Origin of the sequence: Pseudoxanthomonas sp. SGT-18 (assembly GCF_003931645.1) — a bacterium.
Classification (GTDB): Bacteria; Pseudomonadota; Gammaproteobacteria; order Xanthomonadales; family Xanthomonadaceae; genus Pseudoxanthomonas.
The window spans coordinates 1-55,485 of record NZ_RRYJ01000007.1 but is presented as its reverse complement, the minus strand read 5'-3'; the positions used below and the strand labels follow the sequence as shown (position 1 = coordinate 55,485).

At 71.6% G+C, this 55,485-nt stretch carries 53 protein-coding genes, 2 tRNA genes and 1 pseudogene (1 of these 56 only partly in view); 32 read left to right on the top strand and 24 right to left on the bottom strand.

All coding sequences use genetic code 11. The features are described from left to right. Positions 1-1,218 carry the 5' portion of an aldehyde dehydrogenase family protein gene (locus EIM47_RS10580; RefSeq protein WP_125076867.1) on the bottom strand. The gene continues 315 nt to the left of window position 1, outside the view, so only the first 1,218 of its 1,533 coding nucleotides appear in the window; the start codon lies at positions 1,216-1,218; the stop codon falls past the left edge of the window. A gap of 178 nt (positions 1,219-1,396) precedes the next feature. Between EIM47_RS10580 and EIM47_RS10575 the strand changes: the two genes are divergently transcribed. From EIM47_RS10575 to EIM47_RS10550, 8 genes are all read left to right on the top strand, one after another. After that, a tRNA-Arg gene (locus tag EIM47_RS10575) sits at positions 1,397-1,473 on the top strand. A gap of 142 nt (positions 1,474-1,615) precedes the next feature. After that, entirely contained in the window at positions 1,616-1,990 is a 375-nt protein-coding gene (locus EIM47_RS10570; protein WP_125076866.1) for a GFA family protein, read from the top strand. A 96-nt stretch (positions 1,991-2,086) separates the two neighbouring features. Beyond that, positions 2,087-2,263: a hypothetical protein gene (locus EIM47_RS15675; protein WP_019398656.1), complete on the top strand. Its 177-nt coding sequence runs from the start codon at positions 2,087-2,089 to the stop codon at positions 2,261-2,263. Positions 2,264-2,403: 140 nt separating this feature from the next. Then, a complete protein-coding gene (locus EIM47_RS15670; RefSeq protein WP_019398655.1) occupies positions 2,404-2,544 on the top strand; it encodes a hypothetical protein in 141 nt (46 codons plus the stop codon). An 86-nt stretch (positions 2,545-2,630) separates the two neighbouring features. After that, positions 2,631-5,150 (top strand): bifunctional aspartate kinase/homoserine dehydrogenase I, encoded by a 2,520-nt coding sequence (gene thrA, locus EIM47_RS10565; protein WP_125076865.1) that lies wholly within the window; start codon positions 2,631-2,633, stop codon positions 5,148-5,150. Positions 5,151-5,161: 11 nt separating this feature from the next. Continuing rightward, positions 5,162-6,082 (top strand): homoserine kinase, encoded by a 921-nt coding sequence (locus EIM47_RS10560; protein WP_050992165.1) that lies wholly within the window; start codon positions 5,162-5,164, stop codon positions 6,080-6,082. An 82-nt stretch (positions 6,083-6,164) separates the two neighbouring features. Then, complete coding sequence (gene thrC / locus EIM47_RS10555; protein WP_028915276.1) at positions 6,165-7,457, top strand: threonine synthase; 1,293 nt, start codon at positions 6,165-6,167, stop codon at positions 7,455-7,457. 67 nt (positions 7,458-7,524) lie between these two features. Then, the gene (locus EIM47_RS10550; protein ID WP_019398651.1) at positions 7,525-8,013 is read left to right on the top strand and encodes an 8-oxo-dGTP diphosphatase; all 489 of its coding nucleotides are present in this window, start codon (positions 7,525-7,527) and stop codon (positions 8,011-8,013) included. 490 nt (positions 8,014-8,503) lie between these two features. On the opposite strand, the gene EIM47_RS10545 is transcribed toward EIM47_RS10550, so the two are convergent. Next, positions 8,504-9,262 carry a 3-hydroxybutyrate dehydrogenase gene (locus EIM47_RS10545; protein WP_125076864.1) on the bottom strand — a complete coding sequence of 253 codons (759 nt, stop codon included), beginning with the start codon at positions 9,260-9,262 and terminating at the stop codon, positions 8,504-8,506. A gap of 120 nt (positions 9,263-9,382) precedes the next feature. Between EIM47_RS10545 and EIM47_RS10540 the strand changes: the two genes are divergently transcribed. From EIM47_RS10540 to EIM47_RS10510, 7 genes are all read left to right on the top strand, one after another. Next, positions 9,383-9,997, top strand: coding sequence for a CDP-alcohol phosphatidyltransferase family protein (locus EIM47_RS10540; protein ID WP_019398649.1), 615 nt, complete (start codon positions 9,383-9,385; stop codon positions 9,995-9,997). Positions 9,998-10,048: 51 nt separating this feature from the next. Next, positions 10,049-11,401, top strand: a complete 1,353-nt coding sequence (phaE, locus tag EIM47_RS10535) for a class III poly(R)-hydroxyalkanoic acid synthase subunit PhaE (protein ID WP_125076863.1) — start codon at positions 10,049-10,051, stop codon at positions 11,399-11,401. Beyond that, positions 11,398-12,471 carry a class III poly(R)-hydroxyalkanoic acid synthase subunit PhaC gene (locus EIM47_RS10530; RefSeq protein WP_019397665.1) on the top strand — a complete coding sequence of 358 codons (1,074 nt, stop codon included), beginning with the start codon at positions 11,398-11,400 and terminating at the stop codon, positions 12,469-12,471. Before phaE ends, EIM47_RS10530 begins: the two co-directional genes overlap by 4 nt. Positions 12,472-12,526: 55 nt before the next feature. Continuing rightward, positions 12,527-12,958, top strand: coding sequence for a DUF5329 domain-containing protein (locus EIM47_RS10525; RefSeq protein ID WP_019397666.1), 432 nt, complete (start codon positions 12,527-12,529; stop codon positions 12,956-12,958). Positions 12,959-12,987: 29 nt separating this feature from the next. Further along, positions 12,988-13,194 (top strand): PspC domain-containing protein, encoded by a 207-nt coding sequence (locus tag EIM47_RS10520; RefSeq protein WP_037034920.1) that lies wholly within the window; start codon positions 12,988-12,990, stop codon positions 13,192-13,194. Positions 13,195-13,211: 17 nt separating this feature from the next. Continuing rightward, positions 13,212-13,643 carry a hypothetical protein gene (locus EIM47_RS10515; RefSeq protein WP_125076941.1) on the top strand — a complete coding sequence of 144 codons (432 nt, stop codon included), beginning with the start codon at positions 13,212-13,214 and terminating at the stop codon, positions 13,641-13,643. A 145-nt stretch (positions 13,644-13,788) separates the two neighbouring features. Beyond that, positions 13,789-14,028, top strand: a complete 240-nt coding sequence (locus EIM47_RS10510) for a hypothetical protein (RefSeq protein ID WP_037034918.1) — start codon at positions 13,789-13,791, stop codon at positions 14,026-14,028. Positions 14,029-14,281: 253 nt separating this feature from the next. Here EIM47_RS10510 and EIM47_RS10505 read toward each other — a convergent pair. The 13 genes from EIM47_RS10505 to EIM47_RS10445 all read right to left on the bottom strand — a co-directional run bounded on the left by EIM47_RS10505 (position 14,282) and on the right by EIM47_RS10445 (position 23,960). Continuing rightward, a tRNA-Leu gene (locus tag EIM47_RS10505) sits at positions 14,282-14,367 on the bottom strand. A 32-nt stretch (positions 14,368-14,399) separates the two neighbouring features. Then, positions 14,400-14,960 (bottom strand): cysteine dioxygenase family protein, encoded by a 561-nt coding sequence (locus tag EIM47_RS10500; RefSeq protein ID WP_125076940.1) that lies wholly within the window; start codon positions 14,958-14,960, stop codon positions 14,400-14,402. Positions 14,961-15,058: 98 nt separating this feature from the next. Further along, entirely contained in the window at positions 15,059-16,204 is a 1,146-nt protein-coding gene (locus tag EIM47_RS10495; RefSeq protein ID WP_125076862.1) for a homoserine O-acetyltransferase, read from the bottom strand. Positions 16,205-16,284: 80 nt separating this feature from the next. Beyond that, positions 16,285-17,307: a cytochrome C biogenesis protein gene (locus EIM47_RS10490; RefSeq protein ID WP_125076861.1), complete on the bottom strand. Its 1,023-nt coding sequence runs from the start codon at positions 17,305-17,307 to the stop codon at positions 16,285-16,287. Continuing rightward, positions 17,301-17,771, bottom strand: a complete 471-nt coding sequence (locus tag EIM47_RS10485; protein ID WP_240626213.1) for a cytochrome c-type biogenesis protein — start codon at positions 17,769-17,771, stop codon at positions 17,301-17,303. Before EIM47_RS10485 ends, EIM47_RS10490 begins: the two co-directional genes overlap by 7 nt. Then, positions 17,768-18,343 (bottom strand): DsbE family thiol:disulfide interchange protein, encoded by a 576-nt coding sequence (locus EIM47_RS10480; RefSeq protein ID WP_019397674.1) that lies wholly within the window; start codon positions 18,341-18,343, stop codon positions 17,768-17,770. The genes EIM47_RS10485 and EIM47_RS10480 overlap by 4 nt, the downstream gene beginning before the upstream one ends. Continuing rightward, entirely contained in the window at positions 18,340-20,262 is a 1,923-nt protein-coding gene (locus EIM47_RS10475; RefSeq protein WP_028915271.1) for a heme lyase CcmF/NrfE family subunit, read from the bottom strand. Before EIM47_RS10475 ends, EIM47_RS10480 begins: the two co-directional genes overlap by 4 nt. A 69-nt stretch (positions 20,263-20,331) precedes the next feature. Beyond that, positions 20,332-20,799 (bottom strand): cytochrome c maturation protein CcmE, encoded by a 468-nt coding sequence (gene ccmE / locus EIM47_RS10470; protein WP_019397676.1) that lies wholly within the window; start codon positions 20,797-20,799, stop codon positions 20,332-20,334. Beyond that, a complete protein-coding gene (gene ccmD, locus EIM47_RS10465) occupies positions 20,796-20,969 on the bottom strand; it encodes a heme exporter protein CcmD (RefSeq protein ID WP_019397677.1) in 174 nt (57 codons plus the stop codon). The genes ccmE and ccmD overlap by 4 nt, the downstream gene beginning before the upstream one ends. After that, positions 20,966-21,715 (bottom strand): heme ABC transporter permease, encoded by a 750-nt coding sequence (locus EIM47_RS10460; protein WP_028915269.1) that lies wholly within the window; start codon positions 21,713-21,715, stop codon positions 20,966-20,968. The genes ccmD and EIM47_RS10460 overlap by 4 nt, the downstream gene beginning before the upstream one ends. A gap of 220 nt (positions 21,716-21,935) precedes the next feature. Further along, the gene (gene ccmB / locus EIM47_RS10455) at positions 21,936-22,625 is read right to left on the bottom strand and encodes a heme exporter protein CcmB (protein WP_125076860.1); all 690 of its coding nucleotides are present in this window, start codon (positions 22,623-22,625) and stop codon (positions 21,936-21,938) included. Continuing rightward, on the bottom strand, positions 22,622-23,260 hold the full coding sequence (gene ccmA, locus EIM47_RS10450; protein ID WP_028915267.1) for a heme ABC exporter ATP-binding protein CcmA: 639 nt from the start codon (positions 23,258-23,260) through the stop codon (positions 22,622-22,624). The genes ccmB and ccmA overlap by 4 nt, the downstream gene beginning before the upstream one ends. A gap of 196 nt (positions 23,261-23,456) precedes the next feature. Beyond that, a complete protein-coding gene (locus EIM47_RS10445) occupies positions 23,457-23,960 on the bottom strand; it encodes a DUF3293 domain-containing protein (protein ID WP_019397681.1) in 504 nt (167 codons plus the stop codon). 67 nt (positions 23,961-24,027) lie between these two features. On the opposite strand from EIM47_RS10445, the gene EIM47_RS10440 reads away from it, so the two are divergent. The 3 genes from EIM47_RS10440 (at position 24,028) to EIM47_RS10430 (ending at position 26,656) form a co-directional block, all read left to right on the top strand. Next, the gene (locus tag EIM47_RS10440; RefSeq protein ID WP_125076859.1) at positions 24,028-25,185 is read left to right on the top strand and encodes a pyridoxal phosphate-dependent aminotransferase; all 1,158 of its coding nucleotides are present in this window, start codon (positions 24,028-24,030) and stop codon (positions 25,183-25,185) included. Between the two features lie 122 nt (positions 25,186-25,307). After that, positions 25,308-26,117, top strand: coding sequence for an amidohydrolase (locus tag EIM47_RS10435; protein WP_125076858.1), 810 nt, complete (start codon positions 25,308-25,310; stop codon positions 26,115-26,117). A gap of 89 nt (positions 26,118-26,206) precedes the next feature. Beyond that, a complete protein-coding gene (locus EIM47_RS10430) occupies positions 26,207-26,656 on the top strand; it encodes a hypothetical protein (protein ID WP_019397684.1) in 450 nt (149 codons plus the stop codon). Positions 26,657-26,907: 251 nt separating this feature from the next. On the opposite strand, the gene rluB is transcribed toward EIM47_RS10430, so the two are convergent. The 3 genes and pseudogenes from rluB to EIM47_RS10415 all read right to left on the bottom strand — a co-directional run bounded on the left by rluB (position 26,908) and on the right by EIM47_RS10415 (position 30,078). Next, a complete protein-coding gene (gene rluB, locus EIM47_RS10425; protein ID WP_125076856.1) occupies positions 26,908-28,326 on the bottom strand; it encodes a 23S rRNA pseudouridine(2605) synthase RluB in 1,419 nt (472 codons plus the stop codon). A gap of 16 nt (positions 28,327-28,342) precedes the next feature. Then, a pseudogene (gene scpB / locus EIM47_RS10420) lies at positions 28,343-29,125 on the bottom strand (SMC-Scp complex subunit ScpB); the annotation flags it as partial. A gap of 35 nt (positions 29,126-29,160) precedes the next feature. Next, positions 29,161-30,078, bottom strand: a complete 918-nt coding sequence (locus EIM47_RS10415) for a ScpA family protein (protein ID WP_019397687.1) — start codon at positions 30,076-30,078, stop codon at positions 29,161-29,163. 407 nt (positions 30,079-30,485) lie between these two features. Here EIM47_RS10415 and EIM47_RS10410 point away from each other — a divergent pair, with 407 nt between their 5' ends. From EIM47_RS10410 to EIM47_RS10375, 8 genes are all read left to right on the top strand, one after another. Further along, positions 30,486-30,785 carry a YciI family protein gene (locus EIM47_RS10410; protein WP_019397688.1) on the top strand — a complete coding sequence of 100 codons (300 nt, stop codon included), beginning with the start codon at positions 30,486-30,488 and terminating at the stop codon, positions 30,783-30,785. 88 nt (positions 30,786-30,873) lie between these two features. After that, positions 30,874-31,929, top strand: coding sequence for a LacI family DNA-binding transcriptional regulator (locus EIM47_RS10405; protein ID WP_028915264.1), 1,056 nt, complete (start codon positions 30,874-30,876; stop codon positions 31,927-31,929). Between the two features lie 49 nt (positions 31,930-31,978). Then, on the top strand, positions 31,979-34,948 hold the full coding sequence (locus EIM47_RS10400; RefSeq protein ID WP_019397690.1) for a TonB-dependent receptor: 2,970 nt from the start codon (positions 31,979-31,981) through the stop codon (positions 34,946-34,948). A gap of 102 nt (positions 34,949-35,050) precedes the next feature. After that, positions 35,051-36,703, top strand: coding sequence for a glucoamylase family protein (locus EIM47_RS10395; protein ID WP_026010315.1), 1,653 nt, complete (start codon positions 35,051-35,053; stop codon positions 36,701-36,703). Next, complete coding sequence (locus EIM47_RS10390) at positions 36,703-37,989, top strand: sugar ABC transporter substrate-binding protein (RefSeq protein ID WP_019397692.1); 1,287 nt, start codon at positions 36,703-36,705, stop codon at positions 37,987-37,989. The genes EIM47_RS10395 and EIM47_RS10390 overlap by 1 nt, the downstream gene beginning before the upstream one ends. Beyond that, the gene (locus EIM47_RS10385; protein ID WP_125076855.1) at positions 37,986-38,864 is read left to right on the top strand and encodes a sugar ABC transporter permease; all 879 of its coding nucleotides are present in this window, start codon (positions 37,986-37,988) and stop codon (positions 38,862-38,864) included. The genes EIM47_RS10390 and EIM47_RS10385 overlap by 4 nt, the downstream gene beginning before the upstream one ends. Positions 38,865-38,878: 14 nt before the next feature. Then, positions 38,879-39,715 (top strand): carbohydrate ABC transporter permease, encoded by an 837-nt coding sequence (locus tag EIM47_RS10380; RefSeq protein ID WP_026010316.1) that lies wholly within the window; start codon positions 38,879-38,881, stop codon positions 39,713-39,715. A gap of 26 nt (positions 39,716-39,741) precedes the next feature. Beyond that, positions 39,742-42,876 carry a discoidin domain-containing protein gene (locus EIM47_RS10375; RefSeq protein WP_125076854.1) on the top strand — a complete coding sequence of 1,045 codons (3,135 nt, stop codon included), beginning with the start codon at positions 39,742-39,744 and terminating at the stop codon, positions 42,874-42,876. Between the two features lie 59 nt (positions 42,877-42,935). On the opposite strand, the gene eda is transcribed toward EIM47_RS10375, so the two are convergent. From eda to zwf, 5 genes are all read right to left on the bottom strand, one after another. Next, entirely contained in the window at positions 42,936-43,595 is a 660-nt protein-coding gene (gene eda / locus EIM47_RS10370) for a bifunctional 4-hydroxy-2-oxoglutarate aldolase/2-dehydro-3-deoxy-phosphogluconate aldolase (protein ID WP_028915260.1), read from the bottom strand. 85 nt (positions 43,596-43,680) lie between these two features. After that, positions 43,681-45,594 carry a phosphogluconate dehydratase gene (edd, locus tag EIM47_RS10365; RefSeq protein ID WP_028915259.1) on the bottom strand — a complete coding sequence of 638 codons (1,914 nt, stop codon included), beginning with the start codon at positions 45,592-45,594 and terminating at the stop codon, positions 43,681-43,683. 116 nt (positions 45,595-45,710) lie between these two features. Beyond that, positions 45,711-46,424 carry a 6-phosphogluconolactonase gene (gene pgl / locus EIM47_RS10360; protein WP_125076853.1) on the bottom strand — a complete coding sequence of 238 codons (714 nt, stop codon included), beginning with the start codon at positions 46,422-46,424 and terminating at the stop codon, positions 45,711-45,713. Beyond that, a complete protein-coding gene (glk, locus tag EIM47_RS10355; protein ID WP_019397699.1) occupies positions 46,421-47,413 on the bottom strand; it encodes a glucokinase in 993 nt (330 codons plus the stop codon). Before glk ends, pgl begins: the two co-directional genes overlap by 4 nt. A 2-nt stretch (positions 47,414-47,415) precedes the next feature. Then, a complete protein-coding gene (zwf, locus tag EIM47_RS10350) occupies positions 47,416-48,861 on the bottom strand; it encodes a glucose-6-phosphate dehydrogenase (protein WP_125076852.1) in 1,446 nt (481 codons plus the stop codon). A 333-nt stretch (positions 48,862-49,194) separates the two neighbouring features. On the opposite strand from zwf, the gene ugpC reads away from it, so the two are divergent. Then, positions 49,195-50,277, top strand: a complete 1,083-nt coding sequence (gene ugpC, locus EIM47_RS10345) for a sn-glycerol-3-phosphate ABC transporter ATP-binding protein UgpC (protein ID WP_125076851.1) — start codon at positions 49,195-49,197, stop codon at positions 50,275-50,277. Between the two features lie 17 nt (positions 50,278-50,294). On the opposite strand, the gene EIM47_RS10340 is transcribed toward ugpC, so the two are convergent. Then, entirely contained in the window at positions 50,295-51,137 is an 843-nt protein-coding gene (locus EIM47_RS10340) for a hypothetical protein (protein WP_019397702.1), read from the bottom strand. 90 nt (positions 51,138-51,227) lie between these two features. On the opposite strand from EIM47_RS10340, the gene EIM47_RS10335 reads away from it, so the two are divergent. The 5 genes from EIM47_RS10335 to EIM47_RS10315 all read left to right on the top strand — a co-directional run bounded on the left by EIM47_RS10335 (position 51,228) and on the right by EIM47_RS10315 (position 54,843). Beyond that, on the top strand, positions 51,228-51,380 hold the full coding sequence (locus EIM47_RS10335) for a DUF1674 domain-containing protein (RefSeq protein ID WP_232211008.1): 153 nt from the start codon (positions 51,228-51,230) through the stop codon (positions 51,378-51,380). Positions 51,381-51,447: 67 nt separating this feature from the next. Continuing rightward, positions 51,448-51,840, top strand: a complete 393-nt coding sequence (gene sdhC, locus EIM47_RS10330) for a succinate dehydrogenase, cytochrome b556 subunit (RefSeq protein ID WP_019397703.1) — start codon at positions 51,448-51,450, stop codon at positions 51,838-51,840. Beyond that, positions 51,837-52,220 (top strand): succinate dehydrogenase, hydrophobic membrane anchor protein, encoded by a 384-nt coding sequence (gene sdhD, locus EIM47_RS10325; protein WP_019397704.1) that lies wholly within the window; start codon positions 51,837-51,839, stop codon positions 52,218-52,220. Before sdhC ends, sdhD begins: the two co-directional genes overlap by 4 nt. A 22-nt stretch (positions 52,221-52,242) precedes the next feature. Further along, the gene (gene sdhA / locus EIM47_RS10320; protein WP_019397705.1) at positions 52,243-54,036 is read left to right on the top strand and encodes a succinate dehydrogenase flavoprotein subunit; all 1,794 of its coding nucleotides are present in this window, start codon (positions 52,243-52,245) and stop codon (positions 54,034-54,036) included. A 21-nt stretch (positions 54,037-54,057) separates the two neighbouring features. Further along, positions 54,058-54,843, top strand: a complete 786-nt coding sequence (locus EIM47_RS10315; protein ID WP_019397706.1) for a succinate dehydrogenase iron-sulfur subunit — start codon at positions 54,058-54,060, stop codon at positions 54,841-54,843. Positions 54,844-55,485: the final 642 nt, after the last annotated feature.

Below are 55,485 nucleotides of genomic sequence, written 5' to 3'. Positions count from 1 at the left end.
CATCACGTACAGGATCGGCGCGAAGGTCTCGTGCTGCACCACCGGATCGCTGTTGTCCAGGCCGGTGATGATGGTCGGCAGCACGAAGTGGCCGGGGCGGTCCAGCTTGCGCCCGCCGGTGACCACGGTGCCGCCGGCGGCCTTGGCCTTCTCGATCGTGGCCAGGTACTGCTGCACGGCCTCGGCGCTGTTGAGCGGGCCCATCAGGTGGTTGGTATCCAGCGGATCGCCGATCTTGCCCTCGACCTGCTTGTAGGCCTTGACCAGGGTGTCGAGCACGGTGTCGTAGATGGATTCGTGCACGATCAGGCGGCGGGTGGTGGTGCAGCGCTGGCCGGCGGTGCCGACCGCGCCGAACACGATGCCCGGGATCGCCAGCTTCAGGTCCGCGCTCTCGTCCAGGATGATGGCGTTGTTGCCGCCCAGCTCCAGCAGGCAGCGGCCCAGGCGGCGGGCGACCTTCTCGTTGACGATGCGGCCGACCTGGGTGGAGCCGGTGAAGCTGATCAGCGGCACGCGGCGGTCCTCGACCAGCTTCTCCGACAGCGCGGTGCCGGCGTCGTTGATCAGGAAGAAGATGTCCGGGAAGCCGCCGGCCTTGAGCGCCTCGTTGCAGATCTTCATCGCCGCGATGGCGGTCAGCGGGGTCTTGTTGGACGGCTTCCAGATGCAGACGTCGCCGCAGATCGCGGCCAGGAACGAGTTCCAGCTCCACACCGCGACCGGGAAGTTGAAGGCCGAGATGATGCCGACCAGGCCCAGCGGGTGGTACTGCTCGTACATGCGGTGGCCGGGGCGCTCCGAATGCATGGTGTAGCCGTAGAGCATGCGGCTCTGGCCCACGGCGAAGTCGGCGATGTCGATCATCTCCTGCACCTCGCCGTCGCCTTCGGCCTTGGACTTGCCCATCTCCAGCGCGACCAGCGAGCCCAGCGCGTCCTTGTTCCGGCGCAGGGCCTCGCCGCACAGGCGGATGGCCTCGCCGCGGCGCGGCGCCGGGGTGGTGCGCCAGGCCTTGAAGGCTTCCTGGGCGCGGGCGATCACCGCCTCGTAGTCGACCTCGGTGGTGGCGTGGACCTCGGCGATCACCTCGCCGGTGGTCGGGTTGGCCGGGCGCAGCACGCCCGCGCCGGTGGCGTCGGACCAGCGGCCGTCGCCGAGGTAGGTGCCGGAATTGGTGGCGCCAAGGCCCAGGGCCTGGAGCAGCGATGCGGACATGGAATCTCCTGGAAGGTGGATGCAGGCCGGTGCGCGCCACGCTGGCGCGCACCGGCCGGATTGCGTGGGCCGATTCTAGCAATGGCGGCAGGCGCGCCCTGGTGCACCGCGGCGTGCAATGCGCCCCTGCCCGGGTGGATTGGCCGCGCGCATGCGCCATGCGACAATCCGCCGTCCTGGCCCCGTAGCTCAGCTGGATAGAGCGTCCCCCTCCTAAGGGGAAGGTCGCACGTTCGAATCGTGTCGGGGCTGCCATCCTTCCCGCCCGCGCCATGGGCCCTGGCCTGCGGAACCCGCACCGCTGCGCCCGCGGCCTCCGCCATTGCATCACCGCCGGGCTGGCACGCCGCGCAGCGCATGTAGCAAGCTGTGTCTCCCTCCAGTCGGCGCCGATGCGATGAAGACCTACGAGGGCACCTGCCTGTGCGGCCAGGTCCGCGTGCTCGCGCGCGGGGAGCCGTTGCGCGTGGGCATCTGCCACTGCGCCAACTGCCGCCGGGAGAGCGGTACGGCGTTCACCTGGTACGGGGTGTGGCCGGCCGAGCGCTTCGAACACGCGGGGCAGACCACGGAATTCCGCGGGCAGCGCGCCTGCAAGGCCTGCGCCTCGCCGGTGTTCTCGCTCGACGCGAAGGAAGCGGAGATCAAGCTCGGCGTGCTGGCGCAGGCCCCGTCCGGCCTGGTGCCGGGCTACGAGCTGTGGGTCAAGCGCCGCGAGCCGTGGCTGGCACCGGTGCCCGGGGCCGAGCAGTACGAGGAGGACCGCAGGTAGCGGTCCCGGGCGGGGCGCTGCCGGCGCAGGCGGGCCAGCCGCGCCGCGCGTGCGGCATGCGCCCGGAAACAGGGGCAAACGCAAGGAGGAAGATGCATGCAGGCCAGTTCGGAGTTCTTCGTGGGGTGGGGCACCCTGTCGCTGATCAACGCGGGCCTGGCGCAGGCCAAGGGCCGCAGCGGCCTGGGATGGTGGCTGGCGTCGCTGCTGCTGGGGCCGCTGGCGACGTTGCTGGTGGTGGTACTGGATCCGGTGGCGAAAGCGCAGCCGTGAATCGCCTGGCAGGCGTTGCCGACGCTGGTGCCGTACCCGGCCATGCACGCTAACTGTTTCTTTGGCAACGGAAATTTTTCCGCGGATGTGGCGTTGCAGCACTTGACACGGCCCCTGTGCATCGTGTCCTCTTGACGGCCATGTCGAACCGCAACGCCACCGCCGTCCTCCTTCCGCCGCCGCGGCGGATGCGTGCGTGCGCGCCGGTCACCGGCATTACCACCGCGATTACCACCGCCACCGGTATTACCCGCCCGGTGCGGCCCGTCGTGTTCGTGTAACTGCGAAACCCACGGCCCCGCACCTGGATCAGGCGCGGGGCGACCCGCACCGATACGCGCGCTGGGCCTCACAACCGAGGTCTCCGATGTCGTCTGCCGCAGTCGCAAGTCCGTCCGAATCCCTCCCGCGCCCGTCCGCCGTCCGCACCGTCGTGCACAAGTTCGGCGGCACTTCCGTGGCCGATGCCGAGCGCTACCGCCACGTCGCCCGGCTGCTGCTGGCGCGCGACGAGGACATCCAGGTCATCGTGGTCTCGGCGATGAAGGGCGTCACCGACGCGCTGATCGCCCTGGCCCATGCCTCCGCGGCGGCGGGCGAGGGCGAGCCGGACTGGCGCGACGCCTGGCACGACCTGCGCGCGCGCCACCGCAGCGCGGCCGTGGCCCTGCTGGCCGAGCACGCCGGCGACGCGGTGGAGTGGATCGACCAGCGCTTCGACGAGCTGGCGCGGGTGCTGGAGGCGGTGCACGTGCTCGGCAGCCTGCCGGAGGAAGTGCTGCAGCGGGTGCAGGGCCTGGGCGAGGTGTACTCGGCGCAGCTGCTGGGCATGCACCTGCGCGCGCTGGGCGAGGACTGCGCGGTGCTGGACGCGCGCGAGGTGCTGGTGGTCACCCACGGCGAACTGGGCGTGGACGTGGACTGGGCGCGCAGCGCGGAGAAACTGGCGCGTTGGCGCCAGGCCAACCCGCAGCGGCGGGTGGTGGCCACCGGCTTCGTGGCGCGCGACCGCAACGGCCGCGTCACCACACTCGGCCGCAACGGCAGCGACTTCTCCGGCGCGATCTTCGCCGCCCTGTTCGAGGCCGACGAGCTGCACATCTGGACCGACGTGGACGGCGTGCTTTCGGCCGACCCGCGGGTGGTGCCGGAGGCGGTGCAGCTGGAGTCGCTGAGCTACGACGAGGCCTGCGAGCTGGCCTACTTCGGCGCCAAGGTCGTGCATCCGCAGACCATGTACCCGGCGATCGAGCGCGGCCTGCCGATCGTCATCCGCAACACCTTCCAGCCCGAGCACCCGGGCACCCGGATCAGCGCCGGGCGCGATCCGACCCGGCCGGTGAAGGGCCTGACCCTGAGCCCGAACCTGGCCCTGGTGAACCTCGAAGGCACCGGCCTGATCGGCGTGCCCGGCACCGCCGAGCGCGTGTTCGCCGCGCTGCGCAACGCGCGGGTCTCGGTGGTGATGATCTCGCAGGGCTCGTCCGAGCACTCGATCTGCTGCGTGGTCCGCCAGGACGACGCCGAGCGCGCCCAGGCGGCGCTGCTCAACGCCTTCGCCCACGAGCTGGCGATCGGCCAGGTGCAGCGCGTGCAGCACGTGCCGGGCATCAGCGTGCTGGCCGCGGTCGGCGACGGCATGGCCGGGCAGCCGGGCATCGCCGCGCGCCTGTTCGGCGCGCTGGGCCGCGCCCAGGTCAACATCCGCGCCATCGCCCAGGGCTCGTCCGAGCGCAACATCTCGGTGGCGATCGACAGCGAGCAGGCCACCCGCGCCCTGCGCGCGGCGCATGCCGGGTTCTGGCTGTCGCCGCAGACCTTCGCGGTGGGCGTGATCGGGCCGGGCAACGTCGGCGGTGCCCTGCTGGACCAGCTGATGGCCGCGCGCGGCAAGCTGCTGGATAGGGCGCGGCTGGACCTGCGCCTGCGCGCGATCGCCTCGCGCAGCCGCCAGCTGCTGGATCCGCGCGGGATCGAGGGCGACTGGCGCGAGGCCTACGCCGCCGCTCGCGAGCCGCTGGACCTGGACCGCTTCACCGCGCACCTGCTGGATTCGCACCTGCCGCACATGGTGATCGTCGACTGCAGCGGCAGCCCGCAGGTGGCCGACCGCTACGCGCAGTGGCTGGCCGCCGGCATCCACGTGGTCACCCCGAACAAGCAGGCCGGCTCCGGCCCGCTGCAGCGCTGGCGCGAGATCCGCGCCGCCGCCCAGGCCAGCGGCGCGCGCTTCCGCTACGAGGCCACGGTCGGCGCCGGCCTGCCGGTGATCTCCACCCTGCGCGACCTGCTGGACACAGGCGACAAGGTCATCTCGATCGAGGGCATCTTCTCCGGCACCCTGGCCTGGCTGTTCAACCGCTACGACGGCAGCGTGCCGTTCTCCAGGCTGGTGGCCGAGGCGCGTTCGCTGGGCTACACCGAGCCGGACCCGCGCGACGACCTGTCCGGCACCGACGTCGGCCGCAAGCTGGTGATCCTGGCGCGCGAGGCCGGCTGCGAGCTGAGCATCGAGGACGTGCAGGTGGAGAGCCTGGTCCCGGCCGCGCTGCGCGAGTCCAGCGTGGACGACTTCATGGCGCGCCTGCACGAGGTCGATGCCGGCTTCGCCGCGCGGCTGGCGCAGGCGCAGGCCAACAACAGCGTGCTGCGCTACGTCGCGCGCCTGGATGCCCAGGGCAAGGCCTCGGTCGGCCTGGTCGAGGTGCCGCGCGACCACGCCTTCGCCAACCTGCGCCTGACCGACAACATCGTCCAGTTCACCACCCGCCGCTACTGCGAGAACCCGCTGGTGGTGCAGGGCCCCGGCGCCGGCCCGGAGGTGACCGCCGCCGGCGTGTTCGCCGACCTGCTGCGGGTGGCCGCCGGCCGCGGGGCGCGCCTGTGAGCGGCGACGCGATGCAGCGCCAGGCCACGGCCTTCGCCCCGGCCTCGGCCGGCAACGCCGCGGTGGGCTTCGACATCCTCGGCTTCGCCCTGGCCGGCGCCGGTGACACGGTCACCGTGCGCCGCATCGCCGAGCCGCAGGTGCGCATCCGCCAGATCCGCGGTGCCGCCCATCCGCTGCCGCTGGAAGCCTCGCGCAACACCGCCGGCGTCGCCCTGGAGGCGATGCGCCGGGCGCTGCAGCTGCCGTTCGGCTTCGAGGTCGAGATCGACAAGGGCATCGCCCTGGGCTCGGGCATGGGCGGTTCGGCCGCCTCGTGCGTGGGCGCGCTGGTGGCCGCCAACGCACTGCTGGACCGGCCGCTGACACGGCACGCGCTGTACCCGTTCGCGCTGGAAGGCGAGGCGGTGGCCAGCGGCGGCCGGCATGGCGACAACATCGGCCCGATGCTGCTGGGCGGGCTGGTGCTGGCCACCGCCGACCGCCTGGTGCGGATCCCGGTGCCGGAGGCGTGGCACAGCCTGCTGGTGCACCCGGAAGCGGTGCTGGAGACGCGCAAGGCACGCGAGGCCCTGGCCGGCAGCTATGCGCTGCCGGAGTTCGTGGCGCAGAGCGCGAACCTGGCACTGGTGCTGGCCGGCTGCCATGCCGGCGACGCCGCGCTGGTGCGCGCCGGCCTGCGCGACGTGCTGGTCGAGCCGCGCCGCGCCGCGCTGATCCCGGGCTTTGCCGCGGCCAAGGCGGCGATGCTGGACGGCGGGGCGATGGGTGCGAGCATTTCCGGCGCCGGTCCCAGCGTGTTCGGCTGGTTCGAAAGCCGCGCCAGTGCCGAGGCCGCGGCCCCGGCGGTGCAGGCGGCGTTCGCCGCCGCCGGCCTGGACAGCCAGGCCTGGGTGGCGCCGCTGGACAGCCCCGGCGCTACCCTGCTGTAACCGCCATGCGCGGCCGGCGCCGGCCGCGCGTCCCCCATCCACCGCCGGCCGCGCCGCGGTCGCCCCAGGCCCCGACGGATCCATGATGAACTTCGTTTCCACCCGCAACGCCGCTCCCGCCGTCAACCTCAGCCAGGCCATTGCCGCCGGCCTCGCGCCCGACGGCGGCCTGTACGTGCCGCAGGCGCTGCCGGCGCCGCGCCAGCTGCGCCCTGGCGCCAGCCTGGCCGAGACCACCACCGCGCTGCTGGCGCCGTTTTTCGCCGGCGACGCGCTGGAGCCGGAGCTGGCGGCGATCTGCGCCGAGGCGCTCGATTTCCCGGTGCCGCTGGTGCCGCTGGCCACCCCGGGCGACCACGTGCTGGAGCTGTTCCATGGCCCCACGGCGGCGTTCAAGGACGTCGGCGCGCGCTTCCTCGCCGCCTGCCTGGCGCGCATCCGCCGCGGCGCGGACCGTCCGCTGACCATCCTGGTGGCCACCTCCGGCGACACCGGCGCCGCGGTGGCCGCCGCGTTCCATGGCCAGCCGGGCCTGCGCGTGGTGGTGCTGTACCCGGACGGCCGGGTCTCGCCGCGCCAGGCGCACCAGCTCGGCTGCTTCGGCGGCAACGTCTCGGCGCTGCGGGTGGCCGGTTCGTTCGACGACTGCCAGGCCCTGGTCAAGCGCGCGCTCAATGACGCCGAGCTGCAGGCGCAGGTGCCGCTGAGTTCGGCCAACAGCATCAGCCTGGGCCGGCTGCTGCCGCAGATGAGCTACTACGCGCACGCATCGCTCAGCCACCACGCGGCGACCGGGCGCGAGCTCAACTTCGTGGTGCCCACCGGCAACCTCGGCAACGCCCTGGCCGGGATCCTGGCGCGCGCGCTGGGCGCGCCGCTGGGGCGGATCGTGCTGGCGACCAATGCCAACCGGGTCCTGCCGGAGTTCTTCGCCGGCGACGCCTACAGCCCGCGGCCCAGCGTGGCCACCCTCGCCAACGCCATGGACGTGGGCGCGCCCAGCAACTTCGAGCGCCTGCTGTGGCTTTACGGCGGCGACGAGGCCGCGCTGCGCGAGGGCTTCACCGCGATCTCGGTCGGCGACGACACCATCCGCGCCACCATCCAGGCCCGCAGCCAGAAGCACGGCGAGGTGTTCTGCCCGCATACCGCCACCGCGGTGCACGTGCTGCAGGAGCTGCGCGCCGACGGCACCGATGGCGACTGGGCGGTTGCCGCCACCGCGCACCCGGCCAAGTTCGAATCGGTGGTCGAGCCGCTGGTCGGGCATCCGGTGGAGGTGCCGCCGGCCCTGGCCGAGCTGCTGGCGCGCCCGGCCCAGGCCGAGCCGGTGCCGCCGGAGTACGAGGCCCTGCGCGCGCACCTGCTGCGCTGACACGACGGCCGGCGGCCCGGCGCGGGCCGCTGGCTAGAATGCCGCTTTCCGCCAGGGGCCGAACTGCATGCCGTACACCCCGATCGTGGCCACGCTCGGCTACGTGCTTTCGCCGGACCGCTCGAAGGTCCTGATGATCCACCGCAACGCGCGCCCGGACGACCACCAGCTGGGCAAGTACAACGGCCTGGGCGGCAAGATCGAGCGCGACGAGGACGTGCTTGCCGGCATGCGCCGCGAGATCCGCGAGGAGGCCGGCATCGAGTGCACCTCGATGCAGCTGCGCGGGACCATCAGCTGGCCGGGCTTCGGCAAGCACGGCGAGGACTGGCTGGGCTTCGTGTTCGTGATCGACGGCTGGACCGGCACGCCACTGCAGTCCAATCCCGAGGGCACGCTGGAGTGGGTGGAAATCGAACGCCTGGACGAGCTGCCGATGTGGGAAGGCGACCGCAACTTCCTGCCGCTGGTGTTCGACGGCGACCCGCGGCCATTCCACGGGGTGATGCCGTACCGCGACGGGCGCATGCAGTCCTGGAACTGGTCGCGCATGTGAGATGTTCCACGCCCCGCGCCGTTTTCCACACCGGATGTGGAAAGCAGCGGGAAAAGCGTGTGGATAAGCGCGGCGCGCGCTTGCGGCACAAGCATGTCAAGATGGGTGGCGAAATTTTCGCCAGCCCCCGCGGGGTCGGGGACGCGGTTTTCCACACCGCCTGTGGATGGTTCGCGGACAAGTATGTGGATAACCACCGCGACGCCTTGTGTGACGGACTCGTCAAGATCCCTGGCGAAAAATTCGCCACTGTCCCGCGGTGTGCGGATCGATGGTTCCGATGTTCCACGGATCGCCAGGCGGTGGGTGGGCATGTGTTCGATCACGCGCGGCAACCGCTGCATCCGTGCGGCGCGCGGTAAAGCGCGCAGGCGCGGCGGGTTTACCGATGTGGCGTGGTGGGGTGCGTGCGGCCAGGCGCGCATGGTTGCGTGCCCGCGCAGCGTAAACGGTGCGCGGGCAGGGCGGGTTTACGGGCGACGGCGCGCGGCTACTGCGCGGTCCAGCCGCCGTCCAGCACCAGGCACTGGCCCGTGATGTTGCGCGCGGCCGGCGAGATCAGGAACGCGGTGGTGCCGGCCAGTTCGTCCATGCCGATGAACACGCCCTTGGGCATGGGCTTGAGCATCACCTGCGACACCACCTCCTCCTCGGAGATGCCGCGGGTGCGCGCCTGCGCCGCGATCTGGCTGTCCACCAGCGGGGTCTTCACATAGCTGGGGCAGATGGTGTTGATGGTGATGTCGGTGTCCGCGGTCTCCAGGGCGATGACCTTGGAGAAGCCGACCAGGCCGTGCTTGGCCGCCACGTAGGCGCTCTTGAACGGGCTGGCGACCAGGGCGTGGATGCTGCCGATGTTGACGATGCGGCCGTAGCCGCGCTCGCGCATGCCCGGCAGCACCGCGCGGGTCAGGCGGGCCACGCCGACCAGCATCACCTGCACCAGGAAGTCCCACTTCTCCGGCGGGAACTCTTCCAGCGGCGCGACGTGCTGCAGCCCGGCGTTGTTGACCAGCACCTCCACCGGGCAGGAGATCGAGGCCAGGGCCTGGGCCACGCTGGCGTCGGAGGTCACATCCAGCGCCACCGCCTCGGCCGAACCGCCGGCGGCGCGGGTCTCCGCGGCGACCACGGCGGCCGCCTCGGCCGACAGGTCGCTGACGACCAGGTGGTGGCCCGCGGCCGCCAGCTCGCGGGCGATGCCGGCGCCGATGCCGCTGGCCGCGCCGGTGATGAGGATGTTGCGCATGGGCGTCTCCGGTGGCTCGCCACGACTTTAGCAAGCGCCCGCGGCGGCGGAAGCCCCGCCGCGCACCCGGCTTCGACCGCCGCGGGCGTATCCTGTGCGCCTCCCACGCAGGCCTTACGCATGTCCCGCCACTTCTCGATGCTGCGCGACTTCCAGCTCGCCGACTGGTTCACCCTGGCCAACGCCTTCTGCGGCACCGGCGCGGTGTTCGCGGCGATGCGCTTCCTCCAGGACGGCCGGGTGGGCGACCTGCTGGCCGGCATGGCGCTGATCCCCGCGGCCTTCATCTTCGATGCCCTGGACGGGCGCGTGGCGCGCTGGCGCAAGTCGTCCTCGACCCTGGGCCGGGAGCTTGACTCGCTGGCCGACGTGATCTCCTTCGGCCTGGCCCCGGCGGCGCTGGCCTACGCCTGCGGCATGCAGGGCGGCTGGGACTGGCTGGTGCTGTCGTACTTCGTCGGCTGCGGCGTCAGCCGCCTGGCGCGCTACAACGTCACCGCCGAGCAGCTGGCCGGCGAGGAGGGCAAGGTGAAGTACTTCGAGGGCACGCCGATCCCGACCAGCCTGGTGCTGGTGGTGGTGCTGGCGGTGGCCGCCTGGCAGGGCCGGATCGGCGCCGACCTGTGGTGGGGCCAGTGGCAGCTGGGGCCGTGGCAGCTGCACCCGCTGGTGCTGCTGTTCGCCCTGTCCGGCTCGCTCATGATCAGCAAGACCATCCATATTCCCAAGCCGTAAGGGCCCCGCGCGCCGCCGCTGCTAGAATCGGCGGCGACACCGGAGAGGCTCATGGCCAACGCATCTTCGCCCGGCGACCTCGATTCGCTGGCGCGCCAGTACTGGGATACCTGGAGCGGACTGCTCGGCGTTGGCCTGCGGCCGGAAGCGGCGGAGGAGCCCGCGCCGGCCGCGTTCGACTGGTACGCGCGCATGCAGCAGCTGGCCGCGCAGTTCGCCGAGGGCGGCGGCAGCGCCGCCGAGATCGCCGCGGCCTGGAGGCAGATGCTGGGCGGGCAGGACGGCAGTCCCTTCGCCGGCGTGTTCCAGGGCCTGCCCGGCGGCATGGGCGCGGCCGTGGCCGGCTGGCCCGACCAGGTGCGCCCGTTCGTCGAGGCCGTGCTGCGCCCGCTGCGGCAGCAGGCTTCCGAATGGTTTGGCCGTCCCGGCCTGGGCCCGGCGCGCGAGCACCAGCAGCGCCTGCAGGCGCTGGCCGCGGCCTGGCAGGAGTGGGAAGAGCGCAACGAGGCGTTCACCGCGCTGCTGTCGCGCATCGGCCAGGATGCCTTCGCCCGCTTCGAGCGCCTGCTGGAGCAGCGGCAGGAGAACGCCGAGCAGCAGCTGGCCAGCGCGCGGGCGCTGTTCGACCTGTGGATCGACGCCGCCGAGGAGGCCTGGGCCGAGGCTGCGCTCTCGGAGGAATACCAGCAGCAGTACGCGGCGCTGACCAATGCGCTGATGCGCGTGCGCCAGGGCCTGCAGCAGGAAGTCGAGCGCCTGGGCGCGCTGCTTGGCCTGCCCGGGCGCAGCGAGGTGGACGCGGTGCACCGCAAGGTCGCCGAGCTGGAGCGCAGCGTGCGCGAACTGCGCCGCGCCGCGGGACTGGCGCGCAACGCCGCTGCGGTGCCCGGCGCCACGCCGCGTGTGCCGCGCAAGGAAAAGGCCGCCGCGGCGCCGGCAGGCGCGGGCAGGCCAGCCGCGCGCAAGGCCGCGCCGCGCAAGGCCACAGCCACCGGCGCTAAAGCCGGGGGCGACGCCAGGGCGCGCAGCGCGCAGCCCCCCAAGGCAGCCGCCAAGGCCTCCGCCAAGGCAACGCGGTCCGCCAGGCCGGCGGCTCCGAAGAAGGCTGCTGCCGCCAAGTCCGCTGCAGCGCCCAAGGCCAGGGCCTCCGCCAGGGCGAAGCCGGCCGTGGCAAAGAAAGCCGCGGCGAAGAAGGCTGTCGCGACGCCGAAGAAACCGGCCGCACGCAAGGCCGCCGCGACACGGACGCCGGCCCCCGCGGCCGCGTCGCCCCGGCCGGCCCAGGCACGCGCGCGCAAGGCGCAGCCGGCCGGCGGCGCGCAGGTGGTCTCGATCAAGGACTGGGTCAACCGCAACCTCGCCACCGGCAAGGCGGGAGGTAGCCGCGGAGGCCGTGGCGGATGAGCGGGCAGGGTGGTCCCTTCCGGTTCGACCCGCTGGCGCTGGCGCAGGAAGCCATGCAGTTCCAGCGCCGGCTGGCCCAAGGCCTGCAGGTGCTGGCACGGGTGGGCGAAGTGGACTACGGGGCCACCCGGCGCGAGGAGGTCTGGCGCGACGGCAAGACCGTGCTCTACCGCTTCGTCGGCGAGCGCGAGCCCAGCGGGCCGGCGCTGCTGATCGTCTACGCCCTGGTCAACCGCCCGTACATGGTCGACCTGCAGGCCGACCGCTCGCTGGTGCGCGGGCTGCTGGAGCTGGGCCTGGACGTGTACGTGCTGGACTGGGGCTACCCGGACCGCTCCGACCGCTACCTCACCCTCGACGACTACATCAACCGCTTCATCGACGGTGCGGTGGACCACCTGGTCGAAGCCATCGGCGGCCCGGTCAACCTGTTGGGCGTGTGCCAGGGTGGCGCGTTCTCGCTGTGCTACGCGGCGCTGCACCCGGAGAAGGTGCGCAACCTGGTCACCATGGTCACCCCGGTGGATTTCCAGACCCCGGACAACATGCTCTCCGGCTGGGTGCGCGGGCTGGACGTGGACCTGTTCGTGGACGCGCTGGGCAACATCCCCGCCGACCTGATGAACGCCAGCTACCTGATGCTCAAGCCGTTCCGCCTGAACCTGCAGAAGTACGTGGGCCTGGTGGACGCGCTGGAGGATCCGAAGGCGGTCGAGGACTTCCTGCGCATGGAGAAGTGGATCTTCGACTCGCCCGACCAGGCCGGCGAGGCCTTCCGCGAGTTCATCAAGCAGTTCTACCAGGGCAATGCCTTCATCAACCGCAACGCGCGCATCGGCGGGCAGCCGGTGGACCTGGGCTTCGTCGACATGCCGGTGCTGAACATCTACGCCGAGCAGGACCACCTGGTGCCGCCCTCGGCCTCGCGCGCGCTGGGCGGCCTGGTCGGCACCGACGACTACACCGAGCTGGGCTTCCGCGGCGGGCACATCGGCCTGTACGTCTCCAGCCGTGCCCAGCGCGAGGTGCCGGCGGCGATCCAGCGCTGGCTGGCGGCGCGGCAGGGCTGAGTCCCGCCGCCCGGCGCCGCCCGGCCAGACTTCGCGCCATCCCCGGAAGCCGACCATGAGCGCCACCGGCCATCCCGACCTCACCAAGCACTTCCCGCGGGCCGCGCGCCGTGCCCCCGGACGGGCACGGGCCAGCGCCTGCCTGCTGGCCCTGGCCCTGGTGCCAGCCGCGCTGGCCAATGCCGGCAGCGATGCCGAAATCCGCGCCCTGATCGCGGCGCTGGGCGACTCCGGCTGCCGCTTCCAGCGCAACGGCCGCTGGCACGAGGCCGCTGCCGCGCGCGAGCACCTGCAGCGCAAGTACGAGCATGCCCGCCGCCGCGGCCTGGAGGGTACGGCCGAGGAGTTCATCGAGCGTGCCGGCAGCCGTAGCAGCCTGACCGGACGCCCGTACCGGGTGGCCTGCCCGGGCGAGCCTGAACGCCCGGCAGGCGAGTGGCTGCGGCAGCGCCTGCAACGACTGCGCGGCGACGCGGGGCAGCGCTAGACTCCGGCCAGGTACCATCGGAGTCGGCCATGAGTGCAACGTCCACGAGCGGCCTGGCCCGCTCACTCAACGACCGCATGATCGCCGGCGTGCTGGGCGGCATTGCCCGCCGTTTCGGCTGGAGTTCGACCTGGCTGCGGATCATCTACGTGGTCGGTTCGGTCGTATCCGCCGCCTTCCCGGGCGTGCTGGTCTACCTGATCCTGTGGCTGCTGATCCCGAACGAGTCCGATTGAGCCGCGCCGCCCGCGTCCTGCGTGGGCTTGCTCTGGTGCTGGGCGTGGTGTGGGCCTCGCCCTGGACGCTGCTGGGACTGCTGGCGGGGCTGGCGGGGCTGCCGCTGGGCGCGCGCCTCCGCCTTGCCCGACGCGAACGGGCGCTGCTGTTTGCCGGCTACCCCTGGGGACCGGGCGGGGCGATGACCTTGGGCAACGTCATCCTGTCCACCGGACCCGACCTCGACGCCAGCTGCGCCACCTACGAGCACCGCGCCGGCCGCTGCCGCCAGCGGCAGGTGCGCCTTGGCGACCACGAACGCGCCCACGTCTACCAGTACATGCTGCTGGGGCCGCTGTTCGTGCCGGTCTATTTCCTCTGCGGCGGGATTTCGGTGCGCAACCCGCTGGAGCGCGCCGCCGACCACTACGCCCTGCATGGCCATGGCTGGTGGCCGTGGCGCCGCTAAACGCCGGCTGACTGTCCCCTGCCTGTAACCACCGTGTCCCCGGGTGGAAACACGGTCTGGCTACGTTGGTTGCACGTGTTCCTAACGCCCAGGTGTCCACACTCCCCGGCCTGGTCGGACAAGAACAAGAAGAAGAGGAAAGGCCATGTCGTCGATAGTGCTTTACGTGGGCGGAAGCAAGGACGGGAAGCGGGGCTTCGTGCCCAACGGCTTCACCAAGTCCATGCTGGAGACCGCCGAACATGGACGCGAGATCTACGTCGAGCGGATGGTGCGCCTGGCCCGCTACGGGACGGTGCGGATCATGGCGCTGGAGAGCCTGTGCGAAGACCTGGTCGCACGGCTGGCCGGAAGGCATTTCGAGGCGGCCGCCCAGGCGGCCTGACCTCGGCCAGGGGGGGCGGCGGCCCCGCGAAGGCCGCCGCCCCCGGCGGCAGGGAAACCGGAGGGCCCGCGCAAGCGGGCCCTTTTCGTTGGGGGCAGGGTCCTCACGGCACGGCCGGGCCGGGTTCCGGCCTGGCGTGGCGCAAGGTGGGGCGGGGGCTGCGCGGCGCTGGTTCCGGTCGGGAGTGGGCCGCGACATGGTTCGCGCGCGGAAACGAGGACGCCCCGGCCGTCGGACCGGGGCGTCGCGTATCTGGTGCCGAAGGTGGGACTCGAACCCACACGGTTTTAAGGCCGGCGGATTTTGAGTCCGCTGCGTCTACCATTCCGCCACTTCGGCGCGGGCGCGCAGTATAGCGGACCGCGGGGCGGCTAAGCGGCCGGATCGGTACACAGCCGGCGTTCCTCGCGCCGGGTCCAGCCTGCCGGGCCGCTGGCCCCGTCCTCCGGCACGAATACGTGGCAGCGCAGCAGCGGGTGCTGGTAGACGTGCAGCGACACGGCCACCGCGTCGGCCTGCGGATTGCGGATGGCGTGGTATTCGTGCGGCGGGATCAGGCTACCGGCCGAGCCGGGCGCGGCCTCGATGTCGTCCACCGCCTCGAACCGCCAGCGTTCGCCCTCGCGGGCCAGCGGCTCGTAGCGGGTGATGGCCAGACGGCCATGCCACACGCCCTCCACACACCAGGCGCCGTCGTGGTCGTGGATATGGGTGCCCTGGCCGGACCCCCAGGTCATCGCCACCACGCTGTAGCCCAGGTCCGGGCTGGTGTAGAGCTCGCGCCGGGCGTAGTGGTCGCAGATCGGCTGCAGCACCTGCGGCGGCAGGCCGACCTCGCGGTCGGCGAACAGCGCGACCAGGGTGCGGCGCAGGGCCGCGGTCACCGCCTGGCATTCGCCCAGCGCCACGGCCGCGTCCAGCGCGGCCACCATCTTGTGCTTGCCTGGGAAGTCCACGCCATCGCCTGCCGGAACGTACGCGGCGGCAGGGTAGCGGCGCGGACGTTAGAAGTATGTTTCGAAGGAAACGATCATAGCCGATCGAGGAAGCCGCGGACCGCCGGGCCGAAGCGCTCGAAATCCACCAGGAAGGCATCGTGGCCCTGCGGCGAGTCCATGCCCAGGAACTGTGCATCGGCGCCGCCGCGGGCCAGGCCCTCGGCCACTTCCTGCTGCTGCTGCACCGGGAACAGGATGTCGGTGCTGGCGCCGATCGCCAGCGCGCGCTCGATGCGGACCGTGGCCAGCCCGGCCAGCACGTCGCCGTTGCCGTACTCGGCCACGTCGAACCAGTCCATCGAGCGGCTCAGGTACAGGTAGCAATTGGGGTCGTAGCGGCGCACGAAGCGCCGGGCATGGCCTTCCAGGTAGCTTTCGACCTGGAATTCCAGGCCGAACGGGTCTTCCTCGCCATTGCCGTTGGCGAACGGCGAGCTCTGGTCCAGGCGCACGCGGCCGAAGCGGCCGTCCCATTCCAGCGCCGAGCGGTAGGTGATCACGCCCAGCTTGCGGGCGATGCGCATGCCCGACTCGGGCCAGGTGTCGTGGTCGTAGTTGCCGCCGTTCCAGTTCGGGTCCAGGCGGATGGCCTCGCGCTGCAGCGAGCGCACGGCGATGGAGAAGGGCAGGGCGCGCGCGCTGCCGGAGATGTTGATGTGGCTGCGGGCGATGCCCGGGTGGCGCAGCAGCAGCCCGAGCGCGGTCATGCCGCCCATCGAATTGCCGATCACGCAGGCCAGCTGGCCGATGCCCAGGCCGCGCACCACCGCGGCCGCGGCATCGGCCACGTCCTCGATCGACAGCTCCGGGAACGCCAGCCGGTAGGGCTGGCCGGTGGCCGGATCCAGCGAGGCCGGGCCGGTGGAGCCCTTGCAGCTGCCCAGCGCGTTGACGCAGATGACGAACCAGCGCCCGGTATCGATCGGCTTGCCGGGGCCGAGCATGGCTTCCCACCAGCCCGGCGCGGGATCGTGCGGGCCGGAGGCGGCATGCGCGTCCGGCGACAGGCCGGTGAGGATCAGCACCGCGTTGTCGCGGCCGGGCGCCAGGGTGCCCCAGGTTTCGTAGGCCACGCGTGCGCCGTGCAGCACGCCGCCGCGCTTCATCGGGAAGGGCGAGGGCAGCGCATGGAAGCGGCTGCCGGGCGGGATGAACTCGTATGCGGACGCCGATGCCATAGGCGGCGCAGTGTAACGGCATCGCCCGCGCGCCGCTGGCGCCGGTGACGGCTGAAACGATCCGCGCGGCCGCGCGGCGCTCAGGGTGCCGGCGCGCCGATGACCAGTTCGACCGCCTCGCCGGCCGGCAGGCGTACCCGCACCGGGGCCGATTCCACGTCGCCCTCGCCGCGGCTGGCGCTGCCGGCGGCGGAAATCCGCGCCAGCACCTCGACCTCCTGCAGCGCCGACAGCTTCTGCGTCGGCATCGGGCTGTCGCGGTCGTCCAGCACCACCTCCAGCGGCAGGTCGCGCACGCGGTGGCGCTCCACCGCCACCGGCATCGGCGGGCCGCCGGGCACGCGCGCCAGCACGAACACCACCGCCTCGCCGTCCGGCTGCGCGCGTGCGGCGTATTCCGGATCCAGCGCCACCTTCACGGTCAGGCTGGTGCCGGGCGCCGGCGCGGCCGGCGCATCCAGCGGCGGCAGGCCGGCATCGGCGCGCGCCGCGTCGATCTGCAGCCGCAGGCTGCGCGCGGTGGCCTCGTCCACGCCCGGCAGCAGCGCTTCCCAGGTGCGCGCGGCCGCGGCGGCCTGGCCGGCCTGGCGTTGGGCCACGCCGATGAACCAGCCGGCGCGGGCATGCCCGGGCACCAGCTGGCGCGCACGCTGCAGCCAGGCCACGGCCTGTTCGTCGAACAGGCGTTGCGGATGGGCCAGGGCGCGGGCCTCGGCGGCGTCGACCAGCAGGTCGGGTTCGTCGGGCGCGTAGTCCAGGGCGCGGGCATAGGCGTCGCGCGCGGCGGCGGCATTGCCCAGGGCGGCCTGGGAGCGGCCCAGCAGCACCCAGCCCTCGGGCTGGGCCGGATTGCGTTCCAGTTCGGCGGCCAGCTGCGCCACCGCGTCCTCCAGGCTTTGCGGCGCGTCCGCCGCGGCCACCGGCGCGCGCAGCGCCGCCGGCGTGCCTACCGCCAGGTACAGCCCGCCGGTGCCGGCGCACAGGGCCAGCGCGCCGACCGCGACCGCCAGCGGCCGGCCCAGCGGCCGCAGTACCCACAGCGCCACGGCCAGGACCACGGCCACGGCCAGCAGGGCGAACAGCAGCACGGAGGTGTTCACCATTCCTGCTCCGGGGGATCGTCGTCTTCGCGCGCGGGCGCGGCCTGGGCACGGCGGCGCACGATGCTCCACACCACCGCCGCGCCACCCAGCAGCACCAGGCCGGGACCGAACCACAGCAGCCAGGTATGGCGGTCCACCCTGGGCCGGTACAGCACGAACTCGCCGTAGCGTTCGACCAGGTGCTGCTTGATCTGGGCGTCGCTGCGGCCCTGGCGCATCAGCGCCAGCACCTCGCGGCGCATGTCCTGGGCGATCTGCGCGTTGGAGTCGGCCAGCGACTGGTTCTGGCACATCACGCAGCGCAGCTCGGAGGCCAGGGCGTGGAAGCGGGTTTCCTCGGCGGCGTCGCGGAAGCCCGGTGGTGCCTGGTCGCCGGCGGCCTGGGCGAAGGCGGCCGGCGCTTGCGCCAGGGCCAGCGCCGCGGCCAGCAGCAGGCACGGCGCGCGGGCGGCCATGGCGCTCACCGGCCGCGCTCCACCTGCTCCAGCGCCGGCAGCAGGCGTTCGGCCACGACCTGCTCGGTCAGCGGGCCGGTGTGCTTCCAGCGCACCACGCCGGCGCCGTCGACCAGGAAGGTCTCCGGCGCGCCGGCCACGCCCCAGTCCAGCACGTAGCGGCCCTCGTAGTCGGCCAGCACCACGAAGAACGGGTTGCCGAACTGTTCCAGCCAGCGCAGCGCGTCCTCCGGCTCGTCCTTCCAGTTGTAGCCGACCACGCGCACGCGGCGGGTCTCGGCGAAGCGGGTCAGCACCGGGTGCTCCTCGCGGCAGGCCACGCACCAGCTGCCCCAGACGTTGAGCACGTAGGGCGCGCCGCGCAGCTCGGCCGAGCCCATCTGCACCGACGGGTCGTGCAGCACCGGCAGCACGAATTCCGGCGCCGGCTTGCCGATCAGGGCCGAGGGCAGCACGTCGCGGTCGGCGTCGCCGGAGCGCATCACCCCGTGCAGCATCAGTCCCAGCAGGCCAAGGAAGAACAGGGCGCCGATCACCACGGCGACCACCGGCAGGCCCTGCGGTTTGTGCGGAGTGTTCATGCGGTCTTCTCCTTGGTGGCGCGGCGGAAGCGGCGGTCGCCGGCGGCCACCAGGCCGCCGAGCGCCATCAGCGCCGCACCGCCCCAGATCCAGCGTACGAACGGCTTGACGTGCACGCGCACCGCCCAGGCGCCGTCGCCGAGCGACTCGCCCAGGGCGACGTAGACGTCGGCGGCCAGCCCGGGGCGGATGCCGGCCTCGGTCATCACCTGGCCGCCGCTGGCATAGGCGCGCTTCTCCGGGTGCAGCAGGGCCAGCGGGCGGCCATCGCGCAGCACCTGCACGTGGCCGCGGTCGGCCAGGTAATTGGGGCCGCGCAGCCGGTCCACGCCCTCGAAGCGGAAGGCATAGCGGCCGAGCTCCAGGGCCTGGCCCGGCTTCAGCGCCACTTCGCGCTGCACGTTCTGCGCCTCGACCAGCAGGGCCCCGACCACGAACACGGCCAGGCCCAGATGGGCCAGGACCATGCCCCACATCTCGGCGGTCAGGCGGCCGCTGTTGCGCAGCCGCGCCCAGACGAAGCGCAGCGTGCCCAGCCCGACCCAGGCCGCGCCGGCGACGCCGGCCGCGGTCTTCCAGCTGCCCTGCGGCGCGGCGAAGTACGCCACCGCGCCGGCGACCAGGGCCAGGCCCAGCCACGGCAGCAGCAGCGCCGCGACCTTGGAGGCCTGGTCGCGCTGCCAGCGCACCAGCGGGCCCAGCGGCACCAGCGCCAGCAGCGGCGCCATCAGCACGAAGAACAGCAGGCCGAAGTAAGGCGGGCCGACCGAGATCTTGCCCAGCTCCAGCGCATCGGCCAGCAGCGGGTACAGCGTGCCCAGCAGGATCATCGCGCACGCGCTGGCCAGCAGCAGGTTGTTCAGCAGCAGCAGGGTCTCGCGCGAGGCCGGGCGGAAGCCGGCGCCAGGGTCCAGGCGCCCGGCGCGCAGCGCGTACAGCAGCAGCGAGCCGCCGATCACCAGGCCCAGGAACACCAGGATGAACAGGCCGCGGGACGGATCGGCGGCGAAGGCATGGACGCTGGTCAGCACGCCCGAGCGCACCAGGAAGGTGCCCATCAGCGACAGCGAGAACGCGGCGATGGCCAGCAGCAGGGTCCAGCCGGGGAAGCTGCCGCGCTTCTCGGTCACCGCCTGCGAGTGGATCAGCGCGGCGCCCACCAGCCAGGGCATGAACGCGGCGTTCTCCACCGGGTCCCAGAACCACCAGCCGCCCCAGCCCAGCTCGTAGTACGCCCACCAGCTGCCCAGGGCGATGCCCACGGTCAGGAACGCCCAGGCGACGTTGGTCCACGGCCGCACCCAGCGCAGCCAGCGCGCATCGATGTGGCCATCGAGCAGGGCGGCGATGGCGAAGGCAAACGGCACCGAGAACCCGGCCCAGCCGACGTACTGCATCGGCGGGTGGATGATCATCCCGGGGTCCTGCAGCAGCGGGTTGAGGTCGCGGCCCTCGGCCGCCGCCGGCAGCAGGCGCTCGAACGGGTTGGAGGTGAAGATCAGGAAGGCGAGGAAGCCGCAGGCGACGATGCCCAGCACCCCCAGCACCCGCGCCACCACCGCCTGCGGCAGGGCGCGGGAGAAGGCCGCCACCAGCGCGTTCCAAACGCACAGCACCAGCACCCACAGCAGCAGCGAGCCCTCGTGCGAGCCCCACACCGCCGTGTAGCGGTAGACCATGGGCAGCAGCGAGTTGGAATTGGTGGCCACGTAGCGGACCGAGAAGTCCTGCGACACGAAGGCCCAGGTCAGCAGGGCGAAGGCGCCGCCGACCAGGGCCAGCATCGCGTAGCTGGCCGGGCGGGCCACGGCCATCAGACGCGGTTCGCCGCGGTGGGCGCCGGCCAGCGGCAGCAGCGCCTGCAGCGCGGCCACCAGCAGCGCCAGGGCCATCAGCACCTGGCCCAGTTCAGGCAGCATGGCTGCCTCCTGCGGCATGACAGGAAGCTTGCGTTCCCCGGGCGGACGTCCCGACGCGGGCCAGGGCCATCACTGCTGTTCGGTCCCGGGTGCCGGCACCTGCACCTCGTGCTTCTGGTGCGCCACGCCCATCTTGTCGGCCACTTCCTTGGGCATGTAGGTCTCGTCGTGCTTGGCCAGCACGTTCTCGGCCACGAACACGCCGTCTTCCATGCGCCCGGTGGCCACCACCGCCTGGCCCTCGCGGAACAGGTCGGGAAGGATGCCGGTATAGCGCACCGGCAGCTGCGCATCGCCGTCGGTGACGCGGAAGCTGGCTTCCATGGAGCCGGCGGCGCGCTGGAACGAGCCCTTCTCGACCATGCCGCCGAGCCGGAAGCGGGCGCGTTCGCCGGCCTCGCCCCGCAGCACTTCGGCCGGGGTGTACAGGTAGGCGACATTGCGCTGGAGGGCCATGGCGACCAGGGCGGTGACCAGGCCGGAGGCCAGCACCACGACCAGCACCAGCAGCAGCCGGCGGCGGCGTTGCGGATTCATCGGGTCAACTCCACGTCCGCCGGGCGGGCGGACGACTTGCGGTCGCGGCGCGCGCGCAGGCGCGCGGCGCGCAGCTGGCGCCGGACCTGCAGCCGCGGCGCGAGGAAATCCCACAGGAACACGGCGGCGAACACGGCGTACGCGCCGACCACGTAGGGCAGGTAGCTCATGCGTCGCCTCCGGCCAGCTTGCGCACCCAGTCCTTGCCGGCCTCGCGCCGCAGGTTGTCGGCGCGGGCGCGCGCCAGCAGCGAGCCGGCGAACCAGAACTTGGTGCCGGCCACCATCCACCACAGCGGCGCCATCATGCTCGGATCCATGCTGGACTGGCCGAACACGCGGATGGTCTGGCCCTGGTGCAGCGAATCCCACCACTCCACCGAGTAGCGGATGATCGGCAGCAGGGCGACGCCGACGATGGCCAGCAGTCCGGCGGCGCGGGCCGAGGCACGGCGGTCGTCGCCGGCGTGGTACAGGCCGATCACGCCCAGGTACAGGAACAGCAGGATCAGCTCGGTGGTCAGGCGCGGATCCCAGTCCCACCAGGTACCCCACATCGGCTTGCCCCAGATCGAGCCGGTGGCCAGGGTGATCACGGTGAAGCCGGCGCCGATCGGCGCGCAGGCCATGGCCAGCACCTCGCACAGCTTGATCCGCCAGACCAGGCCGATGGCCGCATAGAGGGCCATCAGCGCGAACACGAACAGGCTCATCCAGGCCGAGGGCACGTGGATGTAGAGGATCCGGGCGCTGTCGCCCTGCTGGTAGTCGGCCGGCACCTGGAACAGCGCCAGCCAGGCGCCCACGGCCAGGGTCAGCAGCGCCGCGCCCCAGCACCACGGGGCCCAGCGCGCCGCGAAGCGGTCGAAGTACGGCGGTGAGCCGAGGAGGTGGAACCAGCGGATCACCGGGTTCATGGAAGGGGTCGCATCGCTCGCAGTTGGCGCCGGCGGGCGGAAGCCTGCCGGACGGGCTCGTTCAGGGCATTTTTCCAGACTGGCCCCCATGGGCCAAGCCGGACGCATGGACAAAATGTCCACCCCGACGGGCGCATCCGGCGCTGCGGGGCGGTTCGGTACGCGGCCCATGCTGCGGCCCGTGGCGACATTCTGCCTTGATCAGGCGCAATGCGCCGGTTCAGCCCTGGGCGATGCGGATCGCCGCGGCCGCGGCCAGTGGCGCCAGCACCGCGCTGGCGACCAGGCCGGCGCCCATCAACAGCAGCGCGCCGGTGGGGTCCAGGCCCTGCGCGGCGGCGGCCACGCTGCCGGCGCCGAACACCAGGACCGGCACGTACAGCGGCAGCGCCAGCAGGGCGACCAGGATGCCAGAGCGCTTCAGCCCCACGGTCAGGGCGGCGACCACCGCGCCCAGCAGGCTCAGGATCGGCGTGCCCAGCAGCAGGGTCAGCATCAACACCGGCAGCTGCGCCCGCGGCAGGTACAGGAACTCGCCCAGCACCGGCACCACCAGCAGCAGCGGCACGGTGGTGGTCAGCCAGTGGCCGAAGGTGCGCACCGCCACCAGCCAGGGCAGCGGTACCGGCGCCAGCAGCCACTGCTCCAGCGAGCCGTCCTCGGCATCGCCGCGGAACAGGCTGTCCAGCGACAGCAGGCCGGCCAGCAGTACCGCCACCCAGATCGCATAGGGGGCGACGTGGTCGCGCAGGATCTCGCGTCCGCCGCCCATGGCCAGGGCGAACATCACCACCACCAGCAGGGCGAACAGGGCCGGCTGCAGGGCGTCGCCGCGGCGGCGCCAGACCAGGCGCAGGTCGCGCAGCAGCAGGGCGCGGGCCGACTGGCGCAGGCCGGGCGCGGCGCTCATGCCTGGCCTCCCAGCAGCAGCATGCGGGTGCGCACCGGCGGCGCGGCATAGGCGCCGTGGGTGGTGACCAGGGCGGCGCCGCCATCGCGCAGGTGCGCGGAAATCATGCGGTTGACCAGGTTGATGCCGTCCAGGTCGAGGTTGGCGTAGGGCTCGTCCAGCAGCCACAGCGGCGCCGGCGACAGCCACAGCCGGGCCAGGGTCACGCGCTTCTTCTGCCCGGCCGACAGCTGCCGGGCCGGGGCGTCCTCGTAGCCGGCCATGCCGGTAATCTCCAGCGCCGCCTCGATCTGCTGGCCCTCGCGGCGGCCGTGCAGGCCGCACAGGAAGCGCAGGTTCTCCAGCACCGTCAGTTCGCCCTTCAGCGCCGGGAGGTGGCCCAGGTAGGCCACGGCGCGGGCGCGCAGCTCGGGCGAGGCGGGCTTGCCCTGGACCAGGACCTGGCCGGCGTCTGCGCGGAGCAGCCCGGCCAGCACCCGTAGCAGGGTGGTCTTGCCCACGCCGTTGCCGCCTTGCACCAGCAGCGCCTCGCCGGCATCGACGGCGAAATCCAGCGGGCCGAACACCGGCTCCTCGTTGCGGGCGAACGCCAGGCCATGGGCGGCCAGCAGCGGGGCGTGGGCGGTATCGGTCATCGCCGCGCATTGTAGCCGCGGGCGCTGGCGTGGCACTTGCCCGCACGCATTGCGTGGAGATGGCGCGTCCGGTAGCAAGCCGCCGGTCCTCTACCCACGGAGGAAGGCCAGGGGGTGGGGGCGGGATGCCGGGGTGTGGGCTGCGCCGGGGGACCGGCCCTCTCCTCCGATCCCCTCGTAGTGGGAGGGAGGGCGCCTACGGGGCTGGGACGACCCACTTCACGCAGCCCGTGTCGATGCCCTCCAGTCCTTCCGCCGGCGGCGCGAGGTACATCCGCAGCCTGACTGCCTCGCCAGCCCGCCAGTGCAGCACGCCCGCCTGGCCGAAGCGGCGGGCGAGGGCATCGGTGTCGGCGGTGGACAGGTCGGCGACCAGCCACCCCGGCTCCGGCCAGTTGCCTTCGGCGTCGCTGGCGAGGGTGGGCAGGCGGCGCAGGCCGAGGGCATCCAGCTCCGCCTGCAGGGCGGCGTCGGCCTGGCGGTTGTCCGCCTCGGGGCGCGGCCGCGAGCCGGGGTTCCAGGCAGTGATCACGGTCCAGCAGGTGGCCGGCAGGGCCGCGGCCAGCGCCGGCGGGGCGCGGTGTCCGGGCCGGAGCAGGCAGCTTCCGCCCGGGGCCAGGACCTCGTAGCGGGCGTCCAGGTAAGCCGCCAGCAGTTCCCCCGGGGCAGGCGGCGTGGCGGGAATGTGCTTATGCGCCATGGCCCATCATCCCCCGGCGGCCGCATTGCGTACACTCGCCCCTCCACGCGACTCCCCCGACGCCGAGATGCCAGTACAGATCCCGCCGACCAAGCTGCCCCGGGTGGGCACCACCATCTTCACCGTGATGTCGCAGCTGGCGGCCGAGCACGGGGCGGTCAACCTGGGCCAGGGTTTCCCGGACTTCCCGGTGCCGCAGCGGCTGGTGGACGAGCTGGACCGGGCCATGCGCGAGGGCCACAACCAGTACGCGCCGATGACCGGCGCGCCGGTGTTGCGCCAGGCGATCGCCGCCAAGGTACTGCGCTGCTACGGCGCGCAGGTTGATCCGGACGGCGAGATCACCGTCACCAGCGGCGCCACCGAAGCCATCTTCAATGCCATCCACGCGGTGGTGCGCCCGGGCGAGGAAGTAATCGTGCTCGACCCGGCCTACGACTGCTACGAGCCGGCAATCGAGCTGGCCGGTGCGCGCGCCGTGCACGTGCCGCTGGACCCGACCACCTTCGCCGTGGACTGGGAGCGGGTGCGTGCCGCGGTCACGCCGAAGACCCGGCTGCTGATGATCAACAGCCCGCACAATCCCTCCGGCGCCATGTTCAGCGCCGACGACATGCGCGAGCTGGCCGCGCTGCTGGACGGCACTCGCATCCTGCTGGTGTCCGACGAGGTCTACGAGCACATCGTGTTCGACGGCCGCCGCCACGAGTCCGTGCTGCGCTGGCCGCAGCTGCGCGAGCGCGCCTTCGTCGTGTCCAGCTTCGGCAAGACCTACCACTGCACCGGCTGGAAGGTGGGCTACGCCATCGCCCCGCCGGCGCTGAGCGCCGAGTTCCGCAAGGTGCACCAGTACAACGTGTTCTGCACCTTCGCCCCGGCCCAGCACGCCTTCGCGGCGATGATCCGCGACGAACCGGAGCACGACCAGCAACTGGGCGCGTTCTACCAGGCCAAGCGCGACCGCTTCCGCGGGCAGCTGCTGGGCACCCGGCTCAAGCCGCTGCCGGTGCCGGGCGGCTACTTCCAGCTGGTGGACTATTCGGAGGTCAGCGACCTGCCGGACCACGAGTTCGTGAAGTGGCTGACCATCGAGAAGGGCGTGGCCGCGATCCCGCTGTCCCCGTTCTACGAGAACCCGCCCCCGGGCCAGCGCCTGGCCCGCCTGTGCTTTGCCAAGAACGAGGCAACGCTGGACGCGGCAATCGAGCGCCTCCAGGCACTGTGATTGGGGATTGGTGATTCGTGATTCGAAGGAGCGGAACCACATGATCGCTATCTGTCCGACACCCCCAGCAAGTCGCCCTTTCGCCAATCACTAATCATCAATTACGAATCACGAGCCCAGCAATGCAGGATTTGCGCATCTCCCTCGTCCAGGGCGACACCCGCTGGCACGATCCGGCGGCCAACCGCGAGTACTACGGGGCGCTGGTGGCGCCGCTGGCCGGGGCCACCGACCTGGTGGTGCTGCCGGAGACCTTCACCAGCGGCTTCTCCAACGAGGCGATCGACCGCGCCGAGGGCATGGACGGACCGACCGTGGCCTGGATCCGGGAGCAGGCGGCCAAGCTGGGGGCGGCGGTCACCGGCAGCGTGCAGCTGCGCACGGAGGAGGGCGTGTTCAACCGCCTGCTGTGGGCCACGCCCGACGGCGCGCTGGCGCACTACGACAAGCGCCACCTGTTCCGCTACGCCGGCGAGCACAGGCGCTATGCGCCGGGGCGGCAGCGCCTGACCGTGGAGTGGAAGGGCTGGCGGATCAATCCGCAGGTCTGCTACGACCTGCGCTTCCCGGTGTTCTGCCGCAACCGCTACGGGGTGGAGCGGCCGGACGGGATGGATTTCGACCTGCAGGTGTTCGTCGCCAACTGGCCCGCGCCGCGCGCGCATGCCTGGAAGACCCTGGCGCGGGCGCGGGCGATCGAGAACCTGTGCTACGTGGCCGCGGTCAACCGCGTCGGCCGCGACGGCAACGGCCTGGAGTACAGCGGCGACAGCGCGGTGATCGACTTCCTCGGCCAGGACCAGGTCGAGGCCCATGGCCGCGAGCAGGTGCTGACCACCACGCTTTCGGCCGCGGCCCTGGCCGCGCACCGCGAGCACTTCCCGGCCATGCTCGACGCCGACCCGTTCGAACTGCGCGACCCGGCCCGCTGAACCGCGGCCGACGGATGGCGGCCCCGGTGCACGGCACGGCGACGGAAGCCTGCTATATGCTCCGCCGCATGACCCTTCCGGAGGCTGCCATGATCCGACGTCCGCGTTCCGCTTCCCGTTTCCTGGCCACCGCCCTGGCGCTTGGCCTCGGCGTGCTGGCACTGCCCCAGGCACAGGCCGGCGAAGTGGACTGCAAGCTGCGCTTCAACCTGGAAGGCTGGTCGGTGTTCTACAAGACCGCCACCGGCACCGGCGTCATTACCTGCGACAACGGCGCCAGCCGCGCGGTGAGGATCACCGCCAAGGGCGGCGGCCTGACCTTCGGCAAGTCGAAGATCGAGAACGGCGTGGGCGAGTTCTCCGGCGTCAACAGCATCGCCGAGACCCTGGGCACCTATGCCGCGGCCGAGGTGCACGCCGGCGCGGCCAAGTCCAGCAAGGCCCAGGTCATGACCAAGGGCGATGTTTCCCTGGCGCTGGCCGGCACCGGCAAGGGCTGGGACCTGGGTGTCGCGTTTGGCAAGTTTGTGATCGAGTGATTCGGGATTCGGGATTCGGGATTCGGGATTCGGGATTCGGGATTCGGTGAGCCCGGGTCCGGAGGGCCGCGGGGCTGGCGGAGTGGTCGCGATCGCTCTTCTGATGCGCTCGTGATGCGCAGGCGATAACCGGGCAGGAACCGGTTCCGCATCGGCCGCGAGCGGAGTTTCCAGGCCCCGGAAACGGACCTGCCCGCGCTGGGCGGGCAGGTGGGTGCGGCTCCGTGGAGCCGCGATCGGACCAGCGGGGCTTAGCCCTGGCGCGGGCCGCGGCCGCCACGGCCGCCGCCACCCGGACGGCCGCCGCCACCGGGGCGCTTGGCGCGGTTGCCGGCGTTGCCGCGTGGGCCGCGGTCCTGGCCCGGGGTGGCGTGGTCGGAGGGGAAGTGCACGGCGTTGCCCGGATGGCCATAGGGACGCGCCGCCTTGCGCGCGCCCTGGCCGGCGCCCGGCTTGCCGGAGCGCTTGCCGCCCGGGCCGGCGTTGCGGTGGCCGCTGGGGCCGGTGGCCACGCCCTCGGGCACGTACCAGGTGCGGAATGCGGCCGGGTTGCCGTCCGGCAGCGGCTTCAGCGCGCCCTTCTGCTTGCGCTGCTTGAACGGCTTCTGCGACTGCTTGGCCGCCATCTCGCCGCTGACGGTGAGGCCGCCGTGCGGCTTCTTGCTGCCGCGGCCGCCGCGACGGTCCTCGCGCACGTGGTCGAAGCGGCGCAGTTCGCGGCCCTCGTCGGCGGTGTTGTGGCCGTTGACGTAGGCCTGCCCGCCCTGGCGCACGTGCAGCGCGGTCTTGGCCGCGCGGCGCTGGCCAATCACCGGCTGCAGGGTCAGGGTGGAGGGCGCGTTGGCGTCCAGGCCCAGCTCGCGGCGCAGGGCGTCGACCTGCTCCTGCGGCAGTTCCTGCGACTGCCCGCGCAGCAGCTCGCGCGGCAGGCTGATGTTGCCGTAGCGCACGCGCTTGAGGCGGCTGACCTGGCAGCCCTGCGATTCCCACAGGCGGCGCACTTCGCGGTTGCGGCCTTCCTTGACCACGACCTTGAACCAGTCGTGCGAGTCGGTGCCGCCGATGCGCTCGATCTGGTCGAACTTGGCCGGGCCGTCCTCCAGGGCCACGCCGCGGGCGAGGCGGTCGACCACGTTGTCCGGCACGCGCTCCTGGCCTTCCGGTGCGCGCACGCGCACCACGTACTCGCGCTCGACCTCGTGCGAGGGATGCATCATCGCGTTGGCGATCTCGCCGTCGGTGGTCAGCAGCAGCAGGCCGGTGGTGTTGATGTCCAGGCGGCCGATCGCGATCCAGCGCGCGCCCTTGAGCCGCGGCAGCGACTCGAAGATGGTCGGGCGGCCCTCGGGATCCTCGCGGGTGGTCACTTCGCCTTCGGGCTTGTTGTAGACCAGCACGCGCGCCGGCTCGGTCAGGGCCGAGGCCACGAAGGCCTTGCCGTCGAGTTCGACGCGGTCGCCGCTGCGGATGCTCTGGCCGACCTGCGCGACCTCGCCGTTGACCTTCACCAGGCCGTCGGCGATGCGCTGCTCCAGCGCGCGGCGCGAGCCGAGGCCGGCCTGGGCCAGGACCTTGTGCAGGCGCTCCTCGATCTTCGCGGCCGGGGCGGCGTCCTCGCTGCGCTTGAGCGAGAGCTTGCCGAGGGTCTTGCGTGGGGTTGTTTCAGTCATGGGTATTGCTCCGGCCTTCGGTATCGTCCGGGGCCTGGGTTGCGGGACCGGCGGCCGTATCGGCGGCCTCCGGCGAGTGGGGGGTGTCCTGGGCGGCGGCATCGGCCGCGCCTGCATCGGTTGCCGCCTGGGCGTTGGCGCCGGCCTGGCCCTCGGCGGGGTTCGCGTCCGCGTCCTGCGGCTGCGCCCCGGCGTCGCCGGCGTCGTTGGCGGAGACGCCGGCCGCGGCCGGGGCCGCGTCCGGATCCAGCGGCAGTTCCGGTTCCAGCTCGCCGATGTCCTTCAGTTCGGACAATGGCGGCAGTTCGTCCAGCCGCTTGAGGCCGAAGTAGTCCAGGAACTGCTTGGTGGTGCCGTACAGGGCCGGGCGGCCCGGCACGTCGCGGTGGCCGACCACGCGGATCCACTCCCGTTCCTCCAGCGCCTGGATGATGTTGCTGCTCACCGCCACGCCGCGCACCTGCTCGATCTCGCCGCGGGTGATCGGCTGGCGGTAGGCGATCAGCGCCAGGGTCTCCAGGGTGGCGCGGGTGTAGCGGGTCTTGCGCTCGGTCCACAGGCGGGCCACCCAGGGGTGGACCTCGGCCTTGACCTGGAAGCGGAAGCCGGAGGCAACCTCCACCAGCTCCACGCCGCGGTCGGCGCAGGCCTCGCGTAGCTGTTCCAGGGCCGTTTCCACGGCCCCCGGCGGGATCGGTTCGTCCTCCGGGAACAGGCCGCGCAGCTGCGCCAGCGGCAGGGGCTGGTTGGCCGCCAGCAGGGCAGCCTCGACGATGCGGTTGATCAGCGCCTGGTCCATGAATCTCGCAGGATCGGTTGAAGGGTGGGGCGGGCTTACTCTTCCGCCGCGGCGGAGGAGTCGTCGCCTTCGTCGAACTCGCTGTGGAATTCGAGCGGGGCATTGGTGTTGCCGACCGCCAGCGACTTGACGTAGATCGGCGCCAGCGGTGCGTCCTGGACGATGTCCAGCAACTGCTCCTTGGCCAGCTCGAGCATGGCCAGGAAGGTCACCAGCACGCCCAGGCGGCCTTCCTCGGGGGTGAACAGCGACTCGAAGCGGTGGAAGCGGCCGTCGTCCAGCCGCTGCAGCACCTCGCCCATGCGCTGGCGGACGCTCAGCGCCTCGCGCCGGATGGCGTGGCCGCTGAACAGCTCGGCCCGGCGCAGCACGTCGTGCAGGGCCAGCAGCATCTCGCGCAGGTCCACCGGCGGCGGCAGGCGGATGGCCTGGCGGTCCGGCACGTGGGCCTGCACCGGCAGGGTGTCGCGTTCCATGCGCGGCAGCGCGTCCAGGTCCTCGGCCGCCTGCTTGAAGCGCTCGTACTCCTGCAGGCGGCGCACCAGCTCGGCGCGCGGGTCGGCTTCCTCGCCGTCCTCGTTCACCGGCCGCGGCAGCAGCATCCGTGACTTCACCTCGGCCAGGATCGCGGCCATCACCAGGTACTCGGCGGCCAGCTCGAAGCGCAGGTCCTGCATCACGTTGATGTAGTCCACATACTGCCGGGTGATCTCGGCGACCGGGATGTCCAGGATGTCCAGGTTCTGGCGGCGGATCAGGTACAGCAGCAGGTCAAGCGGGCCCTCGAACGCGTCGAGGATGACTTCCAGCGCATCCGGCGGGATGTACAGGTCCTGCGGGATCTGCAGCAGCGGCTGCCCGTGCACGATCGCCAGCGGCATTTCCTGCTGCTGCGGTGCGGACGGCTGCTGCGGCGTTTGCAGGGTCGCGTCTTGCGCGGGTTCGGAACTCATCTGCTCGGAAAGCCATGCCCGGGTAGGGGCGCACGCAGCGCCCCGGGGCGGGAACGCGGTGCCACCTGCGGATGGCGGACGTCGCCGTGGGGACGGGACGGGCGCCTGTAAGCACATCAATACAGGCCCAGGTCGCGCGGGGCGGCGGCCGGGTGCCGGGGAGGTCGTCTGCGTGGCGGTTCGCGGTCAGCGGATCGGTCGTCGGTCGGCCGGGTGTGGAGCGGGATACCGCGCCCGGATTCCCCTGTACGGGCTGGCAGCCCTTGCAGTCTGGAGCCGACGGGCCGCTGCTTCACGGCCGCATGTGGTGCCAAGGGTAAGCGCTGCCCGGCGGCGTGTCCAGCACCGCGGTGCATGGCCGGACAGGCGGCAGATACAATCCGGGCCAACGCGTGCGGGAGCCAGCCATGTGGTACGTGATCGAGGGACATGACGCCGAGGGCGCGCTGCCGCGCCGGCGCCAGGCGCGACCGGCGCACCTGGCGCGGCTGCAGGCCCTGCGCGAGGCCGGGCGCCTGCTGGTGGCCGGGCCTTGCCCGGCGATCGATGCCGAGGACCCGGGCCCGGCCGGCTTCAGCGGCAGCGTGGTGATCGCGCAGTTCGACTCGCTGCAGCAGGCGCGTGCCTGGGCCGGGGCCGATCCCTACGTCGAGGCCGGGGTCTACGCGCGCGTCGAGGTGCGGCCGTTCCTGCCGGTCCTGCGCTGAGGAACGCGTCGCGGAACCTTGACGCCGCCTTGGCGTCCCGCATGGAAACGTTTACATTCGCGTCACGTTTCCGCGCAGGAGCCGTCCGATGGTACGCCCGGTCGTCACGATCCGCGATGTCGCCCGCGAGGCCGGGGTCTCGGTGGCCACCGTCTCGCGCGCGCTCAACGGCCACGCCAACGTGGCCGAGCCGGTGCGCAAGCAGGTCGAGGCGGTGGCGCAGCGCCTGCGCTACAGCCCGCACGGCGCCGCGCGCAGCCTCAGCAGCCGCAGCACCCAGACCATCGGCGTGGTGCTGCCGGACCTGCATGGCGAGTTCTTCTCCGAGCTGATCCGCGGCATCGGCGCCGGCGCGCGCGCGCGCCGCAAGCACATGCTGCTGTCCAGCTACCACGGCGACCCCGAGCAGCAGGCCGCGGCGTTGCGCGCGATGCGCGGGCGGGTCGACGGCCTGCTGGTGATGTCGCCGTTCGCCGACCAGCCCGGGTTCCTCGAGGAGAACCTGCCGCCATTGCCCGCGGTGCTGGTCAACACCCACCAGGCCGAGCCGGCCTGGCCGGCGTTCGAGGTGGACAACCACGCCGGGGCGATGGCGATGACCGCGCACCTGCTCGCGCTGGGCCACCGCCGCATCGCCTTCATCGCCGGCCCGGAGCCCAACTACGACGCGCAGGAACGCCTGCGTGGCTTCCGCGAGGCCATCGCCGCGCATCCGGGCGCGAGCGGATGCGAGTACCCGGGCGATTTCGACGAGGCTTCGGGGCACCGCGCGGGGCAGGCGATCCTCGCCGCGGGCGAGCGTCCGCAGGCGGTGTTCGCGGCCAACGACATGATGGCGCTGGGCTGCCTTTACGCATTCGCGCAGGCCGGCGTACGGGTGCCGCAGGACATCGCGCTCGCAGGCTTCGACGACATCCCGCTGGCGCGTTTCGTTCACCCGTCCTTGACCACGATGCGAGTGAGTATCGCGCAACTCGGAGGACGCGCAGTGGAGCGCCTGCTCGACCAGATCGAAGCCGGCGCGGACGTGGCCGGACCCGCATCGGGCGAGGTGGCGGACCGGCACGTGCTGGCACCGGAACTGGTGGTGCGCGCATCCAGCGGGGGCCCGGAGCATCCCGCGTCCGGCACCGGTCCGGGCTAGACGAACGAAGGCCTGACCGCATCAGGCCCATCCATCCTGGGAGGGAGCGATGAAACGCATTGGAACCGATCGGCCCGCGCGCAGCCTGCTGAGCCTGGCGCTGGCAGGCTGCCTGGCGCTGGGTAGCGGCGCGGCGCTGGCGCAAAGCTCGGCCGCGACCATCCGCGGCCACGTGCATGCCGATTCCGCGCCCGCGGCCGGCGCCACCGTCACCGCGGTCAACACCGCCACCGGCCTGCGGCGCAGCGTGCGCGTGTCCGGCGAGGGACGCTACACCCTGGCCGGCCTGCCGCCGGGCACCTATCGCGTGGAGGTCGACGCCAACGGCCAGACCGCCTCGCGCGAGCTGACGGTGCAGGTTGGCCAGACCGCGACCGTGGACCTGGGCGTGGGCGGCCTGCCGGAGGGCGCGCCGACCGGCGAGGCGACCACCCTGGAGGCGGTGCAGGTCACCGCGCAGGCCGCGGTGGAGACCCGCACCTCGGAGGTGGCCAGCTACGTCACCCAGAAGCAGATCCAGGCGCTGCCGCAGAACACCCGCAACTTCCTCGCCTTCGCCGACACCGCGCCGGGCGTGCAGTTCATCACCGACGCCAGCGGCAACACCCGGATCCGCTCCGGCGCGCAGAGCGCCAACGCGGTCAACGTGTTCATCGACGGCGTGGGCCAGAAGAACTACGTGACCACTGGCGGCATCAGCGGCCAGGACACCAGCCGCGGCAACCCCTTCCCGCAGTCGGCGATCGGCGAGTACAAGGTCATCACCCAGAACTACAAGGCCGAGTTCGACCAGCTCAGCAGCGCGGCGATCGTGGCCGCCACCCGCTCCGGCTCCAACGAGTTCGAGGGCAGCTTCTTCTGGGACCGCACCAGCACCGAGTGGCGCTCGCGCAGCCGCTTCGAGGAGCGCGAGGGCGCGACCAAGGCCGAGAGCAAGCAGGAGCAGTATGGCGTCAGCTTCGGCGGCCCGATCATCCGCGACGTGGCCCACTTCTTCCTCGCCTACGAGGCCAAGGAGTACCAGACCCCCCGCAACTTCCTGCTCGGCCGCGGCTACACCCCCGACCAGTTGCCGCCCGACCTGCGCGAGCAGTACGGCACCGGCACCTACACCTCGCCGTTCAAGGAGGACCTGTACTTCGCCAAGGTCGACTGGCTGTTCGGCGAGAACCACTACTTCGAGCTCACCGCCAAGTACCGCGACGAGAGCGAGACCATCCAGGTGCAGGACCAGCGCCTGCCGCCGGCGGCCACGCTCAACACCAACGAGGAGACCCGGGTCGACCTGCGCTACCAGCTGACCGCGGGCGACTGGCTCAACGACGCCCACATCACCTACGAGGACGCGTTCTGGAGCCCGTTGCCGGCCAACTTCGTGCCTGGCTACTACCTCAGCGACGGCAACTGGACCGACACCATCGTCCGCAGCGGCGGCAGCGACAACTACCAGGACAAGGGCCAGAAGGGCTGGTCCTTCCAGGACGACCTCACCTACAGCGGCTGGGACGGCCATACGCTGAAGATGGGCATCAAGTACAAGAAGGTCGACCTGAAGACCCTGGAGCAGAACAAGTACAACCCGGTCTTCTACTACGACATCAACGAAAGCCTGGACGTGCCGGTGCACGTGGAGTTCGGCGCGCCGGTCGCCGGGTTCGGCAACGGCACCGCCTCCTCCGGCAACAAGCAGTTCGGCATCTACATCCAGGACGACTGGGAGGTCAACGAGCACCTGACCGTCAACCTGGGCGTGCGCTGGGACTACGAGCAGACGCCCAGCTACGAGGACTACGTCACCCCGCAGCAGGTGGTGGACGCGCTGCGCGCCTCCAACGCCGCGCTTCCGGGCTCCAGCGTGGACGTCGAGGACTACATCAGCACCGGCAACAACCGCAAGGCGGACAAGGACAACTGGGCCCCGCGCCTGGGCTTCTCCTGGGACTTCTTCGGCGACCAGCGCCACGTGCTGTTCGGCGGCGCCGGCCGTTCCTACGACCGCAACCTGTTCGACTACCTGCAGAACGAGGTCTCCAAGGCCAGCTGGGGCCAGTACACCTACGACTTCGACACCCCGGCCCACCCCTGCGACACCGCCACCGGGGCGACCTGCCGTGCCTGGGACCCGCGCTACCTGGATCCGGAGTTCCTGCGCGCCTCGGCCAGCGTGGCCGGCGCGCGCGAGGTGTTCCTCAACCACAACGACCTGGAGGTCCCGTACTCGGACCAGTTCAGCCTCGGCATCCGCGACACCTGGGCGCTGGGCGGGCACGACTGGAGCACCGAGCTGACCTTGTCCTACGTGCGCAGCCACGACGGCATCGCGTTCCTGCTGGGCAACCGCCGCGACGACGGCAGCTTCTTCCCCTCCGATCCGCCGGACGCGACCGATCCGCCGCCGTGGGGCATCGGCTTCGCCCCGTTCTCCAACCTGATCCTGGCGCAGAACGCGCTGGAGACCCGCACCCGCTCGGTCTACCTCAAGGTGGAGAAGCCGTACACCAACGCCTCGCCGTGGGGCGTGACCCTGGCCTACACCTGGACCGATTCGGAGCAGAACAGCCCGGTCGACGGCTGGCCGGGCGCATTCAACGCCGAACGGATCGAGGATTACGGCTGGTTCCCGGGCAAGGTGCCGGAGAACCGGGTGGTGCTGACCGGCATCTGGGACGGCCCCTGGGGCACGACCTTCTCCGGCAAGGGCACCTGGGCCGACGCCACCCCGCGCTACTACCAGAACTGCAACGTCTCCGCCTGGGCGTACTGCTACTACGACAGCTACACCCCGGACGAGGAGTTCAAGCAGCTGGACGTGGCGCTTGAGAAGGTCTGGGACACCGGCGGCGGAATCAGCTTCCGCGTGCGCGGCGACGTGCTCAACGTGTTCAACTGGTCCAACTACGACGGCTACGAGGACTGGCGCGGAGGCGCGGGCGAGCCGCAGAATCCGGCCTGGGGCACGCCGTTGTCGATCGCCTTGCCGACGCGCACGTTCAAGCTGACGCTCGGGATCGACTGGTGAGCGCCGGCGCGCCGCCGCCGGCCTGCCTGCACCGGGGCGGCGGCGCGCACGGCATGGGGCGGATCCGGTCCCGCCGCCGGCGGCAATGAGGAGAGAGCGGTCTTGAAACGGTGGTACTGGCAACGCTGCATCGTCCCCCTGGCGGGCCTCCTGTTGCTGCTGGCCGGATGCCGGCAGGAAACGCCGCCGCCGCCGGCCGAGCTGCCGCCGCCGCCCAAGCCCGACGTGATCCTGATCGAGCCCGTGCTCCCCGAACGCCCGCCGCGGCCGGAACTGCCGCCGCTGTTCCGCGACATCGAGCGGCGCACGTTCCAGTTCTTCTGGGACACCACCAACGAGCAGAACGGGTTGACCCCGGACCGCTATCCCTCGCGCCCGTTCGCCAGCGTGGCCTCGATCGGCTTCGCCCTGACCGCGTACCCGATCGGCATCGAGAACGGCTGGGTCAGCCGCACCCAGGCGGTGGACCGCACCCTGACCACGCTGCGCTTCCTGCGCGACATCCCGCAGGGGCCCCAGGCCACCGGGCGCGGTGCGTACAAGGGCTTCTACTACCACTTCCTCGACATGCAGAACGGCCACCGCTACGACAGCTGGGTGGAGCTGTCCAGCGTGGACACCGCGATCCTGATGATGGGCGTGCTGTTCGCCCAGGCCTACTACGAAGGCGACGACCCACGCGAACAGGAGATCCGCAAGCTGGCCGACCAGCTCTACCGCCGGGTGGACTGGAAGTGGCTGCAGGTGCGCCCGCCGCTGATCTCGATGGGCTGGTTCCCCGAGAGCGGGTTCATCCAGCACGACTGGATGGGCTACAACGAGGCCATGCTGCTGTACATCCTGGCCCTGGGCTCGCCGACCCACGCGGTCGAGCCGGAGGCCTGGACGGTGTGGACCCGCACCTACAACAACGACTGGGGCGTGTACTACGGCCAGGAGTACCTGAGCTTCGGCCCGCTGTTCGGCCACCAGTACAGCCATGTCTGGATCGACTTCCGCGACATCCAGGACCAGTACATGCGCGAACGCGGGATCGACTACTTCCTCAACAGCCGCCGCGCGGCGCTGGCCCAGCGCGAGTACGCCATCGCCAACCCGATGAAGTGGAAGGACTACGGCGAGAACGTCTGGGGCCTGACCGCCGGCGACGGCCCGCAGAACACCCGCCAGATCTACCGCGGCGAGGAGCGCGAATTCCGCCACTATTCCTCGCGCGGCGCCGGCCTGCGCGAGAACTTCGACGACGGCACCATCGCCCCGACCGCGGCGATCTCCTCGATCGTGTTCGCGCCGGAGGTGGTGATCCCGGCCACGGAGGAGATGCTCCGCCGCTACGGCGACTACCTGTACTCCAGCTACGGCTTCCTGGACTCGTTCAACCCCAGCTTCAACTACGACATCCCGCTCAAGACCGGGCGCATCGTCCCCGGCAAGGGCTGGGTGGCCAGCGACTACATCGGCATCGACCAGGGGCCGATCCTGGCGATGATCGCCAACTACCGCAACGAGTTCGTGTGGTCGGTGATGAAGAAGAGCCCGTACATCCGCACCGGCCTGGAGCGTGCCGGCTTCCGCGGCGGCTGGCTGGCGCCGGAGGACGAGGACGAGGGCATGGAAGCCGACCGCCGCGCCGCCGACGCGCGCGCGCTGGGCATGGCCGAGTCGCGCGCGGCGGCCGCCGAGGCCCAGCGCAAGGAGCAGCAGCGCAGGGAAGAGCCGGCCGCGGCCAACCGCGCGCAGCCGCCGAGGCAGTGATGGCCACGCCGCGGCTGCTGCGTGCCTGCCTGCTGCCGTTGCTGGCGCTGCTGCTGGCCGGTTGCGGCGGCGACCCGGCCGCGCAGCCGGTGCGCTTCTGGGCGATGGGCCGCGAGGCCGAGGTGGTAAGCGTCCTGGTCGAGGAGTTCGAGCGCGAGAGCGGGATCGAGGTGGAGATCCAGCAGATCCCCTGGACCGCCGCGCACGAGAAGCTGCTGACCGCGTTCGCCGCCGACGCGATGCCGGACGTGTGCCAGCTCGGCAATACCTGGATCCCCGAATTCGCCCAGCTGGGCGCACTGCAACCGCTGCAGGCGCGGGTGGATGCCTCGGCCAGCATTGAACCGGCCGACTACTTCCCGGGCATCTGGGACACCGCCGTGGTCGACGGCCAGCTGGTGGGCGTGCCGTGGTACGTGGACACGCGCCTGCTGTTCTACCGCAAGGACCTGCTGCGCGAGGCCGGGGTTGGACAGCTGCCACGCACCTGGGCCGAGTGGGAGCAGGCCATGGCCGCGGTCAAGCGCCACCTGGGGCCCGGGCGCCACGCCATCCTGATGCCGCTCAACGAATTCGAGCAGCAGCTGTCGCTGGCGCTGCAGCAGGACGACCCGCTGCTGCGCGACGACGACACCCGCGGCAACTTCTCCAGCCCCGGCTTCCGCCGCGCGCTGGCGTTCTACGCCAACGTGTTCGAGCAGGGCTGGGCGCCGAAGGTCTCCGAGACCCAGATCTCCAACGTCTGGGACGAATTCTTCCGTGGCTCCTACGCGTTCTACCTGTCCGGGCCCTGGAACATCCGCGAGTTCCGCCGCCGCCAGCCGCCGCAGCTGGAAGGGCAGTGGGGCACGATGCCGCTGCCGGGGCCGCACGGCCCGGGCGCGGGCATCGCCGGCGGCACCAGCCTGGTCCTGTTCCGTGGCTCGCCGCGTTCGGAACAGGCCTGGAAGCTGGTGGAGTTCCTTTCGCGCCCGGACATCCAGCAGCGCTTCCACGCCTTGATCGGCGACCTGCCGCCGCGCCGCAGCGCCTGGGAACACCCGGACCTGGCCGGCGACCCGCTGGCCGCCGCGTTCCGCGACCAGCTGGAGCGCGCGAAGCCGGCGCCCAAGGTGCTGGAGTGGGAGCGCATCGCCCAGGAGATGCGCCTGGTCACCGAGCGGGTGGTGCGCGGCGGCCTGGCCCAGGACGCGGCCGCGCGCGAGCTGGATGCGCGGGTCGACGGCATCCTCGCCAAGCGGCGCTGGATCCACGAACGCGCCGCCGCGCAGGGGGCGGGGCGATGAGCGCGCGCCTGGCCGGATGGCTGTTCGTGGGCCCGGCGCTGCTGGTGCTGGGCCTGTTCTTCGCCCTGCCGGTGCTGTCGGCGCTGGCGCTGAGCCTGACCGACTTCGACCTGTACGCGCTGGCGGACATGCGCAACCTGCGCTTCGTCGCCCTGGACAACTACCTGGAGCTGTTGCGCACGCCGCTGTTCTGGAAGGCGCTGTGGAACACCACCTATTTCGTGGTGGTGGGCGTGCCGTTGTCGGTGGCGGTGTCGCTGGGCGCGGCGCTGCTGCTCAACGCCCCGGCTGCGCGGCTGCGCGGCCTGTTCCGCACCGCGCTGTTCGCGCCGGTGGTCACCACCCTTGTGGCGGTGGCGGTGATCTGGCGCTACCTGTTCCATACCAGCTACGGCCTGGTGAACTGGGCGCTGGGCCACCTGGGCATCGACCCGGTCGACTGGCTGGGCGACCCGCGCTGGGCGATGCCGACCATCATCCTGTTCGCGGTGTGGAAGAACTTCGGCTACAACATGGTGATCTTCCTCGCCGGCCTGCAGGCCATCCCGCGCGACCTGTACGAGGCCGCGCGCATCGACGGCGCCTCGCGCTGGCAGCAGTTCCTGCACATCACCCTGCCGCAGCTGGGGCCGGTGCTGCTGGTGGTCGGGGTGATCACCGTGTCCGGCTACTTCCAGCTGTTCGCCGAGCCCTACGTGATGACCCGCGGCGACCCGCTGCAGAGCACGGTCAGCGTGCTGTACTTCATGTTCGATGAAGGCTTCAAGTGGTGGAACCTGGGCCGCGCCTCGGCCGTGGCCTTCCTGCTGTTCGTGGTGATCCTGGCGGCGACCACGCTGATGCTGCGGCTCGGCCGCCGCAGGGGGATGGTATGAGCGCAGGGCAGTCCATCGGGCGCGAGGTCGGGCAGTCGCGCCTGCACGCGCTGCTGGTCAACGGCGCGTTGTTTGCGCTGGCGCTGGTGAGCCTGGCTCCGCTGCTGTGGATGCTCTCGGTGTCGTTCATGCCCACCGGCGAGGCCGCGCGTTTCCCGCCGCCGTTGCTGCCCTCGGAGCTGAGCGGGGAGAACTACCGGGCGCTGTTCGGCCGCACCGGCATGGGCCGCAACTTCCTCAACAGCCTGCTGGTGGCCGGCGCGATCACCATCGGTTCGCTGCTGGTGAACACCCTGGCCGGCTATGCCTTCGCCAAGCTGCGCTTCCGCGGCCGCGACCGGCTGTTCCAGCTGCTGCTGGCGGCGCTGGTGGTGCCGGCGCAGGTGGCGATGCTGCCGCTGTTCCTGCTGATGAAGCAGCTGGGCCTGGTCAACAGCTACGCCGGCGTGGTGCTGCCGGCGCTGGCCAGCGTGTTCGGCATCTTCCTGGTGCGGCAGTACGCGCGCTCGATCCCCGACGAGCTGCTGGAGGCGGCGCGGATCGACGGGGCGGGGGAGTGGCGGATCTTCTTCTCCATCGTCCTGCCCATGCTCAAGCCGGTGCTGGTGACGCTGGCGATCTTCTCCTTCATGGCCGCCTGGAACGACTTCATGTGGCCGCTGATCGTGCTCACCGACCAGGAGCACTACACCCTGCCGGTGGCCCTGGCCACGCTCTCGCGCGAGCACATCATGGACGTGGAACTGATGATGGCCGGCGCGGTGGTCACGGTGCTGCCGGTGCTGCTGCTGTTCCTGCTGCTGCAGCGCTACTACATCCAGGGCCTGCTGCTGGGCAGCGTCAAGGGATAGGAGGTTCGTCGATGGTGCCTGTGGCGATGCGTGGAGCCATCCTGCTGTCGGGCGCACTGGCGCTGCATCCCGCCGTCGCCGGCGCGCAGGCGCGGGTGCTGGACGGGTTCGAGGATCCGGCGCCGTGGAGGGTGGTCGCGTCCGACCAGGTCAGCGGTGCGATCCGCCGCGTCGAAGGCGCCCGGGGCGGGGCCCTATGCCTGGACTACGACTTCAACGGTGTGTCCGGCTACGCCGGCATCCAGCGCGACCTGCCGCTGGAGTACCCGGACAACTACCGCTTCTCCTTCCACCTGCGCGGCGATTCCCCGGCCAACGACCTGCAGTTCAAGCTGGTCGACGCCAGCGGCGACAACGTGTTTTGGGTCAACCGCCCGCGCTACGACTTCCCGGCCGACTGGACCGAGGTGCGCTACCGCACCCGCCACATCGACAAGGCCTGGGGCCCGGATCCGGATCGCGTGCTCCGCCGCAGTGCCAAGGTCGAGTTCACCATCTACAACAATGCCGGCGGCCGCGGCAGCGTCTGCTTCGACGAGCTGGCGCTGGAACCGCTGCCGCCGGATCCGGCCACCCCGCCGGCGGCCGTTGCGGTGGAGGCCAGCACTGCCGCCGCCCGCGCCGTGCACGCCATCGACGGCGACCGCGGCACGGCCTGGGAGGCCCGCGGCCGCCAGCGCCTGTTGCTGGACCTGGGCCAGGAGCGCGAGTTCGGTGGCCTGGTGCTGCGCTGGGCCGATGCCCGCCGGCGCCCGCAGCGCTACGCGGTGGAACTGGAAGATGCCGACGGCCAGTGGCGCACGGTGCGCACGGTCGAGCAGGGCCGCGGTGACAGCGACTGGTTGGCGCTGCCGGAAGCGGAGGCGCGGCGGATCGCGCTGCGGCTGGAAGGCGGACGCTACGCCCTGGCCGAGGCGCAGGTGCAGCCGCTGGAGTTCTCGGCCCATCCCAATGATTTCATCAAGGCCCTGGCCCGCGAGCTGCCGCGCGGCTGGCTGCCGCGCGGTTTCAGCGGCGAGCAGCCCTACTGGACCATCATCGGCGTCGATGGTGGCAGCGAGCAGGGCCTGGTCGGCGAGGACGGCGCGGTCGAGCTGGCGCGTGGCGGCTTCAGCATCGAGCCCTTCGTGCTCGAAGGCGGCCGGCTCGTCGGCTGGGCCGACGTGAAGCCGGTGCAGCGCCTGCCCGGCGAGGGGCTGCCCATGCCGGAGGTGGAGTGGACCGCGGCCGGCGAAGGCGGCGATGCGCCGGCGCTGCAGGTTTCCGCCTTCGCCCATGGCCAGGCGGGCGACTCGCGCGTGGTCGCGCGCTACCGCCTGCGCAACCCGCATCCACAACCACGCGAGTACGTGCTGGCGCTGGCGGTGCGGCCTTTGCAGGTCAATCCGCCGGCGCAGTTCCTCAACACCATCGGCGGCGTCAGCCCGATCAGCTCGCTGGCCATCGACGGCGCCACCGTGTCGGTGGACGGCCGGCCGCGGGTCTACGCGACCCGGCCACCGGACCAGGCCTTTGCCACGCCGTTCGACGCCGGGCTGGACGTGCAGCGCCTGGCCTCCGGCGACATCCCTGCCGCATCCGCGGTGGAGGATCCGACCGGCCTGGCCTCGGGCATGCTGCTGTACCGCTGGCGGCTGGCCCCCGGCGAGGAACGCGAGGTCGCCCTGGTCGCGCCGCTGGACGGCGAAACTGCTCCGCCGCCCGGTTTCGACGCCGCGCGTGCCGCCGAAGAAACCGCTGCGCGCTGGCAGGAACTGCTGGGCCAGGTGGAGCTGCGGCTCCCGGCGGAGGGCCGCGACTTCGCCGCCACCGTGCGCACCGCGCTGGCGCACATGCTGGTCTCGCGCGTCGGCCCGCGCCTGCAGCCGGGCACGCGCTCGTATTCGCGCAGCTGGATCCGCGACGGGGCGATGATCTCCGAAGGCCTGCTGCGCCTGGGGCGGCCCGAGGTCGTGCGCCAGTACCTGGAGTGGTACGCGCCCTACCAGTTCGAGAACGGCAAGGTCCCGTGCTGCGTCGACGCGCGCGGCAGCGACCCGGTGCCGGAGAACGACAGCCACGGCGAGCTGGTGTTCAACATCGCCGAGTACTGGCGTTACACCGGCGACCGCGAATTCCTGCAGCGGATGTGGCCGCACGTGCGCGGTGCGTTCGACTACATGGAACGGCTGCGCGCCAGCGAGCGCACGGAGGAGAACCGCAGGCGCGACCCGGCCTTCTACGGGATGATGCCGGTGTCGATCAGCCACGAGGGCTATTCGGCCAAGCCGATGCACTCGTACTGGGACAACTTCTGGGCCCTGCGCGGCTACAAGGACGCGGTGGAAGTGGCCCAGGCGCTGGGCTTGCGCGAGGAGGCCCGGCGCATGGCCGCCGCGCGCGACCAGTTCCGCGCCGACCTCGCCGCATCGCTGCGCGCCGCCACCGCCCGCCATGGCATCGACTACCTGCCCGGCGCCGCGGAACTGGGCGACTTCGACCCGACCTCGACCACCATCGCGCTGGCCCCGGGCGGCGAGCAGGACTGGCTGCCGCGCGAGCTGCTGGAGAACACCTTCGAGCGCTACTGGCAGCAGTTCGTCGAGCGCCGCGACGGCCGCCGCGAATGGAAGGACTACACGCCCTACGAGTGGCGCAACGTGGCCGCCTTCGTGCGCCTGGGCTGGCGCGACCGCGCCTGGCAGGCGGTGGAGTACTTCTTCGCCGACCGCGCGCCGCCGCCCTGGAACCAGTGGGCCGAGGTGGTCTCGGCCACGCCGCGCAAGCCGTTCTTCGTCGGCGACCTGCCGCATGCCTGGGTGGCCTCGGACTTCGTGCGCTCGGCGCTGGACATGTTCGCCTACCACCGCGAGCGCGACGACAGCCTGGTGCTGGCCGCCGGCGTGCCGCTGGACTGGCTGGAAGGCGAGGGCATCCAGGTGCGCGGCCTGCACACCCCCCACGGCCGCCTCGGCTACGCGCTGCGCCGCCGCGACGGACAGCTGCAGCTGGACGTGGCCGGCGACGCAGGGCTGCCGCCGGGCGGGCTGGTGCTGCCCTGGCCATACGCGGGCCATCCCGGACGGACGACGATCGATGGCCGCCCCGCCAAGTGGACCGGTGGCGAGCTGCGCATCACCCGGCCCGGGGCAGAGGTAAGGATCGAGGTGGCCGGTCCGTAACCGTCGGCAACAAAAAAGCCGGGCATTGCCCGGCTTTCCTGGTGTCGAGGTGAGGCGGCTCAGGCCGCGCGCGCCGCGGCAACAATCCCGGCGGCCTTGGCCGCGCTGGCCTCGACCTTGTCCCACTCGCCGGCCTTGAGCCAGTTCTTCGGCACCATCCACGAGCCGCCCACGCAGACCACGTTCGGCTGGGCCAGGAACTCGGCCGCGGTGTCTTCGGTGATGCCGCCGGTGGGGCAGATCTTCAGCTCGGCCAGCGGGCCGGCCAGGCCCTTGAGCATGGCCAGGCCGCCGACCGCGTTGGCCGGGAACAGCTTGCACACGCGGAAGCCGCGCGCCATCAGCGACAGGAATTCGGTCGGGGTCGCACCGCCGGGCACGGCCGGGATCGGCGCCCTGGCCAGCGCGTCGGCCAGTTCGGCCGGGGTGCCCGGGGTGACCAGGAAATCGGCGCCCAGCTCGATGCACTTCTGCATCTGCTCGACCGTGGTCACCGTGCCCATGCCCACGGCGATGCCGGGCAGTTCCTTCTTGAGCGCCACCAGCGCATCCAGCGCGCAGGGGGTGCGCAGGGTCAGTTCGATCGCGGTCAGTCCGCCCTTGAGCAGCGCGGCGGAAAGCTTGCGCGCCTCGTCGACGCTGTCGGCGGTGACCACCGGCAGGATGCCGGCCTGGCTCAGCAGCTGTTCGGCCTTGGCCTGGGTCTGGTCGATGCTCATGGAATCGGTGGCTCCGTAAGTGCGGGGTCGCGGCCACGGGCCGCGCGTGCATGGGGTGGGCCGCCGCGGGCGCGGCGGCGGTAGCTCAGTTGTCCTTCTCGGCGTGCGGCGCCAGCGCCGCCTCGGCCGTGCTGCCCAGTTCGTACTCGGCGTCGTAGTCCCAGGCGCTGCCGTCGTGCGCCGGCGGGCCACAGGAGATCGAGGTTGCGCCCTGGTCGGCCGGACCGACGTTGGCGCGGTTGTAGGCGAACAGGTTGCGGCCCAGGTCGTGCGCCGCGCGGCTGGTGTTGGGTGCCACCTCGCGGGCGTTCCACTCGGCCGCGTCGACCAGTACTTCGAGCACGCCGGCCTCGCTGTCCAGGCGCACGATGTCGCCGTCGCGGATCTTGCCGATCGGGCCCCCGCGCGCCGCTTCCGGGGTGACGTGGATCGCCGCCGGGATCTTGCCTGATGCGCCGGACAGGCGGCCGTCGGTGACCAGCGCCACCTTGCGGCCCTGGTTCTGCAGCATGCCCAGCAGCGGCGCCAGCGAGTGCAGCTCGGGCATGCCATTGGCGCGCGGGCCCTGGTAGGTGACCACCGCGACGAAGTCGTGCGGCAGCACGCCGGCGGCGTGCAGCTTGTTGAGCTTCTGCGGGGCGTCGACCACCACCGCCTGTGCCTCGACGCAGCGGTGCTCCGGCTTGACCGCCGACAGCTTGATCAGGGCGCGGCCGATGTTGCCGCGGAGCAGGCGCAGGCCACCCTGGCTCTCGAACGGCGCGGCCACGGTGCGCACCACGCTCTCGTCGCCGGAGGCCGCCGCCGCGGGGGCCGAGCCCAGCACGCCGTTCTCCAGGCGCGGCTCGCGGGTGTAGGCGCGCATGCCTTCCGGCACCACGGTCTGCAGGTCGTGCATCAGGCCTGCGTCCAGCAGCTCGCGGAACACGAACGGCACGCCGCCGGCGGCCTGGAAGCGGTTCACGTCGGCCTCGCCATTGGGGTACACGCGCGCCAGCAGCGGCACCACCTGCGAGATCTGGTCCATGTCGTCCCAGGTCAGGACGATGCCGGCGGCGCGGGCCACGGCGATCCAGTGGATGGTGTGGTTGGTCGAGCCGCCGGTGGCCATCAGCGCGACGATGGCGTTGACGATGGCGCGCTCGTCGATCAGCCGGCCCAGGGGACGGTAGTCATCGCCCAGCGCGGTCATCTGCAGCACCCGGCGCACGGCTTCCTCGTCCAGCGCCTTGCGCAGCGGCGTGCCCGGGTTGATGAACGAGCTGCCCGGCAGCTGCACGCCCATGGCCTCCAGCAGCACCTGGTTGGAGTTGGCCGTGCCGTAGAAAGTGCAGGTGCCCGGGGAGTGGTAGGACTGAGCCTCCACCTCCAGCAGTTCCTCGCGGGTGGCCTCGCCGGCGGCGTAGCGCTCGCGCACCTCGGCCTTCTTCTTGTTGGGGATGCCCGAGGGCATCGGGCCGGCCGGCACGAACAGCGCCGGCAGGTGGCCGAAGGCCAGGGCGCCGATCAGCAGGCCCGGCACGATCTTGTCGCAGATGCCCAGGTACAGGGCCGCGTCGAAGGCGTCGTGGCTCAGGCCGATGGCGGTGGCCTGGGCGATCACGTCGCGCGAGAACAGCGACAGCTCCATGCCGCCGCGGCCCTGGGTGACGCCGTCGCACATCGCCGGCACCCCGCCGGCCACCTGCGCGGTGGCACCCAGCTCGCGGGCCAGGGCGCGGATCCGCTCCGGGTAGTGCTCGTACGGCTGGTGCGCCGAGAGCATGTCGTTGTAGGCGGTGATGATGCCCAGGTTGGGCGTCGCCGAGCCGCGCAGGCGGGCCTTGTCGTGCTCGCCGCAGGCGGCGAACACGTGGGCCAGGTTGGCGCAGCTGAGCGGGGTGCGGTTGGGGCCGTTGCGCACCGCCTCGTCGATGCCTGCCAGGTAGGCGGCGCGCGAGGGGGCGCTGCGCTTGCGGATGCGCTCGGTGACGGCTTCGATCTTCGGATGCAGGCTCATGTCGTACCAGGAAGTGGCGGAGCTGGCGCCGTCGCCGGCGCGGGCTGCAGGGACGGGGCGGCGGGCCCGGGGCGTGCCGCCCCGGTATCAGACAGGTGCGGGCGGCGGGCCTCGCATCAAGGACACCAGTGTACGCGCAGTGGGCTGGCGCTCAGGCCCAGCACCGCGCGGATCGGCATTTCGCGCACGTCGTCGCCGGCCAGGGCACGCTCCAGCACCTCGCGTTTGGCCTCGCCGCGCAGCAGCAGCAGGTGCCGGCGGCAGCGGGCCAGGCCGGCGCGGGTGAGGGTGATGCGCGTGGTCCACTCGGCCGCGACCGGGCAGCCGGTGGCGTCGAGCACGGCGTAGTCGTCCTGCGCGGCCAGCGCCGCGTCCAGGTCCACCGAACCGGGGAACAGCGAGGCGGTGTGGCCGTCGTTGCCCATGCCCAGCACCGCCACGCAGGGATCCTGCGCGTTGGCCGATTCGCGGTTGGCGGCTTCCACGCATTCGGCGGCCGACAGCCCCTCGCGTACCAGCGGCTCGAAATGCAGGCCGGGCGCGCGCTCCAGCAGGCTCTCGCGGATCAGCCTGGTGTTGCTGGCCGGATGGTCGGCGGGCACGAAGCGGTCGTCGACCAGGCCGACGCTCACCTTCGACCAGTCCAGCGGCGCCTGCGCCAGCCGGGTGTAGGCCGGCGCCGGGGTGGTGCCGCCGGAGAGCAGGGCGCGGGCACGGCCACGGGTGGCCAGGTCGGCGGCCAGCGCGGCCTGGAGGTCGGCGGCGATCGCCTCGCCCCAGGCGTCCACGCCGGCGTGTTCGAGCCATTCGATGCGCGGATCGGCGATCACGCCAGGCCCTCCCGGCGGACCATGTCCACCGCGTAGGCGGCCGCGCCGAGCAGGCCGGCATGCGGATGCAGCACCGCCAGCGAGGGCACGCGGGCCATGGTCGGCGAGAACCGGCCCTTGTATTCGAAGCGCTGGCGGAAGCCGGAATGGCGCAGCGAGTCCAGCATCTTCGGCACCAGGCCGCCGGTGAGGAACACGCCGTCCCAGGCGCCCAGGGTCAGCACCAGGTCGCCGGAAATGGCGCCGAACACCGCGCAGAACACGTCCACCGCGCGCATGCACAGCGGGTCGCCGGCGGCGGCGCGGGCAGTGACGTCCTTGGGCTCGAGCAGGCCCGGGTCGACCCCGGCGATCTCGCACAGGGCGCGGTGGATGTTGACCAGGCCGGGGCCGCAGATCAGGCGCTCGTTGGAGACGCGGCCGAACTGCGCCGACAGGATTTCCAGGATGCGGATCTCCTCCGGCGTGCCCGGCGGGAAGCTGACGTGGCCGCCCTCGGTCTCCAGCGGGTAGCAGCGGCCGTCGCGCACCACCAGCCCGCCCACGCCCAGGCCGGTGCCCGGGCCGAGCACGGCGTAGGTGCGCGGCTCGCCCAGCGGCGCCGGGGTCCAGGACACGCCGCCGATCGGCACCACGTCCTCGGCCCGGTACAGGCTGATGGCCATGGCCTGGGCGGCGAAGTCGTTGATCAGGTAGACCTGCTCGAAGCCCAGCATCTCGCGGGTGCGCGGGCGCGAGATCACCCACGGATGGTTGGTGATGCGCGCCTCGTCGCCGTCAACCCGGCCGGCGACGGCGAACACGCCGCGGTGGGCGCTGGCCTGGGCCTGGTCGAGGTAGTGGCGCGCGGCCTCGGCCAGCGACGGGAACTGGGCCACCGCGAACTCGCGCACGCTGTCCTCCAGCAGCGGGACCGGGGCGCCTGGGTCGGCCAGGGCGAAACGCGCGTTGGTGCCGCCGATGTCGGCGATCAGGAACAGTTCGGCCATGGTCAGCGGGCGTCGCGTGCCGGACGCGCGACGGCGTCGAAGCTTTCAGGCAGGAACACGGCCGCGTCCTCCGGACCCCAGCTGCCGGCCGGGTAGGGCTGCAGCGGCGAGTTGTCGGCGCGCCAGGCGTCGACCACGCTGTCGATCCAGGCCCAGGCGGCCTCGACCTCGTCATTGCGCACGAACAGGGCGTGGTTGCCGTGGAAGGCATCCAGGAACAGGCGCTCGTAGGCGATGCGGCGGTTCTGGCCGGTCTCCGAGGACAGCTGCAGTTCCAGCGGATGCAGCTCCAGGGTGCCCCATTCCGGGCCGGCCAGGCTGCTCATCAGGCCCAGCTCGATGTCCTCCTGCGGCTGCAGGCGGAAAGTCAGGCGGTTGGGCACGGCGTTGTTGCGGTCCGGGCGCTCGAACAGCCAGTGGGTGACCGGCTTGAGGGTCACGGTGACCACGGTTGAGCGCTCGGCCATGCGCTTGCCGGTGCACAGGTGGAACGGCACCCCGGCCCAGCGCCAGTTGTCGATGTGCGCGGTGACGCCGACGAAGGTTTCGACATCGCTGTCATCCGGCGGCGCGTAGCCCTGCACCGGCTCACCGTTGATGGTGCCCGCGGTGTAGCGGCCGCGCACGCTGTGGCGGCGCGCCTCGGAGGCGCAGAACGGGCGCAGGGCGCGCAGCACCTTGACCTTTTCGTCGCGGATGCGGTCGGCCTCCAGCGAGGCCGGCGGCTCCATCGCCACCAGGCACAGCAGCTGCAGGATGTGGCTCTGGACCATGTCGCGCAGGGCGCCGGAGCGGGCGTAGTAGGAGTTGCGCCCGTCCACGCCCTCGCTCTCGGACACCAGGATGTGCACCGAGTCGATGTAGTTGCGGTTCCACACCGCCTCCAGCAGGGCGTTGCCGAAGCGCAGCGCCAGCAGGTTCTGCACCGCCGCCTTGCCCAGGTAGTGGTCGATGCGGAAGATCCGGTCCTCGTCGATCAGCTTGCCGATCGTGCCGTTGATCTCGCGCGCCGAGGCCAGGTCGGCGCCGATCGGCTTCTCCAGCATCAGCCGGCTGGGCGCGGCGAACGCGCCGCCCAGGGCCAGGCCCTCGCAGGTGCTGATGTACAGGCCCGGCGGGATCGACAGATAGCTCACGCACGGGCGGTCGGTCATGTCGCGCACCGCCTCGGCCACCGAGGCCGGGGTGCGCATGTCCACCGAACGGTAGTCCACGCGCTGCAGGAACGCCTCCACCAGGTCCGGCGAGGGCGTGTAGTGGCCCAGGTTGGCGAAGCGCTCGCGCAGGATCGCGCGGAACTTCTCCGTGTCGTGCGGCGACAGCGCCATCGCGCGCACGCGGAAGCCCTCCGGCAGGAGGCCGTCGCCCATCAGGCGCAGGAGCGAGGGGAACAGGTAGCGCTGTGCCAGGTCGCCGGTGGCGCCGAACAGCAACAGGGTGTCATGCATCCGGTGGGCTTCCGTGGGGTGGGGCATTGGTTCGGTGGGTTCTCTTCGGATCGCACCCGCCGGGCAGCGGGTGGAAGGTGGCAGGTGACCGCAGGTAATGCGTGAAACTTCCGAAATATGGCCGCCCCCTTGGGCAATGTCCAGTGGGCCGGAAAGTGTCCACGGAAACGGTCCGTCGCATGCTGCTGCGTATGTTGCGGCGGCACCCGCTGGCCCGGCCGCGAGGACGCGGCATGGGAACCCGCCACGTCGCCTGCATCGCCGGCCGTGACATCATCGCGTCCTCGGTCCGCGCCCGGCGCGGGCTGGTTGAATACGTATGCGGAGATGCCGATGGCGGACGTCCAGCTGGAACAGGTGCGCAAGGTCTACGGCAACGGCCACGTGGCCGTGCACGAGGCCTCGTTCACGATCGGCGATGGCGAGCTGGTGGTGCTGGTCGGGCCTTCGGGCTGCGGCAAGTCCACCCTGCTGCGCATGATCGCCGGGCTGGAGGAAATCACCTCCGGCACCCTGCGCATCGGCGGGCGGGTGGTCAACGACGTGGCGCCGCGCGACCGCGACATCGCCATGGTGTTCCAGAGCTACGCGCTCTATCCGCACATGACCGTGGCCGGGAACCTGGCGTTCGGCCTGAAGCTGCGCGGCGCCACGCGCGCCGAGGTCGAGCGCCGGGTCGCCTCGGCGGCCGGGATGCTGGGCCTGGAAGGCATGCTGGACAAGCGTCCGGCCGAGCTGTCGGGTGGCCAGCGCCAGCGCGTGGCCCTGGGCCGCGCCCTGGTGCGCGAGCCGGCGGTGTTCCTGCTGGACGAGCCGCTGTCGAACCTGGACGCCAAGCTGCGCCACGGCACGCGCACAGAGATCGCGCGCCTGCACCAGCGGCTGGGCGCCACCATGGTCTACGTCACCCACGACCAGGTCGAGGCCATGACCCTGGGCCAGCGCATCGTGGTGCTGGATGGCGGCCGGGTGCAGCAGATCGATACCCCGATGGCGCTGTACGACCGCCCGGCCAACCTGTTCGTGGCCGGCTTCCTCGGCAGTCCGGCGATGAACGTACTGCGCGGCCGCCTGCATGCCGGGGGCGGCCTGCGCCTGGAGATGGCGCAGGGCGCGCCGGTTCCGCTGCCCGGGGTGGAGGTGCCGCCGGCTTGGCTGGAGCAGGAGGTGGTGCTGGGCATCCGCCCCGAACACCTGCTGCCGGTGCGGGAGGGGGAGGGCCTGGAGGCGCGGGTCGAGGTGGTCGAGGCGGTGGGCAGCGAGGCCTACCTGCACCTGGACTTCGGCGGGCAGGCGCTGGTGGCGCGGCTGCCCCCGAGCGACCTGCCGGCGCCCGGCGACCGCGTGCGCCTGCGCCCGGACCCGGCGCGCGTGCATTTCTTCGATCCCCGCGATGGCCGCCGCCTGGTGGCCTAGCGCCGGCCCGCGCGAACTCAGGGGGCGGCGACTTCCGCGAATGGCTCGACCGTGGCCGGTGCCCCCGCGGCCGCCAGCGGCGCGTCCGCCAGTTCCAGCGGCAGCACCGCCAGCGCCAGGCGCGGTGCCTGGCCGGCCGCCGCCACCACGTTGCCGATGGCGCGCCCGTCCTGCGCGACCTCGGCGCCGGCCTCCGCCGCATCGCCCGCACGCAACAGCACCAGCTGGCGCTTGGCCTTGCCCAGGAAATGGGTCCTGGCCACGATTTCCTGGCCCGGATAGCAGCCCTTGCTCACGCTGAAGGCGCGCAGCCGCTCCAGCCCGAGCTGCTGCGGGGTCCACTGCTCGGCCTGGGACGCGGGCAGGCGCGGGATCCCGGCGCGCAGGTCGGCGACGTCCCAGGCGGCGACCGCCTCCGCGTACGCCGGGGCAGGGGAGGTGCCAATCCGCAGCACGCGGCCCGGGGCGATGCCCAGGCGCAGCCCATCGGGGGCGTCCTCGGCGCCTTCCAGTACGCCGGGTGCCGGCTGCGCCGCGCCGAACGCGCCGGCCACGTGCAGGTCCGCGCGCGGCGCCAGCACCACCTTGCGCCGGAACACGAAGCGGCGCAGGGCATCGCCGACCAACGTCGCATTGGCATCCGGCAGCAGCATGCGCAAGCTTCCGTCGCCGGTGCGCAGCAGGGCGAACAGGGCGATTACCCGGCCCTTGGGGTTGAGCCAGGTGCTCCACTGCCAGTGCCCGGTCGCCAGCGCCCGTACGTCGCTGGCGAACTGGGCATGCGCGAAGACCGCCGCGTCGGGGCCTTCCAGGGCGAGGACGGACCACCCGTCCAGCGCGAAAAACTCCCGGAGATTCAAGGGGCTTGGTAGGGGCTGGTTGTCAGGCACGTTAACCCCGGCTTAAAATTTTGCGCTTGCAAAGGACTATCCATGATAGGTCATAGCCCCGTGGTTCCAGAGGACGAAGACGCGCCGGAAGCCGCGCCGTCGCTCGACAAGGACGCCGCGAAGGCGCCGCCGCGCGAGATCGGCGGGCGAGAGGGTCCGGAACCGACCCGCTACGGGGACTGGGAGAAGAACGGACGCTGCATCGATTTCTGATGCGAAGGCAGCGCCCCAGGAGCCACGCGGGCGGTTTGCCCGCACAGCCGAGACTACGAGCCAGCGAATGAGCAGCCGCGAACGCCCCCTGTCACCCCACCTGCAGGTGTACCGCTGGCAGGTCCAGATGGTGACCTCGATCCTCCACCGCGCCACGGGCATCGTCCTGGCCGGCGGCGCCCTGGTCCTTGCCGGTGGCCTGCTGGCGCTGATGCTCGGCCCGGACAGCTGGGCCTGCTTCAGCGACCATGCCGGCGCCTGGTACGGCCAGGTGTTCCTGTTTGGCTGGACCTGGTGCTTTGCCTACCACCTGTGCAACGGCATCCGCCACATCGCCCAGGACTTCGCGCACGGGTTCAGCATCCCGGTGTTCGTGCGCAACAGCTGGCTGTCGATCATCGGCAGCCTGGTGATCACCGCGATCGTGTGGGCTTTTGCGCTGAACGGAGGTGCCGCGTGAGCCGTTACCGTACCCCCCTGAAGAACGTGCGTGGCCTGGGTGCGGCCAAGGCTGGCACCGAGCACTTCGTGCACCAGCGCCTGACCGCCACCGCGCTGGCGTTCCTGTCGCTGTGGTTCGTGTACTTCGTCGTGAGCCTGGCCGGCAGCGACTACCTGGCCGCCACCGAGGCCGTGTCCAAGCCGTGGAACGCGGTGCTGCTGGTCGGCTTCCTGGTCGCCATGTTCTGGCACGCCCAGCTGGGCCTGCAGGTGGTCCTGGAGGACTACGTCCACAATTCCCTGCTGGCCCTGGCGCTCCAGGTCAGCGTGAAGTTCATCGCGGTGCTTGGCGCGATCGTCAGCATCTTCGCCGTGGCCCGCATCGCGCTGGCCGGCTGACCGCGCAAAGGAAACAGACCCGATGTCCGCTTACAAGATCACCGAACACAAGTACGACATGGTCGTCGTCGGCGCCGGTGGCGCCGGCCTGCGCGCCACCTTCGGCCTGGCCCAGAAGGGCCTGCAGACGGTGTGCCTGACCAAGGTCTTCCCGACCCGTTCGCACACCGTCGCCGCCCAGGGCGGCATCTCCGCCGCCCTGGGCAACATGGGCGAGGACGACTGGCGCTACCACTTCTACGACACCATCAAGGGCTCGGACTGGCTGGGCGACCAGGACGCCATCGAATACATGTGCCGCGAGGCGATCCCGGCCATCATCGAGCTGGAGCACTACGGCGTGCCGTTCTCCCGCACCGAGGACGGCAAGATCTACCAGCGCCCGTTCGGCGGCATGACCACCCGCTTCGGCGAGGGCCCGCCGGCGCAGCGTACCTGCGCGGCCGCCGACCGCACCGGCCACGCCATGCTGCACACCCTGTACCAGCAGTCGCTGGCGCACAACGCCCGGTTCATGATCGAGTACTTCGCGCTCGACCTGATCTTCGACAACGAGGGCGTGTGCCGCGGCGTGCTGGCGCTGGACATGGCCGAGGGCACGCTGCACCTGTTCCGCGCCCACGGCGTGGTGCTGGCCACCGGCGGCTACGGCCGCGCCTACTTCAGCGCGACCTCCGCCCACACCTGCACCGGCGACGGCGGCGGCCTGGTGATGCGTGCCGGCCTGCCGATGCAGGACATGGAGTTCGTGCAGTTCCACCCGACCGGCATCTACGGCGCCGGCTGCCTGATCACCGAGGGCGTCCGCGGCGAGGGCGGCATCCTGCGCAACGCCAACGGCGAACGCTTCATGGAGCGCTACGCCCCGCACTACAAGGACCTGGCCTCGCGCGACGTGGTGTCGCGCTCGATGACCATCGAGATCCGCGAGGGCCGCGGCGTCGGCGAGCACAAGGACCACATCCTGCTCGACCTGACCCACCTGGGCCCGGAGGTGATCGACGAGAAGCTGCCGGGCATCGCCGAGAGCGCCCGCATCTTCGCCGGCGTCGACGTGCACAAGGAGCCGATCCCGGTCATCCCGACCGTGCACTACAACATGGGCGGCATCCCGACCAACTACCACGGCGAAGTGGTGCGCAAGGTCGGCGACGACCCGGATGCGGTCGTGCCGGGCCTGTACGCGATCGGCGAGGCAGCCTGCGTGTCGGTGCACGGCGCCAACCGCCTGGGCTCCAACTCGCTGCTGGACCTGGTGGTGTTCGGCCGCGCGGTGGCCAACCGCTGCGCCGAGACCATCAAGAAGGGCGCCCCGCACAAGCCGCTGCCGTCCGACGCCTGCGACAAGGCGCTGGCCCACCTGGACAAGCTGCGCCACGCCAACGGCGACACCCCGACCGCGGTCATCCGCGACCGGATGCAGCGCACCATGCAGGCCGACGCCGCGGTGTTCCGCACCAGCAAGACGCTCAAGGAAGGCTGCGAGAAGATGGCGCAGATCTACGACAGCTTCCAGGACGTCCGCGTCTCCGACCGCTCGCTTGTCTGGAACTCCGACCTGATCGAAACCTACGAGCTGCACAACCTGCTGCTCAACGCCGTCGCCACCATCAACTCGGCCGAGCAGCGCAAGGAAAGCCGCGGCGCCCACGCGCACGAGGACTATCCGGAGCGCGACGACGCCAACTGGCAGAAGCACACCCTGGTCACCGTGGACGCGGAGACCGGCAAGACCAGCTTCGACTACCGTCCGGTGCACATGTACACCCTGACCAAGGATGTGGATGTGGTGCCGCCCAAGCCACGCGTGTACTGAGCCAGGGCCAGAGACAGACCAATGGCAGAGTTTGCACTCCCCAAGAATTCCCGCATCACCAAGGGCAAGCACTATCCCGCGCCGGCCGGCGCGAAGAACGTGCGCACCTTCAAGGTGTATCGCTGGAGCCCGGACGACGGCGCCAACCCGCGCACCGACACCTACGAGATCGATCTCGACAAGTGCGGTCCGATGGTCCTGGACGCGCTGATCAAGATCAAGAACGAGATCGACCCGACCCTGACCTTCCGGCGTTCCTGCCGCGAGGGCATCTGCGGCTCGTGCGCGATGAACATCGACGGCACCAACACGCTGGCGTGCACCCGCGCCATCGCAGACTGCCGCAAGGCCGAGGTGCCGATCTACCCGCTGCCGCACATGAACGTGGTCAAGGACCTGGTCCCGGACCTGACCCACTTCTACGCGCAGTACGCCTCGATCAAGCCCTGGATCCGCACCCAGACGCCGCCGCCGCCGGACCGCGAGCGCCTGCAGTCGCCTGAGGACCGCAAGAAGCTGGACGGCCTGTACGAGTGTATCCTGTGCGCCTGCTGCTCGACCAGCTGCCCGAGCTACTGGTGGAACGGCGAGCGCTACCTGGGCCCGGCGATCCTGCTGCAGGCCTACCGCTGGATCGTGGACTCGCGCGACGAGGACACCGGTGCGCGCCTGGACGACCTCGAGGACCCGTTCAAGCTGTACCGTTGCCACACCATCATGAACTGCGCGCGGACCTGCCCGAAGGGCCTGAACCCGGCCCTGGCGATCGCGGAGATCAAGAAGCTGATGATGGCCCGCCGCGCCTGACCTGGCGGTCTGCGCAGCCATGGAAAGCCCGGCCCCACGGCCGGGCTTTTTCTTTGCGCCGTTCCAGCGGCGGCGCGGCTCCGTCGAAGGGCCCTCCTGCGTGAACAATCCCGCCTTGGCCCGGTGCCTTGCAGGCGTACCGGCGTCCCGCGGGAGTCCCGAGGCGTCGACGCCTGCGTGCAGGGGGCAGGCGCAGGCATGGCCCCGAGCCTGGAAGCGCCCGGTCCAGGTAGCAGCTCTCCCGTTCCGGCCATCGCGTCGTGGGACGCGCCGCTCCGGCATCTGTCCTTCACTGGCAGGCGAGGGCGGATGTTTCATTCCCGATGACCATGATTGCGCTCCCATGCCCGGTACCGGGACTGCAAGATGCCCGGCATAAGCTGCAGGTGCATCGCGACGCTTCTTCCGCCTTTGCGTCTGGCGCCCTCGGGAGGGCCGGGCCGCAGCAGGACCCGCCCAGTGAGACCAGTGCCCGCAGGCATGCGGGCACCAACGCTGCCGCGTGTGGGGGAGACGCCGGCCTGCGCCTTGCCGGCCGGCGTTGAAGGCGTGGCAGAAGTGGCTGCAGGCCGTGCCTGTGATGAACGGGCGATGCAGCATGAAAAAATTTTCGCGAAAGGCCTTCCCAAAAATTTTCGATAG

Bases quoted from the DNA above. Each gene is read 5' to 3' on its own strand.
- EIM47_RS10570 (WP_125076866.1), top strand. From the start codon at position 1,616: ATGAAGACCTACGAGGGCACCTGCCTGTGCGGCCAGGTCCGCGTGCTC.
- EIM47_RS15675 (WP_019398656.1), top strand. From the start codon at position 2,087: ATGCAGGCCAGTTCGGAGTTCTTCGTGGGGTGGGGCACCCTGTCGCTG.
- EIM47_RS15670 (WP_019398655.1), top strand. From the start codon at position 2,404: ATGTCGAACCGCAACGCCACCGCCGTCCTCCTTCCGCCGCCGCGGCGG.
- thrA (WP_125076865.1), top strand. From the start codon at position 2,631: ATGTCGTCTGCCGCAGTCGCAAGTCCGTCCGAATCCCTCCCGCGCCCG.
- EIM47_RS10560 (WP_050992165.1), top strand. From the start codon at position 5,162: ATGCAGCGCCAGGCCACGGCCTTCGCCCCGGCCTCGGCCGGCAACGCC.
- thrC (WP_028915276.1), top strand. From the start codon at position 6,165: ATGATGAACTTCGTTTCCACCCGCAACGCCGCTCCCGCCGTCAACCTC.
- EIM47_RS10550 (WP_019398651.1), top strand. From the start codon at position 7,525: ATGCCGTACACCCCGATCGTGGCCACGCTCGGCTACGTGCTTTCGCCG.
- EIM47_RS10545 (WP_125076864.1), bottom strand. From the start codon at position 9,262: ATGCGCAACATCCTCATCACCGGCGCGGCCAGCGGCATCGGCGCCGGC.
- EIM47_RS10540 (WP_019398649.1), top strand. From the start codon at position 9,383: ATGTCCCGCCACTTCTCGATGCTGCGCGACTTCCAGCTCGCCGACTGG.
- phaE (WP_125076863.1), top strand. From the start codon at position 10,049: ATGGCCAACGCATCTTCGCCCGGCGACCTCGATTCGCTGGCGCGCCAG.
- EIM47_RS10530 (WP_019397665.1), top strand. From the start codon at position 11,398: ATGAGCGGGCAGGGTGGTCCCTTCCGGTTCGACCCGCTGGCGCTGGCG.
- EIM47_RS10525 (WP_019397666.1), top strand. From the start codon at position 12,527: ATGAGCGCCACCGGCCATCCCGACCTCACCAAGCACTTCCCGCGGGCC.
- EIM47_RS10520 (WP_037034920.1), top strand. From the start codon at position 12,988: ATGAGTGCAACGTCCACGAGCGGCCTGGCCCGCTCACTCAACGACCGC.
- EIM47_RS10510 (WP_037034918.1), top strand. From the start codon at position 13,789: ATGTCGTCGATAGTGCTTTACGTGGGCGGAAGCAAGGACGGGAAGCGG.
- EIM47_RS10500 (WP_125076940.1), bottom strand. From the start codon at position 14,960: ATGGTGGCCGCGCTGGACGCGGCCGTGGCGCTGGGCGAATGCCAGGCG.
- EIM47_RS10495 (WP_125076862.1), bottom strand. From the start codon at position 16,204: ATGGCATCGGCGTCCGCATACGAGTTCATCCCGCCCGGCAGCCGCTTC.
- EIM47_RS10490 (WP_125076861.1), bottom strand. From the start codon at position 17,307: ATGGTGAACACCTCCGTGCTGCTGTTCGCCCTGCTGGCCGTGGCCGTG.
- EIM47_RS10480 (WP_019397674.1), bottom strand. From the start codon at position 18,343: ATGAACACTCCGCACAAACCGCAGGGCCTGCCGGTGGTCGCCGTGGTG.
- EIM47_RS10475 (WP_028915271.1), bottom strand. From the start codon at position 20,262: ATGCTGCCTGAACTGGGCCAGGTGCTGATGGCCCTGGCGCTGCTGGTG.
- ccmE (WP_019397676.1), bottom strand. From the start codon at position 20,799: ATGAATCCGCAACGCCGCCGCCGGCTGCTGCTGGTGCTGGTCGTGGTG.
- ccmD (WP_019397677.1), bottom strand. From the start codon at position 20,969: ATGAGCTACCTGCCCTACGTGGTCGGCGCGTACGCCGTGTTCGCCGCC.
- EIM47_RS10460 (WP_028915269.1), bottom strand. From the start codon at position 21,715: ATGAACCCGGTGATCCGCTGGTTCCACCTCCTCGGCTCACCGCCGTAC.
- ccmB (WP_125076860.1), bottom strand. From the start codon at position 22,625: ATGAGCGCCGCGCCCGGCCTGCGCCAGTCGGCCCGCGCCCTGCTGCTG.
- ccmA (WP_028915267.1), bottom strand. From the start codon at position 23,260: ATGACCGATACCGCCCACGCCCCGCTGCTGGCCGCCCATGGCCTGGCG.
- EIM47_RS10445 (WP_019397681.1), bottom strand. From the start codon at position 23,960: ATGGCGCATAAGCACATTCCCGCCACGCCGCCTGCCCCGGGGGAACTG.
- EIM47_RS10440 (WP_125076859.1), top strand. From the start codon at position 24,028: ATGCCAGTACAGATCCCGCCGACCAAGCTGCCCCGGGTGGGCACCACC.
- EIM47_RS10435 (WP_125076858.1), top strand. From the start codon at position 25,308: ATGCAGGATTTGCGCATCTCCCTCGTCCAGGGCGACACCCGCTGGCAC.
- EIM47_RS10430 (WP_019397684.1), top strand. From the start codon at position 26,207: ATGATCCGACGTCCGCGTTCCGCTTCCCGTTTCCTGGCCACCGCCCTG.
- rluB (WP_125076856.1), bottom strand. From the start codon at position 28,326: ATGACTGAAACAACCCCACGCAAGACCCTCGGCAAGCTCTCGCTCAAG.
- EIM47_RS10415 (WP_019397687.1), bottom strand. From the start codon at position 30,078: ATGAGTTCCGAACCCGCGCAAGACGCGACCCTGCAAACGCCGCAGCAG.
- EIM47_RS10410 (WP_019397688.1), top strand. From the start codon at position 30,486: ATGTGGTACGTGATCGAGGGACATGACGCCGAGGGCGCGCTGCCGCGC.
- EIM47_RS10405 (WP_028915264.1), top strand. From the start codon at position 30,874: ATGGTACGCCCGGTCGTCACGATCCGCGATGTCGCCCGCGAGGCCGGG.
- EIM47_RS10400 (WP_019397690.1), top strand. From the start codon at position 31,979: ATGAAACGCATTGGAACCGATCGGCCCGCGCGCAGCCTGCTGAGCCTG.
- EIM47_RS10390 (WP_019397692.1), top strand. From the start codon at position 36,703: ATGGCCACGCCGCGGCTGCTGCGTGCCTGCCTGCTGCCGTTGCTGGCG.
- EIM47_RS10385 (WP_125076855.1), top strand. From the start codon at position 37,986: ATGAGCGCGCGCCTGGCCGGATGGCTGTTCGTGGGCCCGGCGCTGCTG.
- EIM47_RS10375 (WP_125076854.1), top strand. From the start codon at position 39,742: ATGCGTGGAGCCATCCTGCTGTCGGGCGCACTGGCGCTGCATCCCGCC.
- eda (WP_028915260.1), bottom strand. From the start codon at position 43,595: ATGAGCATCGACCAGACCCAGGCCAAGGCCGAACAGCTGCTGAGCCAG.
- edd (WP_028915259.1), bottom strand. From the start codon at position 45,594: ATGAGCCTGCATCCGAAGATCGAAGCCGTCACCGAGCGCATCCGCAAG.
- glk (WP_019397699.1), bottom strand. From the start codon at position 47,413: ATGGCCGAACTGTTCCTGATCGCCGACATCGGCGGCACCAACGCGCGT.
- zwf (WP_125076852.1), bottom strand. From the start codon at position 48,861: ATGCATGACACCCTGTTGCTGTTCGGCGCCACCGGCGACCTGGCACAG.
- ugpC (WP_125076851.1), top strand. From the start codon at position 49,195: ATGGCGGACGTCCAGCTGGAACAGGTGCGCAAGGTCTACGGCAACGGC.
- sdhC (WP_019397703.1), top strand. From the start codon at position 51,448: ATGAGCAGCCGCGAACGCCCCCTGTCACCCCACCTGCAGGTGTACCGC.
- sdhA (WP_019397705.1), top strand. From the start codon at position 52,243: ATGTCCGCTTACAAGATCACCGAACACAAGTACGACATGGTCGTCGTC.
- EIM47_RS10315 (WP_019397706.1), top strand. From the start codon at position 54,058: ATGGCAGAGTTTGCACTCCCCAAGAATTCCCGCATCACCAAGGGCAAG.